Here is a 55,602-nt window from a genome sequence, read left to right as displayed (position 1 = left end):
CTGCATCTGAAACTTTTTAATTATTCTCAATCTGGCCGGTTTATTTTGAATCGGCCAGATTATTCAGCAACATTAAGCCGGATTATTCTGAGAAATAACAGCTGGTAAACTATTTTTATAATCTTAACCCCGCGAGTAACACGGGGTTAATGTAAAGAAGAAATTTAAACCTAGCGAAGTTAACTATGAAATCTGTCTTTTTTCTTATTTAACTTCTATATTTACTTCTTTTCCAACAGTTTCGTTAACTTTAGGCATTTCTATTTTGAGTAAGCCATTGATCATCTCAGCTTTTATCTGGTCTGGTTTTATGTATTCCTCATCAAGCGGTATGATTCTTTGAAATTTTCCGTAGGTTCTCTCTACTCGATGGTGCAATTCATTTTCTTCTATGGTATCCATTTTCTTTTCCCCAGATATCTTTAGTGCTCCTTGCTCGTAGGTTATCCTTATATCTTTTTTCTCCATCCCTGGCAGCTCGGCTTCTATTAGCAGGGAATTCGGGGTTTCTTTAATGTCTATATCCGGAGAAAAGTTTGTCTCCAAATATCTATTTATATCTCTTTCTTGAAAATAATCATCAAAGAGTGATTCCATCCTAGCTAGTGACCGTGGTTTCCATAAGGTTAACATATTAACTCACATCCTTTCTTGATTCTCCAGGTAAAGCAGTTTTTATGCCACTTTTTTGGTCAAGCAGCAAATTTAGATAGGCGTGCCAGCTGTTGTTTTTATCATTGAACATATCAAAAAAATTAATTAAATGTGGGTGTTCTGCCAGTGGTCAGATATGCAACATGCTTTACTTTTTGACAGCCGCTGTTTGTATCTCGAAGCTCATTTCTTTTCTGTAGATTTCGTAATTTTGAATGAATCCTCTGTGAGCTGTTTTTGCCGTTTTTATGCAGAAATTACGTTAATATTGAGGGCGGTTTTTTTCTCTGTCTTGCATTTACGGAATTTCTACTGCATAATATCTTAATAATAAAAAAGGAATAATTAAGTCAACATTTATGGATAATGTCGCAGTTTTTGTAGATATAGATAATACAATTGTCAAAGGTACGACACTCAAGATTTTTGGCCAATATTTTCTTTTTAGAAGGAAAATAAATGTTATTTTTTTTATCCGGTTATTATTCTGGTATTTTCAGTATAAAAGGAATAAGCTCCATGAGTTTACTAATGTCCTTTCGCATGCGCTGAATATGACTCAGGATTGGGATATAGCTGCAACAAATACGTTGTTGCGAAAGTGTTTTGCTGAAAAGATTAAACCAAAACTATATGCCGAAATAATCGAAAAACTTAAAGATCATCATCGGCAGGGACATCAGGTATATTTTGTATCTTCTACGATATCACCCATTGTTGACCTTATTGTTGAGTATCTTGGTTTTGGTTATTCTGTTGCAACAATACCTAATGTTAAAGATAATTACTATACCGGTGAGATTATAGGAGAGGTTTGCTATGGTGAAGAAAAAGTACAACGACTTAAGCAAATTATTATAGATAAAAATATCCGGTTAGACAAAAGTTACTCGTATTCCGATCATATTTCCGATGTCCCGCTTCTGGAACTTGTCGGACATTCAACTGTTGTCAATCCTTGCAGCAAATTAGCAAAAATCTCCCAGAAAAAGGGTTGGGAGATTATCAGAACAAAGGTGGTTATTGGTTAATGCAAAAACGGGTATTGATAATGTTTGTATTATTTCTGCTTGTTTTTCCTTACGCACATACTGCAAATAAACTAGTAATATATTCCAATAATATTACCCAGGTCCATGCCGCCAAAGATGTTTCGTTTCGTTCAGGATTTCAGAGTTTTTTTATAAAAAATTTACCGGAAGAGATTTTTTTTAATAGTTTTTTTGTTGATCTCCCGGAATCAGTTTCTCTTCGCTCTATTTCTAAGATGAATATTCAGAATCGCGAGGGCCTCGAAAGTAAATCCGATTTGTTAAATAGATTGAAGGGAAAACCGCTCTATCTTTATAATAACGGAGTGTACCGGGATGTGGACTTGCTCTATGCCGGGGATTATCTTGCAGTGGATGATCACGGAAAGGTTTTGCTTGATCCGAAAGAAGATATTGCAGTGAGTAAAAATGTCTTTATCGAGAGTATTCCGAGTTTTAATGTCGCAGCTATGGTAATTGAGGTATCGGTTGATAGTCGGAAATCGCAAGTTACACAGGTGCCTGTTAATTATATAACTGGCCAGGTTGGCTGGAAGGCCATTTATAATCTGTATCTTGATGAGAAGAGAGAGCTTTTAGACTTTTCTGCTTTTTTCAAGCTTAATAATTATACAAAAGCTGATTTTGCTAATACGTCAGTTGAACTTGTAGCCGGGGATATCAACTTTGAGCAGGAGCACCGAGTATACGCAATGTCGATGGCTAAGGCTGCGCCAGAAAGTGCTCAGGATATAGGTGAACAACCCCTGGGGGACTATTATAAGTTCGTTTACCCATATTTAGTTACCCTTAAGGCACGAGAGGAAAAAATGTTGAGCTGGAGAGAGATAACCGATATCCCGGTTAAGAAACAATACCTTTTTTCCTTTTATTCCGGTGGATACCCTTCCGTACAAAAGCAAAGGGCTATCATTAAATTATTTATGAAAAATACAAAAGAAAATAAATTAGGTATGCGTTTCCCTGCAGGAGAAGCCTTTGTGTACGATAACAGTTCAAGTCGTAGCTTGCTAGGAAAAGTAAATATTCCAAACTTAACTCTCGGAGAAGAAATCTCTTTAACAATCGGAAAATCTTTTGATCTTTCTGGTGAGAAAACTCATAAAAAACATGAGAAAATAACTACTAACGAGTTTCTGGATACATTTCAAGTTGTTATTAAAAATAACAGTGTGCAGAAAAGGACCGTTGATGTTATTGACAGTCTTTATGGTTCCTGGGAAGTTGTAAGTTCGAACCATAAATATGTACAAAAAGATGCGAACCAACTTTCGTTCAGTGTAGCAATAGATTCTCAGGGCACAACCACAATTAATTATCAGGTTAAAACAAGATAATTATTTCCATTAATGTAGAAATTCTGCAACAATGGAATTTGCATTTCGATACTAATATAAATCAAAAATACAATTATCAATTTTCGAAAAGGAGAGATTCGAGTGAACTTCAAGGTGATATCTTGTGTAGATGGAGAAAATAAATCGGGGACCGAAATTATTCCTGAAAAAGTAACCGGAAGTATGAATGTGTTTGGTGGAAAAGTTGCCGGATTGGTTATTAACGCTGGTGGAAATATAAAAAAGATCGGTTATTTTATTGCTAGAATGAGCAATTTGATGTCAGAAAATAAATTCGTATTAGAACTTCCGCCCAAAATCCGCGGAGAAATAAGCCGGTTCCTTATTAATGATGCACAGCAAGTCGTTGCGGCACCTGGATCAATAGGGATCCGGTCAGATCAGCCAATTCAATTTTTTTCTTCCAATTCGACAGAAATCAAAGAAGACGCGATTCATCGGAGAGTTATCTCCTCAAACCTTATTAAAGATGATGCCGATATTTCTATTATTGCTTCATTTGGCGCTACTAACTTTCGATTGATGCTGGTTAATAAGAACGGGACTATTATTGCACGAAAAGATATCCTTACAAAACTTACGGATATAAGAAAAAAGATTATCAGTGAATTTGATGATTTGTTGTCAAATATAAAATTGACAGAAGCTGAACATGGTAGAATTTGTGGGATAGTTGATGCTGTAATCCAAAACCTTGCAGCTAAAAAAGATCAATATGATGGTCTAGCTGATGACGACATATCGTTCTTGCAATCTGTACAGCTTAAGCGGGTTGACCAGGTAATTGAAGAATTAATTAGTAAATTCATAGACGAAGAAAATAAAACAAAAACAGAAGATACAAAAGAAACGGTCGATGGTTTTATGAAGAAAAGGATTCGAGGGTTTGCTTTTACCATAGCCGGGAATATACATATGGATACCGGTGTGATTCGGTCAAATGGTGTAGAGGGCATTAAACATTTAAATATAGTTGATTATTATGAGAAGCGCTACGGGATACCAGTATCTCCACAAAACGATGTTGACTGTGAGATCGCTGCTTTGGTCGGGAAACTTATTGACATCCAGCACCACCCTGAAACCCCAGGATATAGTGAGTTTATGAGAATAGCAGAAGAAATTAAAAATGATAGTTCTCGAATTATTACTGGTTATGGCGGAGGTACAGGCATCGGCGGGTGTCAGATAAAAGTAAGTAGAGACATCTCTGGCAATTTATCGATGGAACTTTTACTTGGACGGGAGCAATCTGCAGGAGAGTATGGCCACAACGAGATGGACCGGGCAATCCCTGAATTTGATAATATCGTTAGAAAATCGATTGAGCAGGGTATGCCAGAAAGTTTTATTAATGATATGCTAGCCTTTCATCAGAGCATCCCTTGTCGCTGGTGTGGTAATGGGCTTGATTTTGAAAAGCTTGGCGGAGGAACGTCACTGGACAATATCGCTCCCTGGCTTTATCAGCAGATTAAAGAAGATAAAGATATGGAAAAATTTAAGGAAATTATAAGGTCTAATAGCGGATTTGATCGCAGCAAACTTGGTACGGAACAAGAAGAAACGGATTATATTAAAAATGCACGTGCTAAAGAAATAGTTGCTTTTTATAAAGCAACAAAAAATCAGGAAACAGAAGATGTCCTCAAATTCATGGCAAAAGTTTGGGCGGCAAATTTTGTGATAATGTATAACGATGGGTTGCAGGTGGAAATTGATGGTAAGGCACAGGACTGGAGTACTTTTTTTATTACTCAAGGCATGTTCCGGAAGGGTAATGAGTTTTTCCGAGAAATGCTGATGGATTCGTTGGCAAAGGATTTTGAAGAAGCTAACTATACAGAGAAATTTAGCTTTATTATTGATTACAATGATGATAATCAAACCACAGGAGCTGCTCAATTGCTTTCCTGGGATATTGAGAAAAATAAAGAAGTATAATGAATTTTTCCAATCATTAACGAGAGGCTGCTCCAGAATAAGATGGGGGCAGCCTTTTTTTTTGTATAAGAAAGAATTAGATCCTAAATTGTCAAAATATGCGAATTGCTGTAGACTGCAAGTGTCTTGCAATTATGCTGATTATAAGTTTTAACGTATTGTCTCTAATGACATAGAGAGAATACGAAAGCTTTCCTTTGCATCAGCTCTAAACTTTAAACAAAGAGGTGGCAGTGTGAAAACTCAATTAGAACAAGCCCGGGCGAATATAATTACTGAAGAGATGAGAACGATTGCTATTTCAGAAGATATAGAACCTTCGCAGCTTTGCTCGCTGATAGCGCAAGGAAAGGTCGTTATCCTAAAGAATAAAATTCATGGGATTATTCCTTCTGGCGTCGGTGTTGGGTTAAGAACGAAAGTAAATGCCAATATTGGCACCAGTGAGCTCTGCAATAACCTTCCGGTGGAAATAGAAAAACTTAAAATAGCACAGGATAATGGTGCCGATGTACTTATGGATCTAAGTACGGGAACAGGTATTGACGCTACCCGTAAAGAAATAATGAAACATTCGATTATTCCGGTCGGCACTGTCCCGATCTATCAAGCAATGGTCGAAGCGTACACCAAGCTTGGCGATATGCGCCTGATGAACGAAGATTTACTCTTCGAGGTTATTGAGAAACAATGCGCAGACGGGGTAGATTTTATTACGGTCCATTGCGGTGTTACCAGGGAAGTTGTTCGGCAGCTTGATGATTCCGACAGGCTCACTGGGGTGGTTAGTCGCGGTGGTTCCTTTCTGGCGAAGTGGATTAGGGAAACCAAAAAAGAAAACCCGCTTTTTGAGCATTATGACAGGTTGATTTCAATAGCCAAGAAATACGATGTAGTCCTCAGTCTTGGCGATGGCTTGCGTCCGGGATCTCTTGCAGATGCTACTGATCGTGCCCAGATACAAGAACTGATTATCTTGGGTGAGCTTACCAAAAAAGCTCTTGATCAAGGCGTGTCCGTCATGGTAGAAGGGCCGGGTCATGTTCCGATCGATCAGATAGAAACGAATATTCGATTACAAAAAGAATTATGTTATGGAGTTCCTTTCTACGTTTTAGGTCCATTAGTTACAGATATTGCTCCTGGATATGACCATATTACCGCTGCTATTGGCGGAGCCTGGGCAGCTTTTTTTGGTGCGGACTTCCTTTGTTATGTGACACCGGCAGAGCATTTGGGATTACCTTCAGTGCAAGATGTTAAGGATGGTGTTATCGTGAGCCGTATTGCAGCTCACGCGGCAGACGTAGCAAAAAACAGAAAATACCGAAGTTGGGATGACAAAATGAGCCGGGCAAGGAAAAACCTTGATTGGGAAACACAACTGAAATTGGCCGTTGACCCAGATACGGCTCGTCAGGTCAGAACAAAGAAGAACCCTGAAAAACATTCTGCTTGTTCTATGTGCGGCGAGTTTTGTTCTATGAAATAAAATGACTAAATTACTGAAAGAATTAAAGTTTCTCAGTGCATTAGACAAATATCCTTCAATTGAAGGTATCGGTGATGACTGTTTCGTATCTCCGTTTGATGAACAGCATTATCAGCTTATTTCGACGGATATGCTGGTAGAAGGCAATCATTTTCCATTTCAAGAAAAACAATTAGATCGAGTAGGCCTAAAAGCCGTCACCGTCAATGTCAGCGATATTTTAGCGAAAGGCGGAAAACCGGAGAGTATATTCGTGTCGCTTGCTTTACCGGAAGGCTTCACAGAAGAAAGTTTCGATAATTTATATCTGGGATTGAATGAAGCGTGCATATACTTTAACGTGAAGATAAGAGGCGGAGACATTACCTCAACAAAAGGACCGCTCGTCATTAATATTACTATTGTTGGCAAGGTGAATAAAAATAACCTGGCAAAGAGATCCGGTGCCAAAGTAGGCGATAACGTTTATGTAACCGGGAAACTTGGAGGTGCGAGTGCCCATCAGTATGAAATCGGACCTGATTACCACACAATGCTTCCTGTCGAGAAAATTGACTATATCGTTAACCATATACGGGTTACCTCAATGACAGATATCAGTGACGGGTTAGCTCGGAGTCTTTTCGATATTACAAAGAGCAGCAACGTTGGCGTGGTTATTGATGAGGCCGAAATTCCTTTGGCTGAAGACGCCATTCTAGAGAATGCGCTTAACGGAGGAGAAGATTATCAGATACTGTTTACAGCTCCGACTGAATATGCCGGTAATTTGCAAAAAGATTTTTATTATATTGGAAAAATCACTAAGGAAAAAGCTACAATAGTGATCAAGGGGCCGGATAAAACCGAGCGGCTGTTAGAAACATTTGGGTACGATCATTTTAATAGGATAATAAAGGAAAAGAAATGAGAACGTATTTTGAAAACCTGGAGAGAGAAATACTAGCACCTTATGCGCTGAAGAGCAGCCTGTCGGTCGGAAGAAAATTTGATGAGCAGCCTGACGAGTATCGCACGTGTTTTCAACGGGACAGGGATCGGATTATCCATTCAAAAGCCTTTCGGCGACTAAAGCAGAAAACTCAAGTATTTATTGTATCGACCGGCGATCACTATCGAACCAGGTTAACGCATTCTCTGGAGGTTGCCCAAATTAGCAGGCAAATTGGTAGAATGCTTCGACTGAATGAAGATGTGGTGGAATCGATAGCACTAGCCCATGATCTGGGGCATACACCTTTCGGGCATGTTGGTGAGGAAGTTCTTGATGAACTGCTAAAATCCGATGGCGGGTTCGAGCATAATCGGCAGAGCCGACGGATACTTGAAGTCCTCGAACATCGGTATCCTAATTTCCCGGGGCTTAATATCAGCTTTGAAATACTCGATGGATTGATAAAGCACAAGACCCCTTATGATAAGACCGAATATACCGAAAGTCACCGGACATTGATTATGAGTCTGGAATCCCAGGTTGTTAATATCGCTGATGAAATCGCTTATAATAACCATGATCTGGATGATGGCATTACTTCCGGGATCATCTCTATGGCTGAGCTGGAGCGAGATATAGAGCTTTGGAAAGAAGCGTCGCGGATTAATCGCGACAAGTATACGAATATTACGGCGAAGGAGCTGCATCGGCTGAATATTTCTACTCTTATCGGGATGCAGGTTGTTGATGTGTACACGACAGCTCGCGCGCTCATTGAGTCAAAGAATATCTCCTCGGCGGCTGATATCAAAACGTCCTTAGTTGCTTTTTCTTCTCAGATGAAAGAAAAGAATGAAATATTAAGGAAATATTTATATAAGAATTTCTATAAGCATCCGGATGTAGAAATCATGAATCAAAAGGGAGCTCGAATAATACGGGAACTGTTTCAAGCTTTTTCTGAATATCCGAAACTTTTCCCGCAAGATGCTAGCAAATTTGATGAGCATACAAGCTTTATTCGACAGATTGGAGATTATATCGCTTTGATGACTGACAATTTTGCAGAAGAGACGCTTAGATCAACGGAGGTGCTTTTTGAAACTGGAAAGCATAATCAAAAATCTAAATAAATTTGCGCCTCCTATATTGGCTCGGGATTGGGATAATGTTGGGTTAAACATAGGCGATAAGTCACAGGATATTTCTAATATCCTTATCACACTTACCGTTGATGAGAAAGCCGTCCGGCACGCGATCGACCGGAATGTAGATTTGATCATCTCTCATCACCCGCTTATTTTTAAACCAGTCACTGCGATTACCGAGGATAATCCGGGTCAGAGGCTGATAAGGGACCTTATACGAAAAGAAATTTCAGTTTTTGTAATGCACACAAATTTGGATATCATTCCCGGGGGAGTTAATGACGCTTTGGCCGAGTATATCGGCATGGAACCGGGATCACTGAAAGTACTCTCACAAACAGCCTACGACGCGTTGTTTAAGCTCGTCGTTTATGTCCCTGAAAAATATTTGGAGATAGTAACAAAGGCAGTGTTTCAGGCCGGGGCTGGCTACATCGGAAACTACTCCGAATGTAGTTTCATGTTAAAGGGAGAAGGGACGTTTAAACCGGAAGAAAATTCTAATCCATTTATTGGTGAGAGAGGAAAGCGTGAGCTCGTCCCTGAAGTCAGATTCGAGAGTATTGTAAAGGAGCCGGATATTGATAAAGTAGTCTCGGCAATGATCAAAGTTCATCCTTATGAAGAGGTTGCCTATGACGTTATCCCTCTCCATCAGAAAGGAACCAGGTACGGATTAGGAAGATGGGGTAAAATTTCTGTCCCAGTTGCTATGACTGATCTTGCATCCAGGATTAATGCTACTGTAAAAGGATATAAAAAAAATGATATGGTTGATGCTGTCGCCTTGTGCGGTGGGAGTGGAGCAGACTTAATCACAAAAGTATCCAAATTAGGACTTAATATTTATGTAACTGCGGATATTAACTATCATGATGAAATATTGGCGGAGTCTTTGGGGATTTCGCTATTGGACATGGGGCATTACCAGTCAGAAATTCATGTGCTTCCGAAGATTGAAAGATATCTTAAAACGATATATGATAATAAAGTAAATATAGAGATTTATTAATGGGTAACAGCCTTTTAAAAACTCTTAGTTCTTTCCATATATGAGGGTAGCACCATATATGTTTTGCTTGATAAGCCGATAGTTTATCAGATAGCCTTCTTGAAAAGGGCAGTGGAACAAATAATTGTGTTTTGCTGGGGTATGCTGGTACAATAAATAAGTAAATGTGCTAATGTCAGTAATTGATACTATAATAAAAGGAACTGCATAGGGAATGACAATAGCAATTCTGGGTTCCTGAGTCTATGTATTAATCAAAAATTGCAATTTGTCCTTAGGAGAGTTATATGTCAAAAATTTTAATTGTTGATGATTCACCGTTTATTAGAATGAAGTGTCGAAAGATACTAGAAGAAGAAAATTTTGAGCTTTTTGAAGCAGATAACGGAGAAACTGCAATCCAGCTTGTAGAAGAGGTTTGTCCCGATGTTGTTCTACTCGATGTAGTCATGCCAAAGCTCGATGGTTTTTCTGCATGTAGGCAAATAAAAGAACGCCATCCAGAAATCCCCGTAATTATTGTTACCACAATGGCTAGCAAAGATGATATTGTCAAAGGTCTTACCTATGGTTCCGACGATTACATAGTGAAGCCATTTAAAGAGCCTGAGCTAAAAGCTAGAATTGCTGCCATGCTTCGCATTAAAACACTTTATGATAAAGTGAAAGAAAAAAATAAAGAATTGGAATTAACCAATTTAGAATTAAAAAATACGAAAGATAAGTTACGGCAACAAGAAAAAGTTGCTTTAATCGGTCAATTGATGGTTGGTATCCATCATGAAATCAGGAATCCATTAACTGCTGTTCTTGCTAACTCCCAAATACTTCTTCGCCATTTTGAATTGCCCGAGGAAGGTCGGGGATTTTTAGGGGATATTGAAGATCAAGCCAAGAAGATCCGGGATATTCTCGACCAGATCAAAGAGATGGACTTGGTAGAAGTCATTGATTATGTTGACGGAACAAAGATGATACAGATTAAGAAAAATAGCAAACCGGAAAATTTCGATATCTTCTAGTGCGACTCTTTTGATGAAAGATGGATGGAAAAAAGCTTTAAAGACAAAAAATAATTATGGTGTTGAGGTATCGGGAATGTCAACAATATTGGTGGTAGATGACTCTTCAACAATGAGAATGAAATGTTCTCAGATCCTTAAGCATCATGGTTTCACCGTTTATGAAGCTGATAATGGTGAGGTTGCCCTTCAAAAGGTTGAAGAAGTAAATCCTGATGTTATCCTGCTTGACATTATCATGCCGAAGATGGATGGATATGAAGTGTTGAGAGTGTTAAAAAATGATGAAAAATACAATAAGATCCCTGTTATTCTGATAACTGTTAAAGCCGAAGGCGATGATATTGTCACTGGCTTGAACGAAGGGGCTGATGACTATGTATCAAAACCTTTTCGGGAGCAAGAACTTGTTGCCCGAGTTAATGCGATGGTCCGTGTGAAATATTTGTTTGATAAGCTGACTATTCAAAATCAATCATTGCAAAAAGTTAATACTGAACTTTATAATGCTCATCAGACAATTTTAGAACAAGAAAAGATTTCACTTGTTGGTCAGTTGATGGTTGGAATTCATCATGAACTGCGAAATCCTTTGGCGGCAGCTCTTTCAGATGCTCAAATTGTCTTGAAATTTTTCCGAAATGAAGGAGAACAGTTTTATTTTGTCAGTGATATTGAAGAGCAACTGCAACGAATGAAAGAAATTCTTAATAATATTTTTGTGAAAGATACTATTGAATTAGAAGAATATATAGATGGAATTCAAATGGTAAAATTAAAATAAGACAATTAAGGGGATTTGATCTCGGTGGCAAAAGGGTTTTTATTCTCAGGCATTAGTGCCGGCATTAAAAAAAACAAGAAAGATTTAGGCCTGATTTTTTCTCAGTATCCTGCAGTAATTGCCGGAGTTACAACAAGAAATAAGATCTATGCTGCTCCGGTGAAATATTGCCGGAAAATAATTGCGAACGGAAAAGCTCAGGCAATTCTGGTTAATTCCGGTAACGCAAATGCATTTACCGGAGAGAAGGGCTACAATGATTGCCTTGAAGTTGCGGATGCATTGTCTGGTGTTCTTGCTGTCCCTGGAGACTATGTAGCGTATACCTCAACTGGTGTCATTGGCGTTCCTCTTCCGAAGGATACTATCAAAAAGGCACTGTCCAATTTGAAATCTCACTTATGTGAAGATCCTCATGATTTTGCTGAAGCGATTTTGACAACGGATCTAAGAACGAAAATCATGTCAAAGACGATAGCGGTTGACGAAAAACAAGTCTCTTTTACCGGAATTTCAAAAGGGTCAGGCATGATAGAGCCGAATATGGCGACAATGCTCGGGTTCATTTGTATGGATATCAGAATAACCGCAGCTGCATTACAAAATATACTTACCGGTATAGTTGATGATACTTTTAACATGATTTCTGTTGATGGAGATACAAGCACGAATGATATGGTATTGGCGATAGCGAATGGTGCTAGTGAAGTCGATTATGAGGCCTTAAGCGAACAATCAAAATTGAACTTTTCGCATACACTGCGGGAGCTCTGTACCTATCTTGCCAAAGAAATTGTCAGAGATGGTGAAGGTGTTACGAAAGTAATGGAGATTACTGTTTCTGGTGCTGCAACCAAACGAGATGCCCGAGTAATAATAAAATCGATTATTAATTCGCCGCTTATAAAAACTGCAATCTATGGGGCTGACCCTAACTGGGGAAGGTTTATGATGGCAGTAGGAAAAACCTGCATTGAAGGAATCTCCTCTGAGACTATCTCACTCTCGATGGGTACATTTGCTATTGTCGAAAAAGGGGTAATCAACAATTTTTCCCGAGAGGAATTAAAAAAATATTTGCAACAAAAAGAAATAACGATTAATATATCTCTTGGGTTAGGCGAAGAGAGTGCTACGGGTTGGGGCTGTGATTTGACAGAGGATTATATTAAGATTAATACCGCCTACAATTGATGGCCGTTTGCCATTGCAGTTTACTCTTCCCAGATATTAAAGTAGCTATTTCACATACAAGCGAGCCCGGAATGACGAATTTTCTTATGGGTGCTGGTGCGAGATTATTTATTTGTTTCAAAGCAGTTGGAATCGTTTTATGTTTTGAATAAAACGTGCTGAACTCTTTATCAAAGAGGTGTTGAACTGAATATGGAAAGATTAATTGAAAGAGCAAATGTAGTTATCGAGGCCTTGCCGTATATTGAAAAATATTCGGGCAAAACCTTTGTTATCAAATATGGTGGCAATGCGATGATAGATGAATCGCTGAAAAGAAAAGTGATTCAAGATATTGTTTTATTGAAATACGTTGGTATTAATGCTGTTGTCGTTCACGGCGGCGGTCCGGAGTTAACTCATTGGTTGAAGAAAATCAATAAAGAAACTGTTTTCATCGAAGGGCTTCGAGTTACTGACCAGGAGACAGTAGAGCTGGCTGAAATGGTATTTGTCGGGAAAATCAATAAGGAATTGGTATCCTTGTTCCATCGTTATGGCGGAAAAGCTGTTGGTCTTAGCGGAAGAGATGGAAAGCTGATAATGGCAGAAAAGAAGATTAATGATAAAAACATTGATCTCGGATTCGTTGGAGATGTGACAAAGATCAATCCGGAAATTCTTACTACGCTGATCCAGTCTGGATTTACCCCGATAATTTCGTCGATTGGTGAAGACGAAAATGGTCAGAGCTATAACATAAATGCTGATACGGTTGCTTGTGCGATTGCTTCTAAGCTTAATGCATCCAAGCTCTTTTTGCTGACTGATGTTGACGGTGTTATGAAGGATGGCAAAGTGTTGTCAAAACTAACAACTGAGAAAGCACAGGACCTGATTGACCAGAACATTATAACTGGCGGAATGATCCCTAAAATAAAATGTGCTATAGCATCAATAAATGCCGGAATCGAAAAAATTCATATTATTAATGGACAGATTCCCCATAGTTTACTCTTGGAAGTATTTACAGATTTTGGTATTGGTACGATGATTAAATCCTAAGAAAGGACATTTTTGATGAGAAAGAACTTTCTCAGTATTCTTGATTTTACAACAGAAGAGCTCTCCGACATCCTCGATTTAGCCAATGAGCTTAAAGAACTATCAAAAAAAGGCCAATATCCTTCCTTGCTTGCAGGCAAAGCGCTTGCTATGTTTTTTGAAAAACCTTCAAATAGAACTCGTGTTTCTTTTGATGTTGCTATACATCAATTAGGTGGATATTCTATTAACTTGGAACCCTCCTCAATTCAGCTTGGCGGCAGAGAGTCCATAGCAGACGTCGCAAGAACGCTTTCAAGATATGTAGACGGGGCGGTTATGCGTACTTTTTCTCACGAAATGGTGGAAGAGTTTGCTTCACATGCAACTTTTCCAGTAATAAACGGACTTACAGATTTCAACCATCCTTGCCAGGCACTGGCTGATATTATGACCATTTTCGAAAAGAAAGGGAAGAGAAATGATATCGTACTCTCCTATGTCGGTGATGGAAATAATGTCCTTCAATCTTTGATCGGGGTAGCTGTTCGATTTGGAATAACCTTAAGAGTGGCGTGCCCGGAGAAGTATTTTCCGGAGAAGGAAGTTTTGGAGTTTGTGAAAAAAAATACGAAGAATAATATCCTGATAATTGATAGTCCCGAAGAAGCGGTAAAAAGTGCTGATGTTATTTATACCGATGTATGGACAAGCATGGGGCATGAAGATGAAAAAGAAGATCGTAAGAAAGCTTTTTTGCCCTATCAAATTAATTCCAGGTTGCTGAGTTTTGCAAAAAAAGATGCCATTGTAATGCATTGCTTGCCTGCGCATCGTGGTGAAGAGATTACTGACGAAGTTATTGATGGGCAGCAGTCCGTGGTTTTTGATCAGGCGGAGAACCGGTTACATGCTCAAAAAGCTGTATTGGTTAAACTTATGAAGAAAGATAAGGAGTAAAGAACCATGAGTAGCGTGAAAAAAGTTGTATTAGCGTATTCCGGAGGTCTTGATACTTCAGTCATTATCCCTTGGCTTAAAGAAAATTATGGTTGTGAAGTTATCGCGTTTGCTGCTGATGTGGGTCAAGGAGAAGAACTCGATCCACTTAACGAAAAAGCAATTAAGACCGGAGCTAGTAAAATATATATTGAAGACCTAAAAGAAGAATTTGTTCGGGATTATATATTCCCGACCCTTCGCGCTGGTGCAATTTATGAGGATAAATATTTACTCGGGACTTCTTTTGCGCGACCGTTAATCGCTAAGAAACAGATTGAAATTGCTGAAAAAGAGGGCGCTGATGCAGTATCTCACGGTGCAACCGGAAAAGGTAATGATCAGGTCCGCTTTGAGTTAACCTATATGGCCCTTAATCCACATATAAAGATTATCGCTCCCTGGAAAGATGATCGATGGACACTCAGATCAAGAGAAGATGCCATTGCTTATGCAGAAGCAAGAAATATCCCGCTTACCGTAACCAAAGAGAAAATTTATAGCGAAGATCGAAATATCTGGCATGTCAGCCACGAAGGCGGAGAACTTGAAGACCCTTGGAATTCGCCACTCGATAGGTTATGGGCAATTTCCTCACCGTTGGAAAAAACTCCGGACCAGGCGGAATATGTTGAGATAGAGTTTGAAAAAGGGAATCCTGTCGCTGTTAATGGCAACAAGTTAAGTCCGTTTAATATCGTTGCGACGTTGAACGGCATTGGTGGAAAACATGGTGTTGGGCAGATCGACCTTGTAGAAAACAGGCTTGTCGGAATGAAATCCCGAGGTGTCTATGAGACGCCTGGCGGAACCATTCTGTATGCGGCTCACCAGGCGATAGAATCTCTTGTTCTTGATAAAGAGACCTATCATTACAAACAGCAAATTGCTCTAAAATATGCTGACCTAGTTTATAATGGGCAATGGTTTACTCAAATCAGGGAATCCCTGGATGCTTTTGTGACAAAGACTCAAGAGTATGTAACCGGTGTGGTCAGGTTTAAGCTTTATAAGGGAAATGTAATTCTTGCCGGAGTCAAATCTCCGTATTCTCTTTATCATGAAGAACTCGCTACATTCTCACAAGACGAGATATATAATCAGAAGGATGCAATTGGGTTCATAAAATTATTTGGATTGCCACTGAAAGTTGACGCTCTCTTAAGAAAGAAAAAATAAATGGACAGTTTTATAAACCCAAAACTATGGGGTGGGAGATTTTCCTCTTCTCCAAATGAGCTGGTAGAGCATTTGACAGAATCAATAAGTTTTGATTACCGTCTGTATAGAGTCGATATTATTGGCTCGAAAGCACATGCGAAAGCCTTGGAAAAAATCGGTATTATTTCTCAAAAAGAGTTAACGATAGTAATTGAAGCACTTGATGAAATTATTGCAGACATAGAATCCGGAAATGTTGAATTTCGTGAAGATCTGGAAGATATTCATATGAATGTAGAGTATCTTCTTACGGAAAGGATTGGCGAGCTCGGGAAAAAGATCCATACCGGGCGAAGCCGAAATGATCAGATTGCCACGGATTTACGTCTTTATCTCAAAAAAGAAATTCATCTTATCGTTCTTTTAATATTAGACCTGCAAAAAGTCCTTCTTGCCCTTGCCAAGAATAATATTGATATTATTATGCCGGGGTTTACTCATTTACAAATAGCGCAGCCGGTCCTTTTTTCTCATCATATGATGGCGTACTTTGAGATGTTACAAAGAGATCGGCAGCGGTTCACAGATTGTTTGACTCGTATGGATAGTTTGCCTCTTGGATCTGCAGCACTAGCCGGAAGTACATTTTGCCAGGACCGGAAGTTTTTGGCGAAAGAACTTGAATTTACTTCATATTCAGCAAATAGTATGGATGCAGTTTGTGATAGGGATTTCGCTATTGAATTTTTATCGTCCGCGTCAATATTAATGATGCATTTGAGCCGGTTTTCGGAGGAAATTATTCTCTGGCTCTCTGCACAGTTTCGTTATATTTCAATTGATGACGCCTTTACAACCGGAAGTAGCATTATGCCGCAGAAACGTAATCCTGACGTGGCAGAGTTGACAAGAGGTAAGACTGGACGGGTCTATGGCGATTTGATGGCTATGCTCACTATCATGAAAGGGCTTCCTCTTACCTATAATAGGGATCTTCAAGAGGACAAAGAACCGCTATTCGACACAATCGATACCTTGTCTCTGGTACTTCCAGCGTTTACAGCCATGGTTGAAACCATAAAGGTTGATCGGGAGCACCTTTATAGCCAGTCGAGAGAAGGATTTGCCGGAGCCACGGATTTCGCTGATTTTTTGAGCTGCCAGGGTGTTCCGTTTCGAGACTCTCACCGTATAGTCGGGAATCTTGTTAAGTATTGTGAAGATAATGAAAAGTATTTAGATGAGCTGACAGTTGAAGAACTTTACTTGTTTATACCCAAAGATATCAGCTTGCCGGATGATCTGGATGATCTCCTTTCACCGGAAGCATCCATCAAAGCACGGGAAATACCTGGAGGCACTGGGCGTTCACAGGTAATGAGGGCTATCTCTGCTGCTGAAAAGATTATTTCATCCATATATTAGTCTTCTACCCTTGAGAAACCAACGGTATTGTCTGCCCTAAGCTCCTAAAAAACGTGAATAAATGTTTTTTTCTACTCCTATATCTTTAGAGTTTTGTGAATAGTCTATAATAATAAGTTTATGTTATCATGAGAGTGGGTAAAATCTTGGTAAGGCGGAGGATGAAATGGAGCGAACATTTGTTATGATTAAGCCTGACGCTGTCAGTCGAGGTCTCAGTGGCAGCATTATTAATAGATTTGAACAAAGAAATATTAAAATTGTCGCTATGAAAATGATGATATTATCGGAAAGTTTTGCTGCGATACATTATGCCGAGCATGTTGGGAAAAGTTTTTACGATGAACTTATATCGTTTATCACCTCCGGACCAGTTCTCGCCATGGTACTTGAAAGCCCGAATGTTATTTCAATTGCCAGGGCCATGATGGGGAAAACTAATTCCGCCGACGCAGCGCCTGGTACAATCCGAGGAGATTATTCCATGTCGAATCAACAGAATATAATACATGGATCGGATTCTTTTGAGTCAGCGCAAAGAGAGATCTCTCATTTTTTTAAGAATGAAGAAATTGTTGGATGTTAAATAATATAAGCATTAATAGCGTAGATAACGCACAAAATTCGATAGCAGAAAATAAATCTTCTGGCGATGCCTCCGAACCTCGATTTGATGCTGAACTTAGGCAGGCACAAAAAGAATTACAGCAAAAAAAGAAACCCAGCAATGAGCCCCCGATGCCGTACTCTCCTTTTGGGAATATAATGCAGTGGGATCAGCATTTTTCTGATGTACAGTTAACTGGCAGCGATGCTTTCTCTAATAATTATGAGTCCGAGAATCAATTAAACGAACAAGTATCTCCAACTGAAAAGGGTATTGAAAAAAATAAAACAGAAGATAATAACAAATATGATCTTACAATTCTAAATAAGTTTTCTTCTCGTAATATTAAATCCGATTGGATTTCTCAAAGTCTTACAAATAGTTTTGTTCCTCAATTTATTATCCAAATGCCAGAAAATATGCCATTAAATATTAATAGTTTTGCAAATAAGCTTGCTGAACAAATAAAAGCTTGTAAGATGAATTTCAGCTCAATAAAAATTGCATTATCCCCAAAAGACTTGGGAAATATAAATTTGACAATAAAAATGGTGGATGGTAAAGTCAATATAAGTATTAGTGTTGATTTAGATCAGGAAAGTTTTTTTAAGAATAATTCGAACAATTTACTTAAAGAACTTGAAAAACTAAATATATCAGTCGGTGAGCTTTCAGTTTCTGTAAATAATCATTTTCAGGGAAGTAATAGAGAAGGAACTACTAAAACGTTCTCAACCCTATCCCAAATAGACAACGATAATTATGAAGAGATGACCCCGGATCAAACTTGTTTTTTTTATAAAAATAATAATTTAATTAATCATATTACCTAGGAGAATAGTTGTGATAGACACTTTTATGGGCTTACCGTTAAGTAATAGCATGTTTTCTCCTGACAATAAGAAGGGTACCGACCAAAGCGGGTATGCAAATTTATATTTTCAACAATCTTTTAACAAAATGTTGGCAGATGTTACTAGTGATAGCAGTAGTGGTATTGGCGGTAATGATGATAATAATTTTGATTTAGGTATGTCACCCTATTCTGCTGGGAATAATAGCCTGAGTTCGTTAATACCTCAGCAAAACAGCTTGTTTTCATCTTCAACTGTTGATCCCACAATTGAAAAGCTTTATCAATTAAACACCTATAGTGCTTTAATTGGTAAAACAATAGAATTCAAAGTATTTGATTATAATCAAGATCTGAAAAAGGGTGTTGCCCAGAAGGTTGTTATTAACGATGGCGCGCCATATTTACTCGTCGGTGATGAAAAAGTTACGTTGGATGATATTGTAGGTATTTCATAGGAACGAAACTTCTCGTAAAGGGTAAACTGTTTATCCTAATCTTATCAAAGAAGGGGATTCGCTATGTCACTTTTAGATGTTATGACAAATGGAAAAAATGCAATGCGAGCCTACGATTACGCTTTGCGAGTAAGTTCTGCGAATATGGGTCAGGTTGAAACGCCTGGTTATAAAGGCCTCGAATATTCTTTTGAAACGGTTTTCAACCAAGTTCTTTCCCAGGGTAGCAGCGGCGATAGCCTCCGAAATACTGGCGGATCGAATCCCAACCAAGCTGGATCTAGTGTTGCTATTTCTGGAGTTAAGGTTAACTTTGAACAAGGCGATATTAAGGAAGGCGGTCCATTGTCTGCCGCTGTATTAGGGAGCGGGCTGTTTATTACCGAAGGAGACGACGGTGGATATTTATATACTCGGGCCGGCGACTTTGAAATAAATGATAGCGGTTTTTTGGTGGATCCCAAAGGTAGAAAAGTCTTTGGATATAAGATTGGTGGCGATGGGAACCCTATCACCTCTGAGTTGGTCCCTATTAAGTCGGAAGGGTACACTGATTTGGGGTTTCAGTATCAGAGTAAATCTGGTGTGTTGATTAATAATTATTCTTCCTATAAAACAGCTAAGGATGCCGGGACTGTCTTGCCTCAGGTGACACAAACATACCAATTGGCACTTACGACATTTTCAAATCGCTCAGGATTGCTGCAACATGATGGCACTACCTTTAAAGAAACCTTGTCATCTGGCAAACCTTTACCCTACAAATTAGCGAATGAAGGCTACGGGGAAATCTATGCAAACTCTCAAGAGAAATCGAACGTTTTTTATATCGGAGAAACGCTGGATGCTCTTGGAGTGCAAAGAGCGATGTCGGCAAGCCTAACGGCTATAAAAATGGCGAGTCAGCAAATCGAAGCTATTACTAAGCAACTAGGTTCATAGACAGGAGAATCGGTACATTGATTAATAAGAGAAAAATATTGCTTACCCCTGAAATTGGTGATTGGACGCTCTATTTGCCTGAAGATATTTCGAAAGATGTAAAGGTAGGGGCGGTTGGAATTTCAAAATTTGATCGGCTATCAAGAGAAGAGCTTGTTCAATCTCATAAAATGCATTATGTTGGATTTGAGAAACTAACGGACTATCTAATCAAAACCTTTAAACTTAAAGTTGAATTATATTCTGTTGATGTGCTCCAAATAGTATATAAGAACGTTGAAGAGCAATTGGGCGAAGATTTTTTCCAAGTATCGGTAACTATAGAAGATAACTTTACATTTTGTCTTTATTTCAAGAATATCATTGCTAATATACTAGTGGATAGAAGTCTTGGCGGGGCTGGACAGATGTCTGAAGAAAATCTTTCCCAGATAGAGCAGAAATTATTTGAGAAGATAACTGAATATATTTTATCCCCTTTCCTTGCATTCTGGGATATTGATAACACGAAGATAAAAGTTACGGAAGTTATTAATGGCAATAAAGAAGATTTGTCATTAAATCATCAGAGCTCCTATGTTATGTTTGAGGGTAAAGTAGCGATTGGAAATAATAATCCCGGTTCGATAATTTTTGGTTATGGCAGAGAATCTATTATTGAACTAATACGTAGATACGAAGCTAATGAAAAGAAGGCAAAGAGAAGGACCATTGAACTAAAGAAAAGTACACAGCAAAAAATAAAAATAAAATTTAATGTTGAAGTGGGAACTACTGAAATATCGATGAAGGAACTAATGTCATTATCGGAAGGTGATATTATTAAACTTGATACGCCCATAAAAAGTTTTATCAGGGGGAATCTTGTTAATTCGTTGTCATTTAATTGCGTCCCTGGAATAAAAAACGACAAATACGCTATCCAGGTCGTTAATGTTCCTGGACATAATGAAGATGAAGAGCCCAATAAAAATATAGGCATTAGTTTTGTCTCCAAATTAATAAAAAAAGAACCAGGGAAAGATACCTCTGTTGTCTTTGATGAAGCTAAAGAACGAGAACGTAATTTATTGGTACCGGAAGTAGCGCCGGTAGAAGAATCTTATAATCGTTCATTCGTAATTGAAGATAGTCTAACAGAGGCCGAATTTGAACAGTATCAAGCATCTTCCGAAGAGGAAAGCCATGAGCTAAATTATGACGAAGTTAGTGCTGTGAGATCTAGCGAGATTGAAGAAAGTATCCCCCCAACTGAGAATGTACCTACAATCGCTGAGGAAATATTTACTGAAGAAGATAATTTTTCCTGGGATATTAATGATAAAGAACTAAAGGAAGATGAATAATAAGAGGAGGAGCGTTAATGGCGCAAGAAAAGGGCAAGAAAAAAGTTAAAAATGATGAAGATATGATTCTTGATGATGATAAAATTACATTAGATAAAGATGGAGATGCTTTTGAAGTAAATATGATCGAGTTTCCAGACTTGCATTCTCCTGATAGCAAAGCAAATTTTAATTCGGATATATTTGATAACATTCCTGTTAAAGTTACTGCTGAGCTCGGTAGTTCGATGGTCTCTTTAAAAGATGTTTACGAGCTTTCTGAGGGGGCTATTATCGAACTGGATAGACATGCGGGAGAGCCGTTAGATTTGCTCGTCAATGGACAATTAGTTGCACAAGGCGAGGTCGTAGCTGTCGACAATAACTACGGTATAAGAATAAAAACAATAATTAAGAATAAAAAATAATTTTCTATGAAGTTTATATTCCCTCTAGTTATACTTATAATAGAATGCGCAGACATACTTGAGGCTGTGGAAAAGAGTTCTGTCTCATTTCCATACTATGATTATCTCAAGAGTGTTACCATTATTCTTGTCTTATTATTCATTTTTATGGTAATCCTTAAGAAGGTAGTTCCCAGGAAAAAATATGAAGGGAAATCGCGCGACCTGATTACGGTACTCGATAGAGTGCAAATAGAGCCAACCGTAGCTTTGTACATGATTAAATTGAAAAATAAAATATGGTTATTGAGTGTCGGCAATAAAAATACTCAGTTGATAAGTGATATTTCCGAACTCATCACCGATGACGACTTTGAATTGAAGCAGAATAGTTTTTCTTTCCAGGAAATCTTGGATAAAATTGTAAAGAAATAACGAGGAAATATGACAATTAACAGAAGAAAAATAATGAAATTACTTTTTTTTATATTCACGTTCCTCTTGGCGGGGTCAGCGGTATACGCTGCCGTAGCACATCCTGCAGTTGCTGAACCTATTAGTTTTTCTTTAGATACTATAAAAAAGCCGTTGGTATTTAGTGACAGTATTTCTTTGTTAATTGCCTTGTCGTCTATCTCCTTAATCCCGTTTTTTCTCATTACGACAACTTCTTTTTTACGTATTATTATTGTACTGGGTTCCTTGCGTATGGCATTGGGTACTCAGCAGTCTCCTCCTAATTCCGTGCTCATTGCCGTTGCCCTATTTTTAACTGTTTTCATTATGTCTGGTGTGTGGGGGCAAATTGAGAAGACGGCATTAGTTCCTTATAATAAAGGAAAAATTAGCCAGGAACAGGCTATTAATAATGCAATTACCCCACTAAAAAGCTTTATGCTCAGACAGGTAAAAGAGTCAGATCTGGCATTGCTGATCCAGATATCTAAGATTAAAGTTGCAAAACCGGATGATGTGCCTATCTGGGTTGTTATTCCAGCGTTCATAATGTCTGAGATTACTATTGGGTTTTCAATTGCTTTTGTTATTTTTATCCCGTTTGTTCTCGTAGACTTGATAGTTGCAAATGTTTTATTATCTTTGGGGATGTTTATGCTTTCTCCGGTTATGATTTCGTTACCTTTTAAAATTCTTTTATTTGTATTGGCAGATGGATTTGCCTTAATAACCAAAGGGTTATTGTTAAGCTTTCATTGAGGTTGGATGAATATGTTAATTAAAGTATATCGTAGTGCCTTTTTTTTTTTAATATGCACGCTTTTTTTGTTTTCTAGTATAAACGCAGCTTCACTGTATCCGATTATAAAAAAGCCCATTGAGATTAGGCTAACTGCAAAAGTCGTTCCTTCCTCTGTCGTGAAAATGGCGATTTATAATGGAGTTGAAAACTCTATTGTGTTAGAGCCAGGTACTTTGTTTCAGCTTAAAGAGCAAAATATTCCTGACATAAACTTCATGGATGAGAAGGAGCTCAGGCTTAGCATTCCTATTGCAATTATTCGGAATGATAGTGTTGAAAAGGAATTGTTAATAGAAATAATTGCACGCTTAGATGATATCAACGTAGGAGAAAGCGTTGATAGGTTATTTATTAGTAATAATCCTGAAGAAGTAAATCACTCCGGCCTATTGTTAAAAGGAACAATGCAGGAAGAGAAGACAGGGGTCCTTCTTTTTTATCATAAGAATCTTTCTGATGCCAACAAGGATGTAATTTTCTCAGTCACAAATCATGAAAATCATCCTGTGTGGATATACGTTACTCCTGGCATGGGTGGTCCAAGCGAAGATGGCGTTTTTGTCGGGCATTTGGCAACGAAAAGGTATTTCCAGAATTTTATGGGAAAAACCGGTGCTTTTCTTTACATTCCTGCGTTATCAACCAGAGTTGTTTATAAAAATGCTGCAAAAATAAAACAAATTGTCGCTGGTGTATTTCGAATAGAAAAACTATCCCCGGGGAGAATCTCTTTATATACGATGATGGTAGATAAACAGACAGAATCGGTAGCCCAATATGTTTGTTTTGAAAAAGAAGAAAAGGGACATGTCGGAGGAATTTTTACTGGCGGTTATAAGCTTATTGATAAAAAATATGTTATTGGAAATGATATTTTGAATATCAGGGTCGGAGACTCTCCCTTTCTTTGCGACGAGCTTACGAATTCTTATTTGCTTGGAAACTATGGGCTGACTTATAAATTGAATATAGAATTAATAAATAATTATAAAGAATTAAAAAAGATAAGCCTTTTCTTTGTTCCTTCTGGAGGTATTGCTCGAGGTGTATTCCTCTATGAAAAGAATATTATCGAGACAGGTGTTGTTAATCCGATGTTCTCAAATGATAACGCGAAAATAATCTCCGTGGAGGTTGAGCCCTTCCAGAGAAAAAATATATCGCTAATAACTATGCCGCAACCTGGTTCCTTTTACCCTGTTAATCTGGTTTTGAAGACTGAAGAATAAGAAAGGAGATATTCATGAACCAAAGTTTAGCGATAAATATCTTGTATGAAGGGATTATGCTTCAACTAATATTAGTGCTTCCAATTATCGTTACCGGATTAATTATTGGTTTAATGGTTGCGCTTTTTCAAGCGGTTACTCAGATTCAAGAGCAGACGTTAACCTTTGTTCCCAAAATGGTAGTGGTCATGGTAATGATAATCGTGCTTGCTCCATGGATGTTCTCATCTATGATAGATTTCGTAGTTCATACTTGGAGTAATATACCCATGTATGCCAGATAATTATGATAATTCCTGGAATTTATATTAATTTGTTCTTTTTGGTCATGGTAAGGTTGGCTGGTTTTTTTACAACAGCACCGGTTTTCAACTCTAAGCTTATTTCCACAAGAGTCAAAACCGCATTGATCTTTTGGCTGACATTAATTATCATGTTTGTTATCCCGATACCCAAAAATATCCCTGAATTTTCCTCTTACTTCATCATTTATCTTATACATGGCTTTTTATTTGGGGCCCTGATAGGTGCCATAGCAAATTTCATTTTCTCAGGAGTACAGTTTGCCGGGTCGCTAATGGATATGCAAATGGGACTCAGTGTTGCGCAGACTTTTGACCCTATGGTTGGCGCTCAGGTCACTATAATGGAAAGACTGATGCAGTTCCTGTGTTTATTGATTTTCATTAATCTCAGAGGACATCATATATTACTCGGTGGTATTTATGAAAGCTTCAGGATGTTTCCGGTAACGAGCATGATCAATTTAGAAAATTCATACATCAGTATTATTGAGCTTTGCAAGTTACTTTTTTACATAGGAGTACAAATCTCAGCACCCATTGTCCTGGTTATATTTTTATTGGATTTTTCTTTTGGAATTATTTCGCGAGTAGCACCGCAAGTTAATGTTTTTCAGCTGGGCTTTCAGGTGAAGCCAGTTCTTGGCGGGTTAATATTTATACTCCTTTTGCCATTGATGATTGATAGAATTACAGCCTATTTACTTCCAATAAATGATCATATACTGAAATTGTTTGCACTTCTGCAAAGTGGATGATCTAAAATTCTCGATTCCATTTTCGTTGTAAATTATTAGATTTCCATCGATTTCATTAAATATCAAAAAACAAAGGGAATATTAACTGATGGGCGAGCAAGCCGGAGATAAAACAGAGGAACCTACCCCGCACAAATTAAGGGAGGCTAGAAAAAAGGGCCAGATAGTTAAGAGTAAGGAAGTAACTACGGCATTCCTGCTGCTTTCCTCCTATTACGTATTGAAGGCCAATGCTCCCATGATGTGGGAAGAGATTAACAAGTACCTCTATTTTAACTACTCTTTTATATCCAAACCCCTTACTGCGAGTATTTTTGGTGTTCTGCTTACTCAGGCTGTTTTTACGTTTTTCAAAGTTTTAACACCGCTTTTTCTAACAATTTTAGGTGTAGCAGTTTTAGCAGAAATTCTTCAGACACAGTTTAACTTTTCTACTGATCCGCTCATGCCAAAACTATCTAAAATTAACCCTCTTGAAGGGTTTAAGCGAATGTTTTCTATGAAAGGAATTATTGAGCTCATTAAATCGTTAGCGAAAATCGGAATAGTGTTGTGGATTACCTATAAAGCTATTTTTGCGGATATACATAAGATATTAACCGTAAGTTCATTGCCCTTGATGGCCTTTATGAGGTTGACTGGCGAAATTGTTATGAGAATTGTAACCAGGGTTGGTATTTTTTATTTGATGATTGCTATGCTGGATTATTTTTATCAGAGATATGAATTTATGAAGGGAATGCGCATGTCGAAGCAGGAGATCAAAGAAGAGTATAAAAAACTTGAGGGAGATCCCCAAATCAAGCAGAGAATGCGTCAGATGGCACGTGAGGCAGCTATGTCTCGAGGAATGGGCAAAGTCCCCAGTGCAGATGTTGTTGTGACGAACCCGACACATATCGCTGTGGCAATTAAATATGATGCTTCGATAATGAAAGCACCTCAGGTTATAGCCAAAGGACAATTGAAGTTGGCTGAAAAGATTAAGGCAATTGCGGAAGAGAATAATATTCCTATTGTTGAAAAAGTTGAGTTGGCTCGGGCTCTTTTTGCTTCTGCTGAGATTGGTGGAGAGGTGCCTTTTGATCTGTACCGGACTGTCGCAGAAGTACTGGCCTTTGTTTACGAGATCAAAAAACAAAAACGGCAGCCTCGCGCTTTGTAGGTATGTGTGTTGTTTTATTTATGTCTTCAAGCTATAATTGTAAGAAGATTATTACGCCTAATTAGTGCAGATAAGATACGTTATGAGCTTGGATTAGTTGTTTGAAGGACGAAGGCGATTTAGGTAAGGTACCCAGTGCGCTGAGCGCCTGCTGTTTAACACAAAATTTATAATAGTGTTGTAAAAATACATATGGATTTCCTAAAAAAATTTCGAGAAAAAATTCCAATTTCTGACTTTTTAGTTTCTTTGATGCTTGTTTTAATAATAAGCCTCATGGTAATTCCTTTACAGACGTGGATGCTGGATATCCTGTTAGTGCTAAGTATGGCACTCGGGATCATGGTTCTTTTGGTCGCGATATTTCTTAATGAACCCTTGGATTTTGCTGCGTTTCCTTCTATTTTGCTCGTATTAACTCTTTTTCGGCTATCCTTGAATATCTCGACAACCCGATTGATCCTCTCTCTGGGAGAGGAGTTTGATGGCGAAGTCATACATGCCTTTGCCGAATTTGTAACCAAAGGTAATTTTATCGTTGGTGTTGTAGCTTTTTCTATTATAACGATTGTTCAATTTATGGTTATTACAAAAGGTTCTGAACGAGTAGCTGAGGTTGCTGCTCGATTTACCTTGGACGCCATGCCCGGAAAACAAATGAGTATTGATGCTGATCTTAATGCAGGGTTGATCGACGCTAATGAGGCTAGGGCGAGAAGAAAAAAGATTGAAAGGGAAGCAACTTTTTTCGGTTCGATGGACGGGGCTAATAAATTTGTTCGCGGAGACTCGATTGCCGGTATTATTATTGTGTTCGTTAATATCATCGGGGGTATATTGATTGGAAAATTTCAGCAGAACCTGGAAATAAGGGACGCACTGGAGACCTTTGGCCGACTGACGATTGGTGACGGACTTGTGACTCAGGTGCCAGCTTTGCTCATCTCTATTGCCACGGGTCTCGTAATAACCAAGTCTGCCTCAGAAGTCAGCTTAGGAACAGATATTCAGAAACAGATATTAAAGGAACCAAAGGCGTTTCTTTTTACTGCGGGCATTTTGTTTATGTTCGGTTTGGTACCCGGGTTGCCGACATTCCCTTTTCTCGCATTAGCGGGAGGCTCCGCATTGGTTGGTGTAACGTTATTAAAAGCGAGAAAAGACGAAATGGAAGTAGCTCAAATCGCCGGGGATTCCACTGCGAAAGAAGCCCTTAAGAAACCGGAGAATTTGCTAGGGACCTTGAGTCTGGATCCTATTAGCTTGAAAACCGGTAGGAACTTGATCCCTCTTATTGACCCGGCTCAGAACGGGCCTCTGCTTGAGCGGATTACGCTTGTCAGGTATCACATAGGACAAGACTTGGGCTTTGTTATTCCTGGTGTTCGGGTAATGGATGATCTCAGCCTTGCGCCTAATGCTTACAAAGTTGAAATTCGTGGTACCAAGGTATCGTTAGGGGAAGCCTTTACTGATTGTTATTATATTAAGCATGGTTTAAAAGAATTGAGAGAAAGAAATGTTTCAGGTATTGAAGTCATAGATCCCGTAACCCTTGAACCTGCCGTTTGGGTTTCTCAGGACCATGGCCGAGTTTTACAGGAATTGGCAATACCTGCGCAAACTGCCACAGATTATATAACAAGCCATTTCTCTGAGGTAATAAAGCGGCATGCCGATGAAATAATGACCAGGCAGAATGTTCAATCACTCTTGGAATTGGTGAAAAATACAAATGCAGCTATTGTTCGTGAATTGGTTCCTGATATGCTGTCCTTGGGGCAGGTTCATAAGGTTTTGCAGAATTTAGTAAAAGAAAGAGTTTCGATCAGGGATTTATCTACTATTTTGGAACGGCTCGCAGATTATGCTCATGTGTCGCGAGATACGAATTTGCTTGCTGAGTACGTTCGTCAGTCGCTCGCTCGTCAAATATGTTCCTCATACACTGATAAAGATGAAATGTTAACAGTCCTTACCATTGATCCTCGACTTGAAGAAACGATGATCGGTTCCGTTCATCAATCAGAATATGGTTCCTTCCTTGCCTTAGATCCCAATATTGGTGAAAAAATATTAAGCCAGTTATCGGAACACTTTAAGAATTTTACAAGAATGGGAAGACCGCCGGTCGTGCTCTGTTCTCCACGGTTAAGGCCGCACTTCAAACGATTTACAGAACGGAATTTCCCGGTATTGGCTGTTTTGTCATATAATGAGGTAGTTTCGCAGGTGAAAGTTCAATCAATCGGTATTATTTCTGATGACTATTAATTAAAGGATAGAATATAGGTTTGATTTTTTTATAAAAAGAATATTTGTGGATATATAGTTCATATCCATTTATAATGAGAGTGGTATTATTAATCCGGCTATGAAGGAATTCCATGGAAAAGAAGTACTCAAGGCGAGAGTTGCAAGGCTGGGGATCAGTTAAGCACCCGATTATTAGGGAAGAGCTTGATATTGTTAAGTTCGATGTGTTGCCAGAGATTAGCGACGAGTTTTCCAATAATGTCGAGAGGTTGGTTGAGACTGTTTTAGTGGGGTTAGGATTTCCAAAGAAACAAGAATTAGATATTGAGAATAATGAGCATTTAAATATATGTGATATGTATGAAGAATTAGAGCAAGCCGGGCTTAGATATATATCATCAGTTAAGATTAATAGAAGTGGCGAATGATCAATATGAAATGGGAAGAAATTGAAAACGAAGTTTTGGATAACGTAAAAGGGTATATGGTTAAAGAATACTCGAATGTGATATTGTCAAAATTTAATTCAAAAATAATTTCGATAGTATACAATTATACCGCCCATCTTCCTAAACATGTAGTAAGCTCTGAATTCGATGATTTGGCTAATATTGCCAAAATAGAGTTTGTTGAAACAATTAAATCTTGGGATCCGCGCCTAAAATGTGATATATGGGCTTTCGCTTATACGAGAATGACGGGAGCGATGAAAGATCATTTGCGATATTTGACGAAAGCTGATCCTGGGCGTCTTTATAACTGGATAAATGATGCTGCGTATGTTTATTTGACTGTTAATAATACTGAAAATATGCAGACGAAGATTGAGAATAGTATTCAATTGTCAGATGCGATGAAGAGTCTGTCTTTTGTCGAGAGAACTATAATAAATAAACGTTATAAAAATGATAAGACGTTTAAAGAAATAGGTACTGAGATTAATTTGAGCGAGTCGCAAGTGACGAGAATATATAAAGAAGCCGTTACTAAAATGCGAAAAATTATTGGTGAATAATAATTAGTATTCTAAGCGGCTGAGATATTGATGCACTACTTTGATATATTTATTTCTGCTTTTTTTATTTCATTAATACTAACTCCTATTGTTAAAAAGTTATCGATTAAGGCTGGGTTTTTTGATATTCCTAATGAACGGAAAGTTCATTCCATGCCTATTGCCCGTCTAGGCGGAGTTGGAATATTCTGCGGGTTTATCGCCTCTTTTTTTGTCGTTCATTTTATTTATAATATTCCTCTAGAAAAAACATTAAGTAGTATAATGATCGGTAGCTTTTTTATCGTCATATTAGGTTTTTTTGACGATATAAAAGAATTGCGTGCATCGGTTAAGCTGGCTGGACAATTGTTTGTGGCAATTATTACTGCAATCAGTTTTCATGGGATAGGTTTTGGTATTCAAATTGAATTTATTTCGAATCCTTTTGGTGGCGGACTTATCCATTTGGGAGCTCTGAGTGTTCCGATTACAGTTCTATGGATAATAGGCATAATAAATGCAATGAATTTGATTGACGGATTAGATGGGTTAGCATCCGGAGTGACAGTGATCGCAGGGTTTAGTCTGTTTTTAGGTGCGTTAGTGACTGGAGAGATAACTGCGGCGTTTATTACTATTGCGATAATTGGTGCGACCCTCGGTTTTCTGAAGTATAATTATAACCCTGCTTCAATTTTCATGGGTGATACCGGCAGTATGCTTCTTGGTTATGTTCTTGCCACCGTTTCTATTATAGGAGTTTTGAAAAGTACGACGTCAATTGCGTTAGCAGTGCCAATTCTTGCAATCGGGATACCAATTTATGATACTATCTCGTCAATTATCCGGCGGTTAAAAAGAGGTCAGCCAATATTTAAAGCAGATGGACAACATATCCATCATAGATTATTATACATTGGATTTACGCATAAGCAGGTTGTGAAAATAATGTATTTTGCTAGTATCCTTTTAGGCTTTTGTTCATTAATCATGACGATGCTCAGTGGTGTTCAGAGTTTGTTAGCTCTTATATTTATATGTATAATAATAGCAATTGGAATAATTAAAATTCAAAAAGAAACGAATTACTAATTCTATGTCTACAGTAACAATAACAGGAAATAAGAGATTAACCGGAACCGTATCCGTTAGTGGTGCTAAGAATGCGGCGTTACCAATTCTAGCTGCAACGTTAATGTTGGAAGGTGAATCCGTTATTGAGAACGTTCCCAATTTAACAGATGTCACGACGGTTATTCGGTTGTTACGAGCATTAGGTGTTCGTGCAGAATACTGCAAAAATGTAGTGAAGGTCTGGAATTATAGCAAAATAAGGCATATTGCCCCTTATGAGCTCATTACCAAAATGCGTGCATCCTTTTTTGTTGCGGGACCGGTTTTGGCAAAGTCAGGATTAGCAAAGATACCTATGCCTGGTGGGTGTGCAATTGGCGCAAGGCCGATTGATATTCATTTGAAAGGTTTTGAGAAGCTTGGAGCAAAAGTAAGTCAAGAGCATGGGTTTGTTGTTCTTGAGGCGAAAAGTCTGCACGGTAATAATATTCATTTAGATTTTCCAAGTGTAGGCGCTACAGAAAATATTATGATGGCTGCTTGTTTCGCACATGGAGATACAACAATTGAAAATGCAGCTACTGAGCCGGAAGTCGTTGATCTTGCTAATTTTCTTAATTCCGCCGGCGCTAACATTACAGGAGCGGATAGTGGTACTATTTCTATTCAAGGACAGAGAACGCTAAGAGGAATTAATTATTCAATAATCCCAGACCGGATAGAAGCTGGTACGCTTATTATTGCAGCTGCTATTGCTGGTGGGGAAGTTCTTGTAGATAAGATTAATCCGGCCCATATCGATGCAATGCTCCATAAACTAAGAGAGATGGGCTTGGAAATGGAGATTAGGGAATCCGGTATACTAGTAAGATCAAATAAACAGCTTAATGCAATTGACTTGGAAACCTTGCCTTACCCTGGTTTCCCAACTGATATGCAAGCACAGTTTACCTCTTTGCTTACACTAGCAAAGGGAACCAGTGTCGTAACTGAAACTATTTTTGAGAATAGATTCATGTATATTCCTGAGCTAATCAGAATGGGTGCAAAGATAAAGGTTAAAGGGCGATCTGCTATTGTCGAAGGCGTTGAGAGCCTCTCCGGAGCCCCGGTACAATGCTCGGATCTGCGGGCTGGCGCAGCTTTGTGGCTGGCTGGGTTGGCGGCAAAGGGCAATACGGTTATCTATGGTAATGGCCATGTATATCGCGGCTACGAACTGTTTCAAGAGAAATTGAATAATCTCGGTGCCAGCATCGAAAAAGTTTTATAATAACAATTGTTTTAATGAATAGAAGTTGTGTCTCTGCTAACTGGGATAAGACAAATAACAGGGGGTAGTTAGAGGTAGTAAATGGCTGAGAAAAAAGGCACGGATATAAAAAGTATAATTACTAAGCTAAAGAAATTTTATAGTGGAAAAAATATCATTCTTCTTGGAATTTGGTTCATCTCTTGGTTTTTCCTGTCACTGATCTTAATATCTCCTTATATTTCAAAAGGGTTAAATCTCAAAGTTGGCGAAAGAAGTAATGTCCAGGTAGTGAGTCCTCAATATTTTGAGATACAAACCAGGGCTAATAAAAAAGAAACAGAGCAGTTGAGAGAATTAAAGGCGAGCCAGGTAAAAGATGTTTATTCTATTAATCAAGAAGTTAATCAGGATGTAAATCTCAATGTCACAAATTTTTTTAAAGCCCTCCGTGAATATCGGATAGATGAAAAAAAACTAATTAAACCAGTATTAAATGCTAGTTTGACAAAGAGTTATTTTAGCCGGTTATCTAAATCTAATGATCAGCAATTCGAGGTTATCTCCGATACCGTTAATAGAATAATCGATAAGATCACGAATCGTGGTGTTTCTGACATCAATGATGAGGAAATCCAGATAATTATTTCAAATGAATTGAAAAAAAATCAGAGCTTGCGTGCATACAAAGAAGTCTTGACTGATTTAGTGAAGAACTTTTTAATTCCAAACATATTTTATGATGAACAGAAGACGAATGAGTTAAAGAAGGTTGCAAGGAATTCTATTTCTCCGATTGTTACTGCATATAGAAAAGGTGAACCTATTCTATATGCCGGGGACATCGTTAATCAGGATCATTATAATGTTTTAAAATATTTAGGGTATGTAGGCGTTTCAGCAAATTACAATAAAATATTCAGTTTATCTATGCTGGTATTCATGTTGTTATTTTTGATTGAGAGATTTCTTTATTTTTTTAAAAAAACTATTGCTGCTGAAGTTAAATATGTTTTATTGATTAATTTGTTTTTAGTAGGCTGTCTCTTTTCTGCCAAATTGGTATCCCTTATTCCAAGTTTTAATTTGAAGTTTTTGATTTCCTTTAATCCAATTCCCGAACCGCAGTTTGTGTCATTTATGGCCTTGTTTATCATGCTGTTAGTAGTTCTGGTTAATAGGGAAGTTGCATTGTTTGTTGGCTTCATCGCTTCTCTTTTGGTCGGCGTGGTATTCGCTTCAGTTTCAGTTGCAATTTATAATTCCATTATTGCCGCCTTTGCAGTTTTTAATGTGTCAAATGTCTATGAAAGAAAGAATCTGACGAAAGCTGGCTTTAATGTCGGGGTAATTTCGATATTAGCCACATTAGTCCTTTATGAAAATCATAATCCTCAAAACATTTTCTTTACTTTATTAGGTGGGTTTCTTGTAAGTACAGTATCGGCAATTATTACCATCGGTATTATTCCTTATTTTGAAAGCATTTTTGGTATTTCAACCTCTATGCTGTATATTGAACTTAGCAACCCGAATCATCCATTGCTGCGCAGGCTCATGATGGAAGCCCCTGGTACCTATCATCACTCAACCGTTGTTGCTTCTCTTGCTGAGTCAGCCACGGAGGCTATCGGAGGTAATTATTTACTCGCAAGAGTTGGAAGTTATTATCATGATATCGGCAAACTAAAAAGGCCTTATTTTTTTGTTGAAAATCAAATTCACGATGAAAATCCACACCAGAAATTGTCTCCAAGACTTAGCGCTATTATTATATTGTCCCACACGAAAGATGGTGCAGAGGTTGCCAAAGAGTATCATTTACCGGTAGATATTATAAATATTATTGAACGCCATCATGGAGATAGTCTCGTTTATTATTTTTATCAGAAATATATTCAAAAAGAAAATGTAGAAGTTGTTTCTGAAGAGCAATTTCGTTATAGCGGACCGAAACCTCAGAGCAAAGAAGCTGCAATAATAATGTTGGCAGATACGATCGAAGCTGCTGTTCGAAGCATGGATAAGCCAAGTCCTCCGAAGATTGAAGGCATGGTAAAGAAGCTAATTAAAGAAAAAATTGATGACGGACAACTTAATGTATCTGCCTTAAGCTTATCTGAGATAGAAAAAATTAAAAACTCTATTATCAAGACCTTGATTGGTATATATCATTCCCGTATAGATTATTCTCCGGAGAAAATTGTTCAGGAGCTAGAAGGCAAAAAAAAGGATGATTAGCAGCGGAATATGACAAAAGTAATTATTAATTATGAAAAATCTAGGGACTACAAATTAATTGCTAAGGATGATCTCATTGATGGGATGAAAAAAAAAGATTTCGAGAAACTCTTAAGAGCGATAACTCGGTTCCTTATGAAGAAAAATAACTGTAATGAAACAGAAGTAAATATAGTTTTTTGTGATAATGAATATATTAAACAGCTAAATTCCAGGTATAGAGACAAAAATGAGCCAACAGATGTTTTGTCGTTTTCTTTTGATGACCGTGAATTTCTTGGAGAGGTCTACCTGTCATTAGAGTATATTGCCGAGCACGATAAGATGATTGGCAAAGACTATGTTCAGGAAATTGGTTTTTTGCTGATTCACGGATTATTACATCTTTTAGGGTATACTCATTATGATGAAGAAAATTCAATAAAAATGAAAGATCAGGAGCAGTATTATTATAAAGAATTTGAGAGATTATATAATGCGTAAGAGATCTGTAAGAATTCTAGATAGTTTTGGGTATGCGATTAGAGGTTTGTATTACGCGTTCCGTTCCCAGCGGCATATGAAGGTACATGTAACGGTCGCTACCGCTATTGTTTTCGCAGGGTTTAATTGCGAAATAACAAAAATCGAATGGTTGCTTCTAGTGTTAGCAATATCAGGCGTTATGGTGACGGAGTTAATCAATACGTCTATTGAATTAAGCATTGATCTTGTAACCAAGAAACTAAGACCGCGGGCAATGCTTGCAAAAGACGTAGCAGCAGGTGCTGTGTTTTTATCTGCAATTGCCGCAGTTATAATTGGCATTATCATTTTTGGGGACAAGTTTCTGGAGATGATAGCAACGTTGACATAGCAGTATAATAAAAATTCCCTTTTTGAACAGATAACTGGATGTTTAAAATCGAAAGTATATATCTGTTGTAAAAATGATATAATAATCATGATGATAATTCATATCATTATACTTTTTGAAATTAGCTAATAACTTAATTATTAAGGAGTGAACCATATTTTGGAACTTTTTGGACACTATATATTCTACTTATGGATTATAGTATTGGTATTGTTGGTCATATTATCTGCTTTTTTTTCTGGTGCCGAAACTGCAATAACCGCGGTAAATAAATATAAAATAAGAAACTTAAGCGAGAAAAAAAATAAAAATGCCAGAATCCTCCATGGCTTGTTAGAAAGGCCTGGAAGAGTTATTACAACACTGCTTATCGGGAGCAATATTGCTAATATATCTGCGTCTGCATTAGCAACTGCGATTGGTATCACGTATTTGTCCGGCTATTTCGATATCGCTTTGATTACGTCTGTTGTAACCGTGTTGATGACAATTATCATAATTATTTTTGGTGAAATTATCCCGAAAAATGCTGCAATTACTCATTCTGAAAAAGTTTCTTTGCTGCTCGCTCCTGTTGTCAGTGTTGTTCTGAAGTTAATGGGGCCGATTTCTTCGCTATTAAGCAATATCTCTAGATTACTTATCAGGCTTTTTGGCGGGCCGCTTCCTGAAAAGGGGTCGTTATTAACCACGGAAGAACTGCAAATGATGCTCAAGGTTTCTGAAGAAGAGGGTATTATCGAAGAAGAAGAAAAAGAAATGATCCAGGGGATTTTTGAATTGAGTAATATAATCGTGAGAGAAATAATGACTCCACGTATTGATATGGCTTGTGTGGAGATTAATGCTACGATAGCGGATGTTATTGATATTGCTTTTGCGTCTGGTCATTCTCGAATTCCGGTTTATGAAGAGGTTATTGATAATGTCAAAGGAATTATTTATATAAAGGATTTACTTAAAGTCACTAATGAAGAAAAAAAATCAGGAATAAAGAAATACCTTCGGGAAGCTTATTATGTGCCTGAAACGAAAAAAGTCGATGAGCTATTGACTAAAATGAGAATTGCCAAGAATCATATTGCAATTGTCGTAGATGAGTATGGTGGTACGTCAGGCGTGGTATCTATCGAGGACATTCTTGAGGAAATTGTTGGCGATATCCAAGATGAATACGACGAAGAAGAACCCCCAATGGTAAAAAAAATTGATGAACATCTTTATCTTTTTTCTGCGAAGGTTAGTATTTGGGAAATTGATGAGTTGTTGGAAGTTTCAATTCCTGAAGGGGAAGATTATGATACGTTAGGCGGGTTTCTTTGCGATGTGGTGGGGGAGATCCCTCATAAAGATCGTATTATTGAGTGGGAAAACTTGACATTCAAGGTGGTTGAAGCAAGTAAACAGCAGATTTTGCTTGTTCAAGTGCAAGTCCATCCACTGAATGAACAATCAGATGAAAACGAGCCGAGAGAATAAAAGAAATAAGAAAGGTTATTTAGATGAGTGAATATGGTAAGACGAAATACATATTTGTAACAGGTGGTGTAGTATCTTCTCTTGGAAAAGGGATAACCGCTGCTTCACTTGGCAGGCTTCTAAAAAATAGAGGAGTTAGCGTTTCCATAGTGAAATTTGACCCTTATATCAATGTTGACCCGGGTACCATGAGCCCTTATCAGCATGGAGAAGTTTTTGTTACTGAAGATGGGGCTGAAACAGATCTTGATCTAGGCCATTATGAGAGATTTATTGATGTTAACCATACTAAAAGTAATAATGTAACCGCTGGGATGATCTACGCTTCAGTTATTGCCAAAGAGCGACGCGGAGATTATTTAGGCGGGACTGTCCAGGTTATTCCCCATATTACAAATGAAATCAAAGAACGCATAAAAAGAGCGACGAAGGACCGCCATTTTGATGTTGTTATCATTGAAATCGGCGGGACTGTGGGTGATATTGAAGGTCTTCCTTTTCTTGAGGCTATAAGGCAGTTTCGAAAAGAGATTGGCCGAAACAATGCAATTAATATCCATGTTACGCTAGTTCCTTATCTCAATTCATCAGGTGAGTTTAAGACTAAGCCAACTCAGCATAGTGTAAAAGAATTGCGTAGTATCGGGATACAGCCTGACATTATTGTATGTAGGACTGAACGTCCGATGGAAGATGACCTTAAAGAAAAAATCTCATTGTTTTGCGATGTTGAAAGGGAAGCTGTGATTGAGATGGCGGATGTCCCTTCAATTTACGAAGTGCCTATCATGCTTGAAAAAGAAATGCTCGATGACATTGTTATTAAATATCTAGGATTAAAGGCTAAATCAAGGAATTTGGTTGAATGGAAGAAAATGATTAGTAAGATGAAAGCTTGTCAGGATGTTGTGAATATTGCAATAGTTGGCAAGTATGTCGAGCTGTCAGATGCCTATATATCGGTAGTCGAGTCACTTCGGCATGCTGGAATTGATTGCGAACACAAAATATTTATTAAATGGATAAATTCAGAAAATGCAGAGACACAGGGTATTGAACATGAGCTGTCCGATGTCCATGGTATCGTTGTTCCTGGAGGCTTTGGTTCTAGAGGTGTCGAAGGAAAGCTGATGGCAATAAAGTATGCCCGGGAAAACAATGTTCCTTATCTAGGATTATGCCTTGGTATGCAGTGTGCAGTAATTGAATTTGCCAGGAATGTACTTGACCTTAAAGATGCACATAGTACCGAATTCGCCCCTAATTCCGCTTATCCGGTTATCGATCTTCTACCAGAACAGAAGGATGTCGTTGACCTGGGCGGAACGATGCGGTTAGGCGTATATGCCTGCAAAGTGAAAGACAAGACTATATTGAGAACTGCATATCAGTCAGAAGTTATTTACGAGCGCCACAGGCATCGTTATGAGTTTAATAATCATTATAGAAAAGTATTTGAAGAAGCCGGGATGGTTTTTTCCGGACTTTCGCCTGATGATCGATTAGTTGAAGTTGTTGAAATACCAGCGCATCCTTTTTTTATTGCTACCCAGTATCATCCTGAGTTTAAGTCGCGACCGAACAATCCTCATCCGTTATTTCGGGCATTTGTGAAAGCAGCTATTGTTTATTCTGGAGAACAAGGAAAATTGTTTGAATAATGAATGAAAACTTTTTGCGGCTAATCGACGTTAATATTAATCGAGCTTCTGAAGGGTTGAGGGTAGTAGAAGAGATAATTCGCCATATTGACGGGAATAAAGAATTATTTTCATTGATTAGGGATGTTCGACATAAAGTCAATAATCTGTCCAATAATTATCCAGATAAGATCTACACAAGAAAATCTCAAAGCGATCCTGGTCGTGCATCTTCTGTCCCAATGCGAAAAGATGTGAGAGATCTCGTCCATGCCAACCTAAAGCGAGCGCAGGAAGCGTTGAGAGTCTTGGAAGAAGTGTGTCTCGAAAAAGAATACTGCACCGAACTTCGGTTTGCCGTTTATGAAATGGAAAAAGATATCGTAAGCCTATTTGTGGCAAAGTACGATCTTCATTGTATGAAGCTTTACGTTATCTCCAGTGACGCGGATGTGCTTCTAAAGGCATGTCAGGAAGGTGTGAGTATCATACAATTAAGAGATAAGATATCGAATACCCAAGAGATTATTACCAAAGCAAGAAAGATTAAAGACGGCTTGAGTCTGGTTTCCCAGAAAGTAATCTTTATTATTAATGATAGACCAGATATCGCGAAGATAATTGACGCGGATGGTGTTCACATCGGGCAAGAAGACATGTCAGTTCAAGAAGCCCGTGAGATCGTTGGGCCTACGAAAATAGTAGGAAAATCGACTCACAGTATTGACCAGGCAAAAGCTGCCCAAGCGGAAGGCGCAGATTATATCGGGGTCGGGCCATTATGGGCGACACCTACAAAGGCCGGTAGGGCTGCCGTTGGGCTTGAGTTTTTAGAAGCAGTTGTTCAGTCAATAACTATTCCCTTTGTTGCAATTGGCGGGATAAATAATGAAAATATTGCTTCCGTTCTCAACGCTGGCGCCAGAAATGTTGCAATCGTCAGAGCCACTGGTCAAGTTCCCGTCCTGTTAGAAAAAATCAATGAAGTCTTTCGCAGATAACATATACTTTTCCTTATTAATATGATAATCATTTTCATAATGAGAAATGTAGAACGGAGAAATGTTTTTTATGGAAAACCGTAAAATTAAAATTCTTGATAAAATCGTTGCTGATCAGATTGCTGCCGGAGAAGTGGTTTCACGTCCTGCTTCAGTCGTGAAAGAGTTGGTCGAAAATTCTATCGATGCCGGAGCTACAAAGATCGATGTTGATGTCATCGCCGGTGGAATTATTTCCCTCACTGTTTCCGATGATGGCGAAGGTATCGCTCCTGATGATATCCCTTTAGCGTTGCTTCGCCATGCAACGAGTAAGCTTTCTGATATAGGCGATTTAGATAAACTGTATACTTTGGGCTTTCGAGGCGAGGCACTCGCGAGTATTTCCAGTGTTGCCCGGGTGAAGATTACTTCTCAGCAACGTAATATAGCCGGGCAATCTGCTTATACTTTGGAAAGTAATGGCGGTATTGTTTCTGATTTGAAGAAAGCCGGCAGAGCACCTGGGACTACCATTGAGGTTTCCGATTTGTTTTATAATGTGCCAGCCCGGAGAAAATTCCTTAAAAGGGAAATTACGGAGTTTGGTCACATAGCTGATATTGTTGAGAAGCTAATTTTTTCTTTCCCTGAAATCAAGTTTTCTTTGTCACATAATGGGAAGAAAGTCTATAATTCTCCAGGGAATGGAAGCCTATTGGATGCGTTATCCTCAGTGTATCCAAAAGACTTGGTTAAAAAATTGGTTAAAATTGATTATGGAATACAGAAGATCACCTTGCTAGGCTATATAAGTTCCCCGCTTTATACCGTTTCAGATAAATCGAAGCAGGTGTTCTTTGTTAATAGACGGCATATTTATAACGCCACACTTTCGAAGGCGATGGAAGAGGGCTACCGGAATATCCTTGAAAAAGATAGATCGCCCGTAGGCGTTATATTTATAACGCTAGATCCCAAAGATGTTGACGTGAATGTCCATCCTTCCAAACGAGAAGTAAAGTTTGCTGATAATACCGAAATTTATAGTATTATCAAGGCTGCTGTCTCAAGTTTGTTGCATTCTGTCGTTACAGAGTGTCCTTCCTCCGACAATTACCAACCCATGGTTCAATCATTAGGTAATCAGGGAGTTCAGATCCCTCGGGCATCTGTACCTAGTCTAATGATCGAGCGACCCAGTGACAGTGCTGAAAACTTGTTTGCTTTTAATAAACTGAGCTCTCCGGGTAGCACCGTAGCTTCTAGACCAGCAGAGATTCAGCATGCCATGCAGGCATTATCGCCTATCGAAACATTGAAAAAAGGAACAATTGTTCAGATATTCAATACCTACCTTATCGAAGAAAAGGATGGCAATATGACCATGTATGATCAACATGCCCTTCATGAACGGATCCTTTTCGAGCAACTGCTCAAAAAGGACCGGGAGATATCTTCCCAAAAATTACTCGTCCCGGAAATGGTCTTTCTGAGCAAATCAGAATTAGCCCTGCTTGAAGAATACCTTGTTTTTTTCAAAGATTCAGGCTTCGAAATAGAGTTTTTTGGACAGGATTGCATTCTTATTCGAGCAGTCCCAACCTTCTTAACAAACAAGAATTATCTCGAATTGTTTTCTCAAATTATCACCGATATTCTTACAATAAGAAACTCTGAAGCAATAGAGAAAATAACGGAGAGTGTACTGAAGATAGTTGCTTGCCGGAGTGCGATTAAGGCCGGTGACAGCTTGTCTGATGTAATGATTCAATCTCTATTCCGTGAAGCGGCAAAGACCCCGAATATTGATACCTGTCCGCATGGAAGACCAACTCATGTAGAGTTTTCCCCGCACGATCTGGAAAAAATGTTTCACCGTACCTGATTTTTAGCCTTTAATATTATCTTGGCGTGTTATTAATTAAAAAGCGATTAGCTACAACAATAACAACGATCCTAAATAATATATATTGACATGGCATTAGCGAAACGGCATAATGTTTGCGAATGTCGTAGTCTGGAAAACAACTTGTTTCATGATATTCAAATTCTTATTATATATTACTTGATAGCTGGGGCATAGATTTCTTGCATATTAGTGCAGGATTTCCCGGATAAAGGGTTATAATTTAAAGGGGTAAATTTAGTGGGGAAAGCATTAGTTATTGTTGAGTCGCCTGCAAAAGCAAAGACATTAGAAAAATTCTTGGGGAAAGATTTCACGGTCAAAGCATCTGGAGGACACGTTAGAGATCTACCAACCCATCGATTAGGTGTAAAGGTAGAGAATAACTTTGAACCGGATTATACTGTTATCAAAGATAAAGCAAAAATTATCTCAGCTCTAATGAAGTCTGCACAAGATAAAGAAATAATATACCTGGCACCCGATCCTGATCGTGAAGGGGAAGCTATTGCCTGGCACCTTGCACAGGTTTTGGAGCTCGATCTTACAAAGGTTAAGCGTATTGAGTTTAATGAAATTACCCAGACGGCAGTGTTGCGAGCCATTGAGTCTCCTCGGGACATCAATATGGATAGGGTTAACGCTCAGCAAGCACGTCGTATATTAGACAGGCTTGTAGGATATAAGTTGAGCCCGTTATTATGGAAAAAAGTCAAAAAAGGCTTGAGTGCCGGACGTGTTCAATCAGTTGCTGTATGGTTCATCTGTGAACGGGAAGATGCTATCAGTCGATTTATTCCTGTGGAATATTGGACGATCAATGTTCATTTACTTGCAGCAATAAGTGGAAAAAGCACTGTGGTCACTGTAGAATTAATCAAGTTTAAGGATAAGAAAATCACTATCTCGACTAAGCAAGAGGCAGATGAAATACTTAAGAATATCGAAGATAAAGACTATAGTGTTACTGATATAGAATGCAAACTAAAAAAGCGAAATCCTGAACCTCCTTTTATTACAAGTACCTTACAACAAGAAGCTTCCCGTAAGCTTGGGTGGTCAGCAAAAAAGACAATGATGGTCGCTCAGAAGCTATATGAGGGCCTCGATATTAATGGCGAGCATACGGGATTGATTACCTATATGAGAACTGACTCAGTAAGGATTTCTGAGGAAGCCCGGCAAGCGACGTCTGTCTATATCACCGAGACTTATGGTGAGAAATTTGTTGGTAAAGGAATTTTTAAGCAGAAAAAAAACATTCAGGATGCCCATGAAGCCATACGTCCGACGTATCTAGATAAAACTCCGGAATATCTCCAGGAACATATCGGGAGAGATGAATATAGGCTCTATACTCTCATTTGGAAAAGGTTTGTTGCGTCCTTAATGTCTCCCGCGGATATTGCCATGACCACAATATTCATAGCAGCCGGTGATTACTTGTTCAAAATTACTGGAAGTATTACAGAGTTTCCTGGTTTTATGACATTGTACATTGAAGGAAAAGACGATGAAGAAGACGAAGATGGAGAGAAGAAGTTGCCTCCATTAAAAAAGGGAGATAAGCTGAAGCTAGAAAGTATAGACTCATTGCAACATTTCACTAAACCACCGGCTCGATATACAGAAGCTACTCTCGTTAAGACGCTGGAAGAAAAAGGAATTGGTCGTCCATCGACCTATGCACCAATTATATCGACAATAGTCGACCGGGGATATGTTAATAAGGTTGATAAAAATAAACTATCGCCAACTGAACTTGGAATGATAGTTAATAAACAGCTTAAGGATTACTTTTCCGCTATTATTGATGTAGATTTTACTGCTAAAATGGAGAGTCAGTTTGATGAGATAATGGGTGGAAACCTTTTATGGACAGAAGTTCTCGGTGAATTCTATAAGCAATTTTTAGGAGAGCTGAAGCTGGCGGAAGATAATATGCCGAAAGTGAAAAGCGAAGGAAAAGAAACCGATATTAAGTGCGATAAATGTGGTAGTCCAATGCTGGAAAAGGTAAGCAGGTATGGAACCTTTTTGGCATGTAAAGCTTTTCCTAACTGCAGAAATACGAAGCCTATAGTTTCGGTGATCGATGTGCCATGTCCGGAATGCAAGGGAGAGTTAGTCGAGAAGCGGACCAAGCGTGGGAAAATATTCTATGGGTGTCGTAATTATCCTGATTGTAAGTTCGCAGCCTGGAATAAACCTTTATCAACGAAGTGTGAATTGTGTGGTGGAATGATGCTTCAAATGGCAAAAAATAAAATAAAGTGCCATAGTTGCAGTAATATAACTGAAGTGGAAAAAGATAATGAAGATCAAGATTAAAGAGTTTATTTTTAATAATTGGATTTTGAAGATAATCTCTTTTGTTGCTGCAATAGTCTTATGGATATTAGCAAAAAATCGTTTTTAGTTCGGAATTAAGGGTGCTGTTGTGATAAAGGATGATGATCCGGAGAGGCTGCGAGAGTTTCTAAAAAGGGAACTGGGAAAGCGTATTGGCTTTGTGCCTACTATGGGTTTTCTTCATGATGGCCATTTAAGTTTGGTAGATGCAGCGAGAAAAGAAAACGACATAGTCGTTGTAAGTATATTTGTTAATCCACTGCAATTCGGTCCTAGCGAGGACTTTGAGAAATATCCAAGAAATATTGAGAAAGATTGTTATTTACTCGAAAAATCCGGGGTGGATTTTGTTTTTATGCCATCTCCGAAGATGATGTATCCGTCTCAAGCCTTAACAACCGTTGCTGTTCCTCACTTTCAAAATATTCTTTGTGGTAAGTCACGACCTGGCCATTTTGATGGAGTTACAACTGTCGTAGCTAAGTTGTTCAATCTGGTGAAGCCTACAAACGCATATTTTGGTTTAAAGGATTACCAGCAGTTTGTCATTATAAAAAAGATGACAGTTGATTTAAATTTTGATATAGCTATTATTGGGTGTCCCATTGTCAGGGAAAGCGACGGCTTGGCGATGAGTTCACGTAATAGTTACCTCAGCCAGATAGAGCGTGAACAGGCTCGCCATCTTTATCGGGGAATTCATTCCATCGCTAATGAGATTTTTTCAGGAGAATTTGATCTGGATCGCTTTAAGAAACGATTCGACTCCTATATAACCGAATCCATCCCCAATGCTAAAATAGATTATTTTGAGGTCTTAGATGCCTTTACCCTGGAAGCGGTCTCTGAGTCTACAACCCATGTACTGCTTGCAACAGCAGTTTTCATCGGCACAATTCGATTAATAGATAATATGATTATGCCGTTTCAAGAGTAATACGTTCCAAACGTAAAGAATAGTTAACTTCTAATTTCTATTTTTCAATAATCATGGTATTTTATAATAAATAACTCAAAATATATTCGGGAAGGTGTAATATGTTCAGAAAAGAGATAAAAGTTCTTGATTGTACTATACGAGATGGCGGCTTAATAAATAAATGGGATTTTTCTGACGATTTTGTAAAAGCGGTCCTGGTAGCACTTGCAAAATCAGGGATAGATTATATGGAAATCGGGTATAAGGCTTCAAGAAAGATTATCTCGCCGGATGGTTTAGGAAAATGGCGTTTTTGTGATGAAGATGATATTAGAAAGGTATGCGAAGGTGTAGACCTTAATGGGATGAAACTTTCTGCGATGGTGGATATCGGACGAGTGGAAGCCGACGAAATAATCCCGGCAGATAAGAGCGTTTTCGATATGGTACGAGTTGCTTCTTATGTTAAAGACATTGATAAAGCTATAGAATTGGTCAAGAGATTTCACGATCATGGGTATGAAACAACCATAAATATAATGGCTGTTTCTCGGGCACTTAGTGTGGACCTTGAAGAAGCCCTCAAACAGCTAGCAGAGTCTGAAGTGCCGACAGTTTATGTTGTTGACAGTAATGGCGCACTCTACTCTGAACAAATCGATTACATGGTAAAAAAATATCAGAAATATTTACCTGGGAAGACTATCGGTATTCATGCACATAATAATCAACAGCTTGCTTACGCAAACACGATAGAATCGATAATTCATGGTGCAAATATGTTAGATGCAACTGTCTACGGTATCGGAAGGGGAGCAGGCAATTGCCCATTAGAACTTTTACTTGGTTTTCTAAAGAACCCTAAATTCCGTCTGCGTCCGGTGATCGAATTAATTGAAAAAGAATTTATACGTCTTCGTGAGAAGATTGAATGGGGTTATATAATCCCATATGCTATTACCGGAATTTTAGATGAACATCCTCGATCTGCAATGGAATTACGAGATAGTGCCCAGAAGGATGAGTTTACAAAGTTTTTTGATAGCTTTCAGACAGAGCTAATTATTTAAAAACAATGGATATTAGCGGAATAAAATTGATAGGCATTATTCGGGGTATTCAAGAAAAAGATCTTGTCGGGACGATTGAAGCGGCGATTGCTGGTGGACTCACTACAATAGAGATTACTATGAATACCCCGGATTCTTCGCTACTTATAAAAAAAGCTTCCGATTTCTTTTCGGACAGAGCTATAATTGGAGCGGGAACTGTCATTACCAAAGAGGACCTCAATAGTGCGCTCGAAGCAGGAGCCTCATTTATCGTGGCCCCTAATTTTAATGTTGAAATCGCGGGCTTATGTTCCATAAATAAGACCCCATATTTCCCCGGTGCGCTTACGCCTACTGAAATAATTAATGCTTGGAATGCCGGTGTGACTATGGTTAAGGTATTCCCGGTTTCTTCTATGGGCGGCGCTCGATATATTCAAGAACTTCGGGGACCCTATGCTTCCGTTAAGTTGCTTGCTTGCGGTGGGGTCACGCCTGAAAATATCAACGAATATTTCTCAGCCGGGATAGATTGTATTGCTATCGGTTCTCAGATTTTCAACCGTGAGTGGATGGAAAATAAGCAATTTGATAAGATTCAAAGAGCTGCAGAACTTTTCGTACAACAAGTAAAGGTAACCCTAAACTAACCTTACTTAGTCTTTATTTTTAGGCGTCTGTTCATTACCGGGCTCCGAGTTGAGCGGATAAGAATAATCATAGATTAATAGGAGTCTCCTATGCCTTTTATTACAATCCCAGGAATCCTCGGAAAAGTATTTGTTCCTGAAGAATCCTCATGTGCTAGTAAAAAGCATAAGTGTCCTGATTGTTTCTCCTGCCAATGGTGTAGTGATGATCGTTGCGAGCTTTGTCTCCAACGTAAGGAACGTAGTGGGACAGAGCTCTCTCAGAAGTAAATGGCTTTTTTCATTTTTTATCTCTACGAACAGCAGAATTACAGCTATATAAAAAAACTTTTAGGGGATATAGTATCCTTAACAGCTAGTAGCGAGGTGATTCTATATGGAAAATGATGAAGAATGGAAAAAAAAATTGACGTCTGAAGAATATCATGTGATGCGAGAGCGAGGGACCGAGAAGCCATTTGCCGGGAAGTACTATAAAAATGAAGAAAATGGAATGTATTATTGTGCTGCTTGCGGTAATCCCTTGTTCAGCTCGAAGACGAAATTTAATTCGGGAAGCGGATGGCCTAGCTTTTTTGCTCCGGTAGAAGATGATAAGATCGCTTCTGATATTGATCGAAGTCATGGCATGGAAAGAGTCGAAGTCCATTGTTCGAAATGCGGAAGCCATCTTGGACATATATTCAACGATGGTCCGGCTCCTACTGGCAAAAGATATTGTGTGAATTCGGTGTCGCTCAAATTCGAGAAATCGTAAGAAATCAAAAGAAATTATATCTTATATGCTGGGATGCAGAGAAGTTCTATGTAAAGGAAATATAATTATTTCACTTTGCGGTAGTATGTTAATGAGAATAGCGTTAGATACCTATGATCAGAAAATGCTATTAATACCCAACGTGAAGTAGATAGGCTCTTTATGCGCATTGTGGTTTGGAACAGCTCTGGCCCAAATGAGATTAAGTGAGATAGGGAATTGTCCGAAGCTGAGTACGTTAAAATCGAACTCGAAACCGATTGTTTTATTAAAGTTTGAGTTGAATATTCGTTGTGGTGAGTCTGAAAGTGCGCCCCATTCATGGAATAAGGAAAAATATATACTTTCCAGCCATAACTCGCTGGAAAGTACCGGTATATCATAGAGATTAGCTGCAAGAGGCATATTAAATGATGTGCGAAATAAAGAAAAGTTTTTATTATGGTCATTAGTATCTCTATATCTCGAAACCGCCCTTAGTCCATCAAACGTGGAGTAAAGATAATAAAATTTCTCTTCTGGGGTAAAGCCTTTACTTAATTTTGTAATATTTTGAACTGTGATGCTTTTTAAATGTCCGGCGCGAAAAGAAATCCCGGAACCAAAAATAGTTTGATCAAAATCATGGTCTGAACCAAGAAACTTTCTATTGTATTCGTAGTCGATGGAATAATAAGAGTTAGAAAGCGGCGTTAACCCATATTTCTGCGCAAAATTTACAATAAGTTTGTTTGCATGGCTGGTTTTCTGTAAGTCCAGGTACGAATAAAACCCATAGAACTTTGCGAATTTATCTTGCAATACAAATTTGTAGAGATCTTCAGATTGGTAAGCAACGGTAAGGAAGGTTCCCGGATACGTGATTTGCTCCTGCACATGATTCCAATAATAATTGAACCCGGCAGTTGAGTTCTGTATCCCTCGTAACGTTCTATAGGTGCTAAAAAATGCCAGTTTTGGGTCAAGGAGCCTGGTTTTCATGTAAGAAACCTGCCAATAGTCAGTCTGCGAGTTATTATCGAGCGATAAGTTGAAATCGTCGAGATATCCATAGTTTAACTGGACAGCGCTATAGCTCCCGAGATTGCTGATTACGAATGATGGTCTAATTGAGAGGTAGTAAGCATCTGACTCAGGAACAGCTATATATGGGGCTGCTTTAAACCTAGTCGGGTAATAGTTGTTGAGCCTGTATATATCAGGATACGTTCTGTTCGGGTCTAGGATCACTTCTTTTATGGGAGAAGATGTAATGAACTCAATTGTTTCAGCGCTTTTGCCGGTAGATTTTCCGATATAAACATTATTATTGCTATCGGTTGCCTGTATAACCATCGGTGCATTTATATCCCCGGAATTTTTTATATTTACCCTGCTAATAACGTTGAAAGATGGATTTAAGGCAGCTTGTAACGAGGTTATTTCATAATCAAAGGTTTTCCCTGAGTATACCCATTGCTCAAAGAATTTTGAATAGTCTTTTCCTGAGACCTTACTAATAGCTTCAAGAAGATCGGAAGTTGTTAGTATCTTATGCGAATAATTATTGAGTAAATAATGAAGAAGCTCTATAAACTTTTTATCTCCAAGTTCCTGGTAGAGAATATTGAAAATATAAAATCCTTTCTGATATTGCATTGTAACTAATGCTGAAATATCAGACGATTTTTTTCTATCAGAAGAAGGGGGAGGGTCTTGATTCCTTACGGCAAGCTCACGGTACGGGAGATATGTAAAGAATTCTTCAAATGTGTAATTTGGGATATGTTCACCTTTTGGCACATTGAGAAGATTATGAGATATCCCGTATCTATTCTCAAAGTATTTATTCATAAAAAAGGTACATAGTCCTTCGCCAATCCAGTTATCTTCATTAAATCCATAGCTCACAGTTAAGCCCCACCACATATGTCCGAATTCGTGTGCGAGGATGACTTCGTATATCCGAGAAAAAAGTGATGGAAGCCGTCTCAACTCTCTGGGCATGAATATAGTATTGCCCGCGCTGTATGCAGATTGAGAACCCATGTAATTGTCTACTATTGATAGGTGAGTTGATGGAAACTCAAGCTTATAGAAATCTTTGTAGTAATTTAAAGCCCGCTCTGCAACTTGTATTGAGAACGAAGCGTAAGCTTCATCTCCAGGTAGATAATAAGAGTCAATAACAAGGTTTTTGTAGGTATGTCTGAATTTTTTAATTTTTTCCGAGGCAAAAAGAGGGAGCAATGAAATCGGGTTCCTGATAGTGCCCTCGCGGATTATCGCGGACCCTGATTTCTGTATCGTTATTAGCTCTGTACCTGTAACCACTTCGAGATTTGGAGAGCTGGCGACCGTTATTTTATAAGTAGCCTGTTTGAAATGTTCATTGTTTCTTTGAAATACACCTTGCTGCGTATAATTTGCAATAGTTGGGTACCACATGCCTTGCAGGTAGAGGACTCCGTTGTATTTCCCGTTACCGAGTTTTGTTGGGATAATTGAGGAGAACGATATATCAAACGTAATTAGTTTTCCCGGTGGCAGATCATTTGGCAGTAACACGATCGCATAGTTTTTGTTCCCCACTGTCCCTACGGCAGGGTCCTCTTCGTCGATATATGAAAACTCAAGTTTTCGACCCTCCGATTTTACTTCATTAATGTAGGTAGCGCTTTCTTCGAATCCTTTTGGATAGGAATAGTCATACCGGGAAGGATCAGTCCTAGGATCCATTTTTTTGTCCATATTAAGTGGTAGCTGGATTATTAGTTCCCTTAGGTTAGCTGACGATGTGTTGGTTATCGAAACCCTATTATTGCCTGAAATAAAGAAGTTATCTGCAATGGAAATAGTTAAGTCATAAAATAGATCTTCGGCAAAAACAGTTGCCGAGATCAAAGTACAAAAGAATACAAGAGTAACTATTAAATACCAATTTAACTTTTGCATACATATCGTATTTCCTTTTATAATTGTACTATGACTTTAGCACTAACTCTTCTTTTTTTATAGGATGAGTAATCAGCATAGCTAGCTTATTAAGGAAGATTTTTGGCTCGATAGTATTTATAGATAATCCCAAAAATGATGATGTTATGGATTTGATAGAAATTGATGCTTTTGATTTTGGGAATGACAATATGAAGGGGATTCGTTTTTTTATTGCGAGCTTGACTGTGGTTGTATCATCGAAAACAAATCCTAGCTTGTGAACATTTAAGGATAAGAACTTTTCGCACACAAGTGAGATTTTCTTGTAAGTTGCTTCTCCTTCTTCAAAAGATTTTATTCTGTTGATAACAATCGATATTTTTGATGTAATATTTTTGGAGTTAATAACCTTTATCGTTGCGTAAGCATCAGCCATGGCTGTGATGTCCGGGGTGGTAATAACTATTGTTTCATCTGAAATAGAAACGAATTTAATGACGTTATGGGAAATTCCTGCTTCGGTATCAATAATTATAAAATCGTATCTGTCTTCTAGTTTTGAGAATTCATCGATAAGGAGCTGTCGTTTTGCATGAGTTGTATTTGATAGTTTGAAAATCCCTGAAGCCCCTGGAATGATATGGACCCCTTCCGGACCTGATATGATGACATCTTCTATCTTTTTTCTTTTTTCTAAAATGTCGAGCAGATCATGTTCCGGGTGTGTGTTGGTAAGTATGTGTATATTGGCTAAACCAAGGTCTCCATCAATAATCAATACTTTTTTCCCAAGTTTAGCACAGGCGATACCAAAGTTAACTGAGAACAGGGACTTGCCTACGCCGCCTTTGCCACTAGTAATAGTAATAATCTTAGCTTTTTGATTCGAGCTATTGTTCATTCATGATCTCCTTGTTTTCCTATAAGTTTAAACAATTCTTATGATTATTATATATCATAAATTAAAAATGTAAAATACTTAAACGTTTCAACGTTAAGACATTCTTGCGGTAATGCAATAATGTAGTTTAATAATGAAACACTAATCGGAAATGGTCGGGGCTTTTTTTAGCAGGGTTAGCCAGGTGCTAATGGGTATTCAAGTATTTCAACGCTTTATCGATAATAATAAAAGTTATTTTATATAATAAAATTATCAGAACATTCCGTGCCACTTAGCGTCATCGACGAAAATCAAAATATTCTGTATAATTATACTAGTTTGAAAATTAGGAAGGATTGCGTTCGTTGCCTGAGTTAAGGAAAGATCCTGTTATCGGAAGATGGGTTATAATCGCCAAAGAAAGAGGCAGAAGACCATCAGATTTTAAAGCCTCATCTGAACACCGTGATGTCCATTTGTGTCCGTTTTGTGAAGGTAATGAAGATAAAACTCCACCAGAAATCCTGTCCTATAGATCGGATCCAGGCGCACCGAATACCTCTGGCTGGAAAGTAAGGGCGATTCCAAATAAATTTCCTGTCCTTGAAATAGAAGGTGATATTCATCGGGCTGGTGTCGGGATGTACGACATGATGAATGGCATCGGAGCTCACGAAGTTATTGTCGAATCTCCAAAACATGTTGTCAATTTTATTGATCTTAGTGGAGATCAGATTGAGTTAATATTAAAGGCATATCGTGAAAGGCTGAAAGACCTTTATAAGGATAAGCGGTTCCGATATATTATAATATCAAAGAATTATGGGTTAGCCGCTGGAGCAATACTGTCACATTCACATTCTCAACTAATTGCGATGCCTATTGTTCCCAGGACTGTAAGATCTGAGCTAAAGGCGGCAAAACAGTACTATTTGAATAAAGAACGATGTGTATTCTGTGATATGATGAAGCAAGAGCTGAGTTCGGGAGAGAGAATAATTGCGACTAATGATCATTTCGTAGTCTTAGCCCCTTTTGCTTCTCGTTTTCCCTTCGAAATGTGTTTGATGCCAAAAAAACATTCTCATCGATTTCATGATATTACAGATGAAGAGATTGGATCACTTGCGAGTATTTTGATCAAAGTTATGTCTAAGCTTAAATCTATTTTAGGTGACCCTGCTTATAATATAATGGTACATACTGCTCCGAATGAATTGCCTCGACTGGGACATCCTGAATACTGGAGTTCTCTTTCCCACGATTATCACTGGCATTTTGAAATTATGCCCCGGTTAATTGAAGTCGCTGGCTTTGAATGGGGGACAGGGTTGTATATTAATTCAATAGCTCCCGAAGATGCTGCTTTGCATTTGAGGGAGGGTATGAACGTATGAAATATTTTAAAAATTGAAAGGAGAAACACAAATGGCTGTAAAAAAACAAATAGAAAAAAAAGAATTAGTAGAGAAAAAGGAATCAACTACGAAAAAGGTGACCTTTAAGGTGTCAGCACCTGAGGCCGGAGTAGTTTTTTTGGCTGGGGATTTTAATAACTGGGATTCAGCAAAAAAACCTCTAAAAAAGAATGAAAAAGGGGAGTGGACTGTAACTGCTGTTTTGAAGCCAGGGAAGTATCAGTATAAGTACGTTATTGATTCTGCATGGCAAATAGATCCAAAAGCAGAAACTGTCACGGATAATACTGGCAATGTCAATAATGTAAAAGAAGTTAAATAAATAATAGTTTTACAAATATAACTCAAAAGATTTTTTTTGTAAAATTTAAGATTTATTTTTGTTAAGCTGCGGGTGTAATTATATTTATTATTTGGTAGCTAATGTAAAAGTATTCTAGTAGGATTCAGAATAGAATTAGGTAGGGGGGAACTCTTTATATAAAAAAGAGTTTTTATAACGTTGAAGAAGGGATGGTTTACCTATGAATATACTCATTGCCTCATCAGAAGTAGTGCCATTTGCAAAAACCGGTGGTCTGGCTGATGTTGCTGGTGCATTGCCGAAAGAGATAAAAAAATTAAAGCATGACGTTGTTGTAGTTATGCCTTGCTACAAAACAATTGATAAAAACAAGTTTAAGCTAGAATTAGTTGGTAATTTTGATGTTCAGATTGCCGGCGGAATTGAGAAAGCGGACCTATATAAGACGAAGTTAGATAAAACGACTGTTCCGGTCTACTTTATTGCTAATCCGAAGTATTTCGATCGAGATCATCTGTATCAAGAATCTGGTGAAGATTATATAGACAATGATGAAAGATTTGCATTTTTTGACAGGGCTATTCTCGAAATGTGTAAATATTTGGACTATAAGCCTGAACTTATTCATTGCAATGACTGGCAGACTGCGTTAGTGCCTGTATATCTGAAAACTTTATACCTGAACGACCCTTTTTACACAAATACGGCCACCTTGTTTACTATTCATAATCTTGCCTATCAAGGATTGTTTGAGCCGAAAAAGGCACTCCAGGTTACCCAGTTGCCGGCAGAAGTTTTTAGCTATGAAAAACTGGAATTCTGGGGAAAGTTCAGCTTTATTAAGGGTGGGCTTATCTACGCGGACCTCCTCAATACAGTCAGTGATATGTATAGCAAGGAAATTCAAACTGAAGAGTATGGGTGTGGGTTGCAAGGGCTACTCAGTACAAGAAGTGCAGATTTGTATGGTGTAATTAATGGAATAGATTACTCAGTTTGGGATCCGAAAGCTGACCCGAATATTAAAGAAAACTATAGTTTGCAGAAATTAGAAGGTAAAGAAATAAACAAAAAAGAGCTACTTAAGCAGTATGGTTTGAAGTACAAGGAAAATACTCCGGTAATCGGAGTTATCTCTAGGTTAGCAGATCAAAAAGGCTTTGATTTGATTGCCGAAATAATTGATCAGCTTATGCAAAAGAATCTTCAGATAGTTATTCTTGGCACAGGTGAACCGAAGTATCATCAGTTATTTGCTTCTATCGCCGAAAAATATCCTGCAAAAGCAGGTATTGCGCTAAAATATGATGCAATGTTAGCTCAGCTGATTTATGCTGGAAGTGACATGTTCCTTATGCCTTCTCGTTATGAGCCTTGTGGTTTAGGCCAATTAATAAGCTTGAAATACGGTACGATTCCGATAGTACGTGAGACAGGCGGATTAGCGGATACGATCGTTGATTACGACTTGGTTGATGTATTCGAAGCAGACAAGGCAAACGGATTTATGTTTTTAGACTATAATTCAGAAAAGCTTCTTGAAAAAATAGAGCGAGCTGTTGAAGTTTATGCTGACGAAAAAGCCTGGAAAAAACTTATGAAAAACGCTATGAAATATGATTTTAGTTGGAAAGCCTCCGCTATAAAATACATGGAATTGTATTTTTGCGCTTTAGGAAAAAAACAGGGATAAAACTGATCCCATATTAATATTTATTTAAGGAGGGGCTGTCCCAAAAGGGGCAGCCTCTTCTGCATTGTGAAATAGATATAGTACAATGAAGATATGAGAAAAAACAACACAAAAGTAACATTCAAAGAATATTCGATGCACCAACAATTTTTGCTCCCCCCAAGTTTGGAAGAATTAATACCTGAGAATCATCTGGTAAGGGTGGTAAATTCAGCAATTGAGAGGATGAATATTGAACCGGTGCTAAAAAGATACAAAGGCGGCGGGACAAGCAGCTATCATCCCGGAATGATGCTCAAGGTACCGGATGAAGGAACTTAATGAAAAACTGGCAGGTATAGGCAAGGACAAGAGTTTAAAAAAAGCAGTGCAATGGATATGTGAAATACAATAATTTTCATTTTGAACAGACAAATTTCAGAAAAACAGATTCAAAATAGAATATTTCAAATATGATCAAAATCAAGATCAATACATATGTCCTGAGGGTAAGCAACTTCATTTTAAAGATATTGAAAACCATATAAGTGCAAATGGATATCAAACGGAGCGACGTGTTTATCAGTGTAACGAATGCAACACATGTAGCTGTAGAGATGCATGTACGACCTCAAAAACAGGACGATCTATTCAAGTGAGCTTTCGGCTCAATGAACTTAGGCAGCAAGCTAGAGATAATTTACAGTCGGATTTAGGAAAAAAGTTAATGAAAAACATTTATAGATAATAAAAAGAGGCTGCCTAAATTTTTACTTTTTGGACAGCCCCTTTTTTTCTCCTAAATTATAAAAAATTCGATAAGTCTGGTGGTCGGAACCGTTAGAAAATACATCTTTGTATAAAGCAGGTTACCCTATCTAGGCAACATCCGATGCCCCAGCTGTTTCACATGAGAGCTTTTTAGTTAATCAAATGAAGATACGGCGCTCCTTAGTTCCTATAAATATTTTGTGATGGTCGTTGCCTATGACTGGAATGCTCTGCACAAGCATCAAAGTTCTTCTCGCTAAGATATGATATTGGATTCTGCAAGTACATTGTCTGGTATGAAAAGTTTTGCCTGAAACTTATCTATGGACTTAAGGTAGGTACTCATTTATGTTTGTCTTGATGGTTTAATTGTTAGCTATTTAGTAAATTTCATTTAATGTAATATAATACATTATATTGCTAAAATATTTTTTTATAGAGTAGTCATGCCTCTTATATATGAAACCTTTTTCTGCCTGGATTATATCCTCGATTAACGTCAACTATGATTCCTGTCCAGCCGCAATTATTTTCCCCGGGTATAAGAAATAAATATATAGGTATAAGTCAGGCCAATGTAGTCCCTTAAAAATAGGTGTTTATATTCGCTGGCTTTTTTGCAGATTCAGATGAAGCTGTTCAGGTAATTCAGGTAAACTGTCCACCTGATTCAGATTGATGGTGTCCAGTCGATCTCCGAGACAAAAATACAAGCAGA

At 38.1% G+C, this 55,602-nt stretch carries 52 protein-coding genes; 49 read left to right on the top strand and 3 right to left on the bottom strand.

Annotated elements, in window-relative coordinates; genetic code table 11:
• Positions 1–204: 204 nt before the first annotated feature.
• Positions 205–633, bottom strand: a complete 429-nt coding sequence (locus DKM50_03215; GenBank protein ID PZM83126.1) for an Hsp20/alpha crystallin family protein — start codon at positions 631–633, stop codon at positions 205–207.
• A gap of 380 nt (positions 634–1,013) precedes the next feature.
• On the opposite strand from DKM50_03215, the gene DKM50_03210 reads away from it, so the two are divergent.
• The 44 genes from DKM50_03210 to msrB all read left to right on the top strand — a co-directional run bounded on the left by DKM50_03210 (position 1,014) and on the right by msrB (position 46,920).
• Complete coding sequence (locus DKM50_03210; GenBank protein ID PZM83125.1) at positions 1,014–1,685, top strand: hypothetical protein; 672 nt, start codon at positions 1,014–1,016, stop codon at positions 1,683–1,685.
• Positions 1,685–3,043: a hypothetical protein gene (locus tag DKM50_03205; GenBank protein PZM83124.1), complete on the top strand. Its 1,359-nt coding sequence runs from the start codon at positions 1,685–1,687 to the stop codon at positions 3,041–3,043. Before DKM50_03210 ends, DKM50_03205 begins: the two co-directional genes overlap by 1 nt.
• Before the next feature lie 102 nt (positions 3,044–3,145).
• A complete protein-coding gene (locus DKM50_03200; protein PZM83123.1) occupies positions 3,146–5,008 on the top strand; it encodes a hypothetical protein in 1,863 nt (620 codons plus the stop codon).
• A gap of 283 nt (positions 5,009–5,291) precedes the next feature.
• A complete protein-coding gene (locus DKM50_03195; protein ID PZM83128.1) occupies positions 5,292–6,500 on the top strand; it encodes a phosphomethylpyrimidine synthase in 1,209 nt (402 codons plus the stop codon).
• 1 nt (position 6,501) lies between these two features.
• Positions 6,502–7,410, top strand: coding sequence for a thiamine-phosphate kinase (gene thiL, locus DKM50_03190; protein PZM83122.1), 909 nt, complete (start codon positions 6,502–6,504; stop codon positions 7,408–7,410).
• Positions 7,407–8,567 (top strand): deoxyguanosinetriphosphate triphosphohydrolase, encoded by a 1,161-nt coding sequence (locus DKM50_03185; GenBank protein PZM83121.1) that lies wholly within the window; start codon positions 7,407–7,409, stop codon positions 8,565–8,567. Before thiL ends, DKM50_03185 begins: the two co-directional genes overlap by 4 nt.
• On the top strand, positions 8,488–9,594 hold the full coding sequence (locus DKM50_03180) for a Nif3-like dinuclear metal center hexameric protein (GenBank protein PZM83120.1): 1,107 nt from the start codon (positions 8,488–8,490) through the stop codon (positions 9,592–9,594). The genes DKM50_03185 and DKM50_03180 overlap by 80 nt, the downstream gene beginning before the upstream one ends.
• A 287-nt stretch (positions 9,595–9,881) precedes the next feature.
• The gene (locus DKM50_03175) at positions 9,882–10,616 is read left to right on the top strand and encodes a hypothetical protein (protein ID PZM83119.1); all 735 of its coding nucleotides are present in this window, start codon (positions 9,882–9,884) and stop codon (positions 10,614–10,616) included.
• Positions 10,617–10,629: 13 nt separating this feature from the next.
• Positions 10,630–11,400, top strand: a complete 771-nt coding sequence (locus tag DKM50_03170; GenBank protein ID PZM83118.1) for a hypothetical protein — start codon at positions 10,630–10,632, stop codon at positions 11,398–11,400.
• Positions 11,401–11,415: 15 nt separating this feature from the next.
• The gene (locus tag DKM50_03165) at positions 11,416–12,594 is read left to right on the top strand and encodes a hypothetical protein (GenBank protein ID PZM83117.1); all 1,179 of its coding nucleotides are present in this window, start codon (positions 11,416–11,418) and stop codon (positions 12,592–12,594) included.
• A gap of 192 nt (positions 12,595–12,786) precedes the next feature.
• Complete coding sequence (gene argB, locus DKM50_03160) at positions 12,787–13,638, top strand: acetylglutamate kinase (protein ID PZM83116.1); 852 nt, start codon at positions 12,787–12,789, stop codon at positions 13,636–13,638.
• A 15-nt stretch (positions 13,639–13,653) separates the two neighbouring features.
• Positions 13,654–14,577 carry an ornithine carbamoyltransferase gene (argF, locus tag DKM50_03155; GenBank protein PZM83115.1) on the top strand — a complete coding sequence of 308 codons (924 nt, stop codon included), beginning with the start codon at positions 13,654–13,656 and terminating at the stop codon, positions 14,575–14,577.
• Between the two features lie 6 nt (positions 14,578–14,583).
• Positions 14,584–15,795 (top strand): argininosuccinate synthase, encoded by a 1,212-nt coding sequence (locus DKM50_03150; GenBank protein PZM83114.1) that lies wholly within the window; start codon positions 14,584–14,586, stop codon positions 15,793–15,795.
• Positions 15,796–17,202, top strand: coding sequence for an argininosuccinate lyase (gene argH, locus DKM50_03145; protein ID PZM83113.1), 1,407 nt, complete (start codon positions 15,796–15,798; stop codon positions 17,200–17,202).
• 166 nt (positions 17,203–17,368) lie between these two features.
• Positions 17,369–17,788 carry a nucleoside-diphosphate kinase gene (locus DKM50_03140; protein PZM83112.1) on the top strand — a complete coding sequence of 140 codons (420 nt, stop codon included), beginning with the start codon at positions 17,369–17,371 and terminating at the stop codon, positions 17,786–17,788.
• A complete protein-coding gene (locus DKM50_03135; GenBank protein ID PZM83111.1) occupies positions 17,782–18,642 on the top strand; it encodes a hypothetical protein in 861 nt (286 codons plus the stop codon). Before DKM50_03140 ends, DKM50_03135 begins: the two co-directional genes overlap by 7 nt.
• A 10-nt stretch (positions 18,643–18,652) precedes the next feature.
• Positions 18,653–19,120: a hypothetical protein gene (locus DKM50_03130; protein ID PZM83110.1), complete on the top strand. Its 468-nt coding sequence runs from the start codon at positions 18,653–18,655 to the stop codon at positions 19,118–19,120.
• A gap of 63 nt (positions 19,121–19,183) precedes the next feature.
• On the top strand, positions 19,184–20,062 hold the full coding sequence (locus DKM50_03125; protein ID PZM83109.1) for a hypothetical protein: 879 nt from the start codon (positions 19,184–19,186) through the stop codon (positions 20,060–20,062).
• Between the two features lie 17 nt (positions 20,063–20,079).
• Positions 20,080–21,408, top strand: coding sequence for a hypothetical protein (locus DKM50_03120; protein PZM83108.1), 1,329 nt, complete (start codon positions 20,080–20,082; stop codon positions 21,406–21,408).
• Positions 21,409–21,425: 17 nt separating this feature from the next.
• Positions 21,426–21,815 (top strand): flagellar motor switch protein FliN, encoded by a 390-nt coding sequence (fliN, locus tag DKM50_03115; GenBank protein PZM83107.1) that lies wholly within the window; start codon positions 21,426–21,428, stop codon positions 21,813–21,815.
• Between the two features lie 6 nt (positions 21,816–21,821).
• Positions 21,822–22,229, top strand: a complete 408-nt coding sequence (locus tag DKM50_03110; protein ID PZM83106.1) for a hypothetical protein — start codon at positions 21,822–21,824, stop codon at positions 22,227–22,229.
• Between the two features lie 33 nt (positions 22,230–22,262).
• A complete protein-coding gene (fliP, locus tag DKM50_03105) occupies positions 22,263–23,009 on the top strand; it encodes a flagellar biosynthetic protein FliP (GenBank protein PZM83127.1) in 747 nt (248 codons plus the stop codon).
• Between the two features lie 12 nt (positions 23,010–23,021).
• Positions 23,022–24,281 (top strand): hypothetical protein, encoded by a 1,260-nt coding sequence (locus DKM50_03100; protein PZM83105.1) that lies wholly within the window; start codon positions 23,022–23,024, stop codon positions 24,279–24,281.
• A gap of 14 nt (positions 24,282–24,295) precedes the next feature.
• Positions 24,296–24,565, top strand: a complete 270-nt coding sequence (fliQ, locus tag DKM50_03095) for a flagellar biosynthetic protein FliQ (protein ID PZM83104.1) — start codon at positions 24,296–24,298, stop codon at positions 24,563–24,565.
• A gap of 2 nt (positions 24,566–24,567) precedes the next feature.
• Positions 24,568–25,341: a flagellar biosynthetic protein FliR gene (gene fliR, locus DKM50_03090; protein ID PZM83103.1), complete on the top strand. Its 774-nt coding sequence runs from the start codon at positions 24,568–24,570 to the stop codon at positions 25,339–25,341.
• Positions 25,342–25,429: 88 nt separating this feature from the next.
• On the top strand, positions 25,430–26,506 hold the full coding sequence (gene flhB, locus DKM50_03085; GenBank protein PZM83102.1) for a flagellar biosynthesis protein FlhB: 1,077 nt from the start codon (positions 25,430–25,432) through the stop codon (positions 26,504–26,506).
• 192 nt (positions 26,507–26,698) lie between these two features.
• Complete coding sequence (flhA, locus tag DKM50_03080; GenBank protein PZM83101.1) at positions 26,699–28,780, top strand: flagellar biosynthesis protein FlhA; 2,082 nt, start codon at positions 26,699–26,701, stop codon at positions 28,778–28,780.
• Positions 28,781–28,893: 113 nt separating this feature from the next.
• On the top strand, positions 28,894–29,190 hold the full coding sequence (locus DKM50_03075) for a hypothetical protein (GenBank protein PZM83100.1): 297 nt from the start codon (positions 28,894–28,896) through the stop codon (positions 29,188–29,190).
• Positions 29,187–29,777, top strand: a complete 591-nt coding sequence (locus DKM50_03070) for a hypothetical protein (protein PZM83099.1) — start codon at positions 29,187–29,189, stop codon at positions 29,775–29,777. The genes DKM50_03075 and DKM50_03070 overlap by 4 nt, the downstream gene beginning before the upstream one ends.
• A gap of 30 nt (positions 29,778–29,807) precedes the next feature.
• On the top strand, positions 29,808–30,851 hold the full coding sequence (locus tag DKM50_03065) for an undecaprenyl/decaprenyl-phosphate alpha-N-acetylglucosaminyl 1-phosphate transferase (GenBank protein PZM83098.1): 1,044 nt from the start codon (positions 29,808–29,810) through the stop codon (positions 30,849–30,851).
• Between the two features lie 4 nt (positions 30,852–30,855).
• Entirely contained in the window at positions 30,856–32,106 is a 1,251-nt protein-coding gene (gene murA, locus DKM50_03060) for a UDP-N-acetylglucosamine 1-carboxyvinyltransferase (protein PZM83097.1), read from the top strand.
• A gap of 81 nt (positions 32,107–32,187) precedes the next feature.
• Positions 32,188–34,326: a hypothetical protein gene (locus DKM50_03055; GenBank protein ID PZM83096.1), complete on the top strand. Its 2,139-nt coding sequence runs from the start codon at positions 32,188–32,190 to the stop codon at positions 34,324–34,326.
• Between the two features lie 9 nt (positions 34,327–34,335).
• On the top strand, positions 34,336–34,809 hold the full coding sequence (ybeY, locus tag DKM50_03050) for an rRNA maturation RNase YbeY (GenBank protein ID PZM83095.1): 474 nt from the start codon (positions 34,336–34,338) through the stop codon (positions 34,807–34,809).
• Positions 34,802–35,182, top strand: a complete 381-nt coding sequence (locus DKM50_03045) for a diacylglycerol kinase family protein (GenBank protein PZM83094.1) — start codon at positions 34,802–34,804, stop codon at positions 35,180–35,182. Before ybeY ends, DKM50_03045 begins: the two co-directional genes overlap by 8 nt.
• 147 nt (positions 35,183–35,329) lie before the next feature.
• Positions 35,330–36,661, top strand: a complete 1,332-nt coding sequence (locus DKM50_03040; GenBank protein ID PZM83093.1) for a hemolysin — start codon at positions 35,330–35,332, stop codon at positions 36,659–36,661.
• Positions 36,662–36,684: 23 nt separating this feature from the next.
• Complete coding sequence (locus tag DKM50_03035; protein ID PZM83092.1) at positions 36,685–38,322, top strand: CTP synthase; 1,638 nt, start codon at positions 36,685–36,687, stop codon at positions 38,320–38,322.
• Positions 38,322–39,302, top strand: a complete 981-nt coding sequence (gene thiE / locus DKM50_03030; GenBank protein ID PZM83091.1) for a thiamine phosphate synthase — start codon at positions 38,322–38,324, stop codon at positions 39,300–39,302. Before DKM50_03035 ends, thiE begins: the two co-directional genes overlap by 1 nt.
• A gap of 61 nt (positions 39,303–39,363) precedes the next feature.
• A complete protein-coding gene (gene mutL / locus DKM50_03025; GenBank protein PZM83090.1) occupies positions 39,364–41,169 on the top strand; it encodes a DNA mismatch repair endonuclease MutL in 1,806 nt (601 codons plus the stop codon).
• A 261-nt stretch (positions 41,170–41,430) separates the two neighbouring features.
• A complete protein-coding gene (locus DKM50_03020; GenBank protein ID PZM83089.1) occupies positions 41,431–43,521 on the top strand; it encodes a type I DNA topoisomerase in 2,091 nt (696 codons plus the stop codon).
• Between the two features lie 109 nt (positions 43,522–43,630).
• Positions 43,631–44,479, top strand: coding sequence for a pantoate--beta-alanine ligase (locus DKM50_03015; GenBank protein PZM83088.1), 849 nt, complete (start codon positions 43,631–43,633; stop codon positions 44,477–44,479).
• Between the two features lie 101 nt (positions 44,480–44,580).
• Entirely contained in the window at positions 44,581–45,531 is a 951-nt protein-coding gene (locus DKM50_03010; protein PZM83087.1) for a nucleoid-structuring protein H-NS, read from the top strand.
• A gap of 5 nt (positions 45,532–45,536) precedes the next feature.
• Complete coding sequence (locus DKM50_03005; GenBank protein ID PZM83086.1) at positions 45,537–46,163, top strand: 2-dehydro-3-deoxyphosphogluconate aldolase; 627 nt, start codon at positions 45,537–45,539, stop codon at positions 46,161–46,163.
• A 90-nt stretch (positions 46,164–46,253) separates the two neighbouring features.
• On the top strand, positions 46,254–46,433 hold the full coding sequence (locus DKM50_03000; GenBank protein ID PZM83085.1) for a hypothetical protein: 180 nt from the start codon (positions 46,254–46,256) through the stop codon (positions 46,431–46,433).
• A 106-nt stretch (positions 46,434–46,539) separates the two neighbouring features.
• Positions 46,540–46,920: a peptide-methionine (R)-S-oxide reductase gene (gene msrB / locus DKM50_02995; protein ID PZM83084.1), complete on the top strand. Its 381-nt coding sequence runs from the start codon at positions 46,540–46,542 to the stop codon at positions 46,918–46,920.
• A gap of 117 nt (positions 46,921–47,037) precedes the next feature.
• Here msrB and DKM50_02990 read toward each other — a convergent pair whose 3' ends face one another.
• Together DKM50_02990 and DKM50_02985 are read right to left on the bottom strand one after the other, a co-directional pair.
• Positions 47,038–49,854, bottom strand: a complete 2,817-nt coding sequence (locus DKM50_02990) for a hypothetical protein (protein ID PZM83083.1) — start codon at positions 49,852–49,854, stop codon at positions 47,038–47,040.
• Positions 49,855–49,882: 28 nt separating this feature from the next.
• A complete protein-coding gene (locus DKM50_02985) occupies positions 49,883–50,737 on the bottom strand; it encodes a hypothetical protein (GenBank protein ID PZM83082.1) in 855 nt (284 codons plus the stop codon).
• 347 nt (positions 50,738–51,084) lie between these two features.
• Between DKM50_02985 and galT the strand changes: the two genes are divergently transcribed.
• The 5 genes from galT (at position 51,085) to DKM50_02960 (ending at position 54,861) form a co-directional block, all read left to right on the top strand.
• Positions 51,085–52,116 (top strand): galactose-1-phosphate uridylyltransferase, encoded by a 1,032-nt coding sequence (gene galT, locus DKM50_02980; protein PZM83081.1) that lies wholly within the window; start codon positions 51,085–51,087, stop codon positions 52,114–52,116.
• A gap of 31 nt (positions 52,117–52,147) precedes the next feature.
• Complete coding sequence (locus DKM50_02975) at positions 52,148–52,459, top strand: hypothetical protein (GenBank protein PZM83080.1); 312 nt, start codon at positions 52,148–52,150, stop codon at positions 52,457–52,459.
• Between the two features lie 202 nt (positions 52,460–52,661).
• Positions 52,662–54,134 (top strand): glycogen synthase GlgA, encoded by a 1,473-nt coding sequence (locus DKM50_02970; protein ID PZM83079.1) that lies wholly within the window; start codon positions 52,662–52,664, stop codon positions 54,132–54,134.
• Positions 54,135–54,269: 135 nt separating this feature from the next.
• Complete coding sequence (locus DKM50_02965) at positions 54,270–54,455, top strand: hypothetical protein (protein PZM83078.1); 186 nt, start codon at positions 54,270–54,272, stop codon at positions 54,453–54,455.
• Positions 54,456–54,570: 115 nt separating this feature from the next.
• Positions 54,571–54,861 carry a hypothetical protein gene (locus DKM50_02960; GenBank protein PZM83077.1) on the top strand — a complete coding sequence of 97 codons (291 nt, stop codon included), beginning with the start codon at positions 54,571–54,573 and terminating at the stop codon, positions 54,859–54,861.
• Positions 54,862–55,602 lie beyond the last annotated feature (741 nt).

It is taken from the genome of Candidatus Margulisiibacteriota bacterium, from assembly GCA_003242895.1.
Lineage (GTDB): Bacteria > Margulisbacteria > Riflemargulisbacteria > GWF2-39-127 > GWF2-39-127 > GWF2-39-127.
Note: the sequence above shows the minus strand (reverse complement) of the source record. Positions and strands in the feature narration are given on the sequence as shown.

What these genes read in the sequence shown, in the direction of transcription:
- DKM50_03215 (PZM83126.1), bottom strand. Translation starts at nt 633, where the DNA reads ATGTTAACCTTATGGAAACCACGGTCACTAGCTAGGATGGAATCACTC.
- DKM50_03210 (PZM83125.1), top strand. Translation starts at nt 1,014, where the DNA reads ATGGATAATGTCGCAGTTTTTGTAGATATAGATAATACAATTGTCAAA.
- DKM50_03205 (PZM83124.1), top strand. Translation starts at nt 1,685, where the DNA reads ATGCAAAAACGGGTATTGATAATGTTTGTATTATTTCTGCTTGTTTTT.
- DKM50_03195 (PZM83128.1), top strand. Translation starts at nt 5,292, where the DNA reads ATGAGAACGATTGCTATTTCAGAAGATATAGAACCTTCGCAGCTTTGC.
- thiL (PZM83122.1), top strand. Translation starts at nt 6,502, where the DNA reads ATGACTAAATTACTGAAAGAATTAAAGTTTCTCAGTGCATTAGACAAA.
- DKM50_03185 (PZM83121.1), top strand. Translation starts at nt 7,407, where the DNA reads ATGAGAACGTATTTTGAAAACCTGGAGAGAGAAATACTAGCACCTTAT.
- DKM50_03175 (PZM83119.1), top strand. Translation starts at nt 9,882, where the DNA reads ATGTCAAAAATTTTAATTGTTGATGATTCACCGTTTATTAGAATGAAG.
- DKM50_03170 (PZM83118.1), top strand. Translation starts at nt 10,630, where the DNA reads ATGAAAGATGGATGGAAAAAAGCTTTAAAGACAAAAAATAATTATGGT.
- argB (PZM83116.1), top strand. Translation starts at nt 12,787, where the DNA reads ATGGAAAGATTAATTGAAAGAGCAAATGTAGTTATCGAGGCCTTGCCG.
- argF (PZM83115.1), top strand. Translation starts at nt 13,654, where the DNA reads ATGAGAAAGAACTTTCTCAGTATTCTTGATTTTACAACAGAAGAGCTC.
- DKM50_03150 (PZM83114.1), top strand. Translation starts at nt 14,584, where the DNA reads ATGAGTAGCGTGAAAAAAGTTGTATTAGCGTATTCCGGAGGTCTTGAT.
- argH (PZM83113.1), top strand. Translation starts at nt 15,796, where the DNA reads ATGGACAGTTTTATAAACCCAAAACTATGGGGTGGGAGATTTTCCTCT.
- DKM50_03140 (PZM83112.1), top strand. Translation starts at nt 17,369, where the DNA reads ATGGAGCGAACATTTGTTATGATTAAGCCTGACGCTGTCAGTCGAGGT.
- DKM50_03135 (PZM83111.1), top strand. Translation starts at nt 17,782, where the DNA reads ATGTTAAATAATATAAGCATTAATAGCGTAGATAACGCACAAAATTCG.
- DKM50_03125 (PZM83109.1), top strand. Translation starts at nt 19,184, where the DNA reads ATGTCACTTTTAGATGTTATGACAAATGGAAAAAATGCAATGCGAGCC.
- fliN (PZM83107.1), top strand. Translation starts at nt 21,426, where the DNA reads ATGGCGCAAGAAAAGGGCAAGAAAAAAGTTAAAAATGATGAAGATATG.
- DKM50_03110 (PZM83106.1), top strand. Translation starts at nt 21,822, where the DNA reads ATGAAGTTTATATTCCCTCTAGTTATACTTATAATAGAATGCGCAGAC.
- fliP (PZM83127.1), top strand. Translation starts at nt 22,263, where the DNA reads ATGAAATTACTTTTTTTTATATTCACGTTCCTCTTGGCGGGGTCAGCG.
- DKM50_03100 (PZM83105.1), top strand. Translation starts at nt 23,022, where the DNA reads ATGTTAATTAAAGTATATCGTAGTGCCTTTTTTTTTTTAATATGCACG.
- fliQ (PZM83104.1), top strand. Translation starts at nt 24,296, where the DNA reads ATGAACCAAAGTTTAGCGATAAATATCTTGTATGAAGGGATTATGCTT.
- fliR (PZM83103.1), top strand. Translation starts at nt 24,568, where the DNA reads ATGATAATTCCTGGAATTTATATTAATTTGTTCTTTTTGGTCATGGTA.
- flhB (PZM83102.1), top strand. Translation starts at nt 25,430, where the DNA reads ATGGGCGAGCAAGCCGGAGATAAAACAGAGGAACCTACCCCGCACAAA.
- flhA (PZM83101.1), top strand. Translation starts at nt 26,699, where the DNA reads ATGGATTTCCTAAAAAAATTTCGAGAAAAAATTCCAATTTCTGACTTT.
- DKM50_03075 (PZM83100.1), top strand. Translation starts at nt 28,894, where the DNA reads ATGGAAAAGAAGTACTCAAGGCGAGAGTTGCAAGGCTGGGGATCAGTT.
- DKM50_03070 (PZM83099.1), top strand. Translation starts at nt 29,187, where the DNA reads ATGATCAATATGAAATGGGAAGAAATTGAAAACGAAGTTTTGGATAAC.
- DKM50_03065 (PZM83098.1), top strand. Translation starts at nt 29,808, where the DNA reads ATGCACTACTTTGATATATTTATTTCTGCTTTTTTTATTTCATTAATA.
- murA (PZM83097.1), top strand. Translation starts at nt 30,856, where the DNA reads ATGTCTACAGTAACAATAACAGGAAATAAGAGATTAACCGGAACCGTA.
- DKM50_03055 (PZM83096.1), top strand. Translation starts at nt 32,188, where the DNA reads ATGGCTGAGAAAAAAGGCACGGATATAAAAAGTATAATTACTAAGCTA.
- ybeY (PZM83095.1), top strand. Translation starts at nt 34,336, where the DNA reads ATGACAAAAGTAATTATTAATTATGAAAAATCTAGGGACTACAAATTA.
- DKM50_03045 (PZM83094.1), top strand. Translation starts at nt 34,802, where the DNA reads ATGCGTAAGAGATCTGTAAGAATTCTAGATAGTTTTGGGTATGCGATT.
- DKM50_03035 (PZM83092.1), top strand. Translation starts at nt 36,685, where the DNA reads ATGAGTGAATATGGTAAGACGAAATACATATTTGTAACAGGTGGTGTA.
- thiE (PZM83091.1), top strand. Translation starts at nt 38,322, where the DNA reads ATGAATGAAAACTTTTTGCGGCTAATCGACGTTAATATTAATCGAGCT.
- mutL (PZM83090.1), top strand. Translation starts at nt 39,364, where the DNA reads ATGTTTTTTATGGAAAACCGTAAAATTAAAATTCTTGATAAAATCGTT.
- DKM50_03010 (PZM83087.1), top strand. Translation starts at nt 44,581, where the DNA reads ATGTTCAGAAAAGAGATAAAAGTTCTTGATTGTACTATACGAGATGGC.
- DKM50_03005 (PZM83086.1), top strand. Translation starts at nt 45,537, where the DNA reads ATGGATATTAGCGGAATAAAATTGATAGGCATTATTCGGGGTATTCAA.
- DKM50_03000 (PZM83085.1), top strand. Translation starts at nt 46,254, where the DNA reads ATGCCTTTTATTACAATCCCAGGAATCCTCGGAAAAGTATTTGTTCCT.
- msrB (PZM83084.1), top strand. Translation starts at nt 46,540, where the DNA reads ATGGAAAATGATGAAGAATGGAAAAAAAAATTGACGTCTGAAGAATAT.
- DKM50_02990 (PZM83083.1), bottom strand. Translation starts at nt 49,854, where the DNA reads ATGCAAAAGTTAAATTGGTATTTAATAGTTACTCTTGTATTCTTTTGT.
- DKM50_02985 (PZM83082.1), bottom strand. Translation starts at nt 50,737, where the DNA reads ATGAACAATAGCTCGAATCAAAAAGCTAAGATTATTACTATTACTAGT.
- DKM50_02975 (PZM83080.1), top strand. Translation starts at nt 52,148, where the DNA reads ATGGCTGTAAAAAAACAAATAGAAAAAAAAGAATTAGTAGAGAAAAAG.
- DKM50_02970 (PZM83079.1), top strand. Translation starts at nt 52,662, where the DNA reads ATGAATATACTCATTGCCTCATCAGAAGTAGTGCCATTTGCAAAAACC.
- DKM50_02965 (PZM83078.1), top strand. Translation starts at nt 54,270, where the DNA reads ATGCACCAACAATTTTTGCTCCCCCCAAGTTTGGAAGAATTAATACCT.